The sequence below is a fragment of the Micromonospora sp. B11E3 genome (genome assembly GCF_039871625.1).
Lineage (GTDB): Bacteria > Actinomycetota > Actinomycetes > Mycobacteriales > Micromonosporaceae > Micromonospora.
The window spans coordinates 1-43,427 of sequence record NZ_JBDPMC010000058.1 but is presented as its reverse complement, the minus strand read 5'-3'; the positions used below and the strand labels follow the sequence as shown (position 1 = coordinate 43,427).

Here is a 43,427-nt window from a genome sequence, read left to right as displayed (position 1 = left end):
GGTGGGGGTGGGGCTAGGGGGTCAGGAGGGCGGTCAGCGTCGTGTGGTGGGTCTGGAGCCAGGCGTGCCAGCCCCGGACCGCCTCCACCACGCCGGCGTCGCGTAGGCGGCGCATGCCCGGGGCGTCCCGCTCGGCGCCTTCGGCGATGCCTCGCCAGGTGCCGTCGACCTGGGCCAGCATCACGTCGAGCAACTCGTCGGCGCCCGGCAGCGGCCCGTACGCGTCCCGGACCACCCGGCAGCGGCGGGCCAGCTCCTGCGGGTCCGCGCCCGGGCCCAGCTCGGCCCAGTGCCAGCAGACGAAGGCCACGTCCTCGACCCGCCGGCCAGGGCCGGCCAGGTCCCAGTCCAGGAAGGCCACCGGCAGCGGCCCCTGCCCCGCGTCGCGGTAGACGGTGTTCTTGGGGGAGAGGTCGTGGTGGCAGACCGTCTCCGCGTCGCCCGCCAGCGGGGTGCCGGCGCAGGCGCCGTGCAGCGCCCGGACCAGCCGGGCCACCCCCGCGAGCGCGGCGTCGGAGAAGTACGCCGACTCCTCCCGATCCCGCCACGGCACCCGCCCGTCGAGGTAGCCCAGCACCTGCCGGCCCCGCTCGTCGACGCCCAGGTACGCCGGCGCCACCGGGCAGCCCACCCGCTCCAGGTGCCGCAGCAGGTCGGCGACGTACGCGGCGTTGGCCGGCGGGGTGCGCCGCACGGTGTCCCCGACGCGGGCGACCTCCGAGATCCACCCGCCCGGCAGCAGCTCCTCCGCGCTCACCGGAGCTTCCTTTCGTTCGCGACTGCGGGGCTCCGCTTCGCTGCGCTCCGCGCGCTCACGGGTGCTGGCCTTTCGTTCGTGGCTGCGGGGCTCCGCTTCGCTGCGCTCCGCGCGCTCACCGGGCCGCCTCCGTACGGCGCCGGCGTTCCGCCCGCCACCAGCGGTACGCGAGCACGACGCTCGCGACGAGGCCCAGGGCGGCCGGCGCGGCGGCGTACCAGTTGACGGGGCCGGGCGAGGTGACCGCCGCGCCGATCGCGGCGTAGCCGAACGCGGTCGGGACGGAGGCGACGACGCTGCCGACCAGGAACGGCAGCACCCGCGCCCCGGTGGTGCCGTAGCCGTAGCTGACCAGGCCGAAGCCGGCGATCGGCAGCAGCCGGACGGTGACCACCCCGAGCACGCTCTGCCGGGCGAACCAGCCGTCCAGCCGGGCGAGCCGGCCGCGTACCCGTTCGGCGACGAACTCGCGGCCCAGCCCCCGACCGACGGCGAAGCCGATCGCCGCGGCCAGCAGCGCGGCGCCGAGGGCGTACGCGGCGCCCTCGACCGGGCCGAAGGCCGCCCCCGACGCGAGCGTGACGAAGGTGCGGGGCACCAGGGCGACCAGCAGCAACGCGCCGCCGAACACGGCCGCGACCGGGGCGTACGGACCGAGGGAGTCGGCGAGCCGCGGTAGCTGCGTCACCTCGGGCCGGGTCAGCACCGGCAGCACCGCGGCGAACGCCGCGAGCAGGAGCAACAGCAGGGCGAACCGGCGCGCCGACGGTTGCCGCAGGAGCCGCCGGACGGCGCCGATCATGCCCGGGCGGCGGCCACCGCGGCGCGGCGCTCGGCGCGGAGCCGGTCGGCCCAGGTGTCGTCCAGGGGTGGAAGCTGGTGCGCGCCGGTCGCCCAGCGCAGCAGCAGGTCGGCCAGGGCGGGGTTGCGGGCCAGGGCCGGACCGTGCGAGTACGTGCCGAGCAGCTTGCCCCGCCACGCCCCCTCGGTGGTGCCGTCGTTGCCGACGCCCGCCGTGACCCGGGCCAGCGGGGAGACGCTGGGGCCGAGGCGGGTGCGGCCGCCGTGGTTCTCGAAGCCGGTCAGCGCCGGCAGGCCGAGCCGGGCGTCTACGTCGCCGGCCAGCTCGCCCACCGCCCGCGTGGGGCCCCGGTCGGAGGAGAGGTCCAGCAGTTCCAGCCCCCGGTACTGCGTGCCCTTGGCGAAGAACGAGGTGCCGAGGAGTTGGTAGCCGGCGCACACCCCGAACACCACGGAGCCCTGGGCGACGGCCCGGTGCAGGCCGCCGTCGGCGAGCAGCCGCTGCGCGCCCAGCGCCTGCGGGCCGTCCTCGCCGCCGCCGATCAGGTAGATGTCGGCGGTGGAGGGCATCCGCTGGTCGGAGCGGACCTCCAGCACCTCCACCGGCATCCCGCGCAGCTGCGCCCGGCGGGCCAGGATCAGCACGTTGCCCCGGTCGCCGTAGGTGGACAGCAGGTCGGGGTAGATCCAGACGATACGCAGGCTCTCAGTTGACACGGTCCAGCTCCGCTCGGATGTCCTGGAAGGCGGTGTAGTTGGCGATGACCTCCAGACGGCCGGGCGGGACCGCCCGGACCGCCTCGGCGAACGTCCGGACGTGCTGGAACGGCACGTCGTTGACGTCGAGGCGGACGGCCAGGTCGAACGCCCGGTCGCCGGTGATCAGCACCGGCCGGCCGCGCAGCGGGGCGAAGTCGACGTCGAACAGCCAGGACGTGTCCAGCCCGTCCGGGTCCCGGGCGTTGATGGACAGCAGGGTCGGCGCCACGTCCGCCATGTCGAACGCCTCCAGCCAGCTGGCCGGGTTCTTCGCCAGCAGCAGCCGGATGTTGCGCCCCTCCCGCTCCACCTGCGCGTAGCGCCCGGCCACGGAGGTGACGGCGGCCAGCCGGGAGACCGCGTCGACCGGGCGGACGCCGAACTCGGCGGCGACGGCGAGCGCGGTGGCCGCGTTGCCCACGTTGACCCGGCCCGGGAGTTGCAGGCTCACCTTGTGCCACGCGCCGGTCGGGTCCAGCACGCCGTCGTCCTCGACGGTCCACTGCGGCTCGGGGCGGCGCAGCGGGCACCCGCTGCACCACCACTGCTCACCCGAGCGCTGGATGCTGTGGCCGCACTCGGGGCAGACCCAGGAGTCGTCGTGCCAGCGCTGGCCGGCGCTGAACCAGGTGACGTGCGGCGCCCGCATGCCCCGGGCCGGGTCGACCGGCGGGGTGGCCGCCCACACCACCATGGGGTCGTCGGCGTTGGCCACCACCCGTACGTCGGGATGGTCGACCAGCGCGGCGCGCCAGAGCTGGGCCATCATGGCGACCTCCTTGGCCCGGTCGAGCTGGTCGCGCGAGAGGTTCAGCAGCGCCACCACGTGCGGCTCGGTGGACCGCAGGACCTGTGCCAGGTAGTGCTCGTCGACCTCCAGCACCGCGTACGGGGTGCTGCCGGCCTTGGCCAGCGCCGAGGTGTGGCCGGTGGGCATGTTCGCACCGAACGAGTTGGTGGCCACCCGGCCCAGGACGCCGACGGCGGCCGCCGCCAGCCGGGTCGTGGTGGTCTTGCCGTTGGTGCCGGACACGAGCGCGATGGCGCGTCCGGCCGAGAGGTGGGCCAGCAGGTCGGGGTCGATCTTCAGCCCGATCCACCCGCCGATCACCGATCCGTCGCCGCGGCCCGCAGCTCGCGACAGCGCCGCAGCGGTCCGCGACACGGAGCTGGCCACCTTCGCCCGCAGGGGCATCTTCGCGTCCGTCACCCGAGCGAGGTTACCGGACCGCCGCCCCCGCCAGATCGCCGCCGACGGCGAACCGTTCGGCCGGTGGCCCCCGGCGGACGGCCGGGGGCTACCCGCGGACGGCCGGGGGGCTCCCCCGCGGATGGCCGGGGGGCTCCCCGCGGACGGGCGGAGGCTCTACGCGGACGGTCAGCGGGCGCTCGGCCGGATGGTGTCGATCTATGTCGGGTAGCGGACGTGGTGGGGGGCCGTGTCGGCCCTCCACTCCGCCCCACCCCTTCTGACGTGCGGTTTTGCGCGCGGAAAGGGCGCGCCGCGCGGGCGATTCTGGTTGCAGGTGGAGGGAAGTGGAGTAGAGTGGGGCGCGATGGTGGGGCCGGGAGGGTCCACCGGCCCGGGGGGAGGCGGCGCCGCGAACGCCGCTGAAAGGGCGAGGGGGTTGGGCCGATGTTTCTCGGCACCCACACCCCGCGCCTGGACGACAAGGGCCGGTTGATCCTGCCGGCGAAGTTCCGGGATGAGCTGGCGGGGGGTGTCGTGATCACGAAAGGGCAGGATCGCTGCCTCTACGTCTTTCCGATGCCCGAGTTCCAGCGCATCGCCGACCAGTTGCGCGCGCAGCCGATGACGCACAAAGCGGCCCGGGCCTACAGCCGGGTCTTCTTCGCCAGCGCGCACGACGAGGTCCCGGACAAGCAGGGCCGGGTCACCATCCCGGCCCACCTGCGGGGCTACGCCGGGCTCGACCGGGACCTGGTGGTGATCGGGGCGAGCACGCGGGTGGAGATCTGGGACAAGGCGGCCTGGGAGGCCTACCTCGCCGAGAGCGAAGACGACTTCGCCGACATCGAGGAGGGGGTGCTGCCCGGCGGTCTGTAGGGCGTGACGACGTCCGACGTACTGCGAGATCTCCAGCCGCTTTCGAGCTCCTGGCACCCCTTCCCCGGTGCCAGGCGCACGATCTGATCGGAGGGCCGCGGCCTCCGGCGGGCGGGAGCGGATGGGGATCTGGCGGTACGACGGAGGCGTCGTCCGGCGGCAGTCGCGGCGAGAGAACGGACGGTTCAACCAGTGGGGGTCGACATGGGGGAGCTTCGCGGCACGCACGTGCCGGTGCTGCTTGAGCGGTGTCTCGAGTTGCTGGCCCCCGCGCTGGGCAGGGCTGACCGGACGATCCACGTCGACGCCACGCTGGGCCTGGGCGGCCACGCCGAGGCGGTGTTGGAGGCGCATCCGCACACGATCCTGATCGGCCTGGACCGGGACACCGAGGCCCTCGCCCACGCGCGGGTCCGGCTGGCCCGGTTCGCCGACCGGATCCACCTCGAGCACGCCGTCTACGACGAGCTGCCCGAGGTGCTCGCCCGGCTGGGCTACCCGGCGGTCGACGGGGTCCTGTTCGACCTGGGCGTCTCCTCGCTCCAGCTCGACGCGCCCGACCGCGGGTTCGCCTACTCGCAGGACACCGCGCTGGACATGCGGATGGACCAGACCCGGGGGGTGACCGCCGAGGAGGTGGTCAACACCTATCCCCATCCGGACCTGGCCCGGGTGCTGCGGGTGTACGGCGAGGAGAAGTTCGCGATCAGGATCGCCTCGGCGATCGTCCGGGAGCGCGAGCGTGCCCGGATCACCTCGTCGGCGCGGCTCGCCGAGCTGGTCGTGGAGAACATTCCGGCACCAGCCCGACGAACCGGGGGACACCCGGCGAAGAGAACGTTTCAGGCTTTACGGATCGAGGTAAACAGGGAGTTGGCGGCGCTGGAGACGGCGCTGCCGGCCGCTCTCGACAAGCTCACCTTGGGTGGCCGCATGGTGGTCCTGTCCTACCACTCGCTGGAGGACCGGCTCACCAAGGCGGCCCTCGCCGACCGGGTCCGCAGCAAGGGCCCGGTCGACCTCCCGGTCGAACTGCCCGGGTCGGGCCCGACGTTCCGGCTGCTCAGCCGGGGCGCCGAGCTTCCCGGGGAGGCGGAGGTCGCCGTGAACCCGCGCGCCGCCTCGGTGCGCCTGCGGGCCGCGGAACGGATCGACCCGGAGGCCGAGCGGCGGCGGACCGACCGCGAACGGTACCGCCGCCGGGTCAAGGCGATGCACCAACCGGGGACGGGGTCGGCTCGGCCGACTCCGGTGGACGGGGCAGGGACGGACGAAGAGGGGGAGGGGACATGAACGTCAACAAGCGCGGCGTCCGGGACACCGGCGTCGGGCAGCGCGCACCGCGGTCGGGGGGCCGGACCGCGGCGCAGCGGACCACGCGGACCGGGCTTCCGGTACCCGGGACCGGCCGGCTCGACCGGCAGGCGGAGACTCGCGCCGGGGGGCCGCGCGAGTTCCCGCTCAACGGCACCGCCGCGCTGCGCCCGGCCGAGCGTTCCCGCCCGGCGGCGACCCCGTCGCCGCGCCTGCGGGTCGCGCCGCCGCCGCCGGTGTCGGTGCCGCGGGCGCCGTTCGTGGCGCTGATCCTGGTGCTCGTGGTCGGTGGCGTGCTGGGCATCCTGCTGGTCAACACCAAGATCAACGAGAACTCGTTCCGGCTGGAGAAGCTCCAGCAGCAGCAGGCCAAGCTCGACGTGGACCAGCAGCAGCTGGAGAAGGACATCGCCGAGGCGGAGGCGCCGGGCAACCTCACCGCCGCCGCCAAGCGGCTGGGCATGGTCGAGGCGGAGGAGCCGGCGTACATCCGGCTGCCGGACGGGCGCGTGATCGGGGTGCCGCAGCCGGCCAACGGCAAGCCCTCGGTCACCAGCCAGCAGGGCACGGGGGGCTGACCGCAGTGCCACCGAGGTCGGAGGAACTGCGCCGGGACGCCAACACGGGCTCCCGGCGCGGTTCGTCACGCGCCGCCGGGCGGGGCGAGCCGCGCTCCGGCGAGCCGGGCGTCGGGGGCATCTCCGGCGCGCGGGCGTACACCCCTCGGGGGCGCACGATCCGCGAGCAGGGCGCGGCCGGCCGGTCGGGGTCCGGTGCCGCCGAGCAGCGGCGTACCCCGCGCAGCAGCCGGTCGGGCGACCCGTTCCGGCCGGCGTTGCAGGTGCTCGACGGCGGCCGGGCCGGCGCCGCGCGCGCCGGCCGCCGCGAGACCGCCCCGGGCGGCCGGTCAGGGGTGGTCCGGACGATCCAGCCCCGACCGGGCGGCGCCTGGACGGACGAGGACGACGAGCCGGCGCCGCCGCGCCGCCGGCCGGGCCCGCGCCGCGCGGACCGGCCCACCCCCGGGCGGTCCCCGCGCAAACCGCGCAAGCCGCCCCGGCTGGCCGACCCCCGCCGCCGCCTGCGCCTGGGCACCCTGGTCGTGCTGGCGCTGTTCGCCACCATCGGCATCCGGCTGGTCTTCCTCCAGGCGGTCGACACCCCCGCGTACGCCGAGGCGGGCCTGCCCGACCGGCTGACCCGGGTCGACCTGCCCGCCCCGCGCGGCGCCATCTACGACCGCACCGGCGCCCCGCTGGCCCACAGCATCGAGGCCCGGTACGTCTACGCCGACCCCACCCTGGTCAAGGACCGCCCGGCGACCGCCCGGGCGCTGTCCCCGCTGCTCGGCCTGCCGGTGTCCGAGCTGGCGGAGCGGATGAAGCCGCGCACCCTGGAGGGTGGCGTCGCCTCCCGGTTCGAGTACCTGGCCCGGGGCGTCGACATCCCCACCGCGAAGCGGATCATGGAGCTGGACCTGGACGGCATCGGCGTGCACCGCGACGAGCGGCGCGAGGTCCCCGGCGGCGACCTGGCCGCCAACCTGCTGGGCTTCACCAGCCAGGACATGGTGGGCCTGGAGGGGCTGGAGGCCCGCTACGACGACCTGCTGCGCGGCGAGAACGGCCGCCGGGTGTACGAGGCCGGCCAGGGCGACCTGGGCGCCCCCATCCCCGGCGGCTACAGCCGCACCACCCCGGCCAAGCCGGGCAGCTCCCTGACACTGACCATCGACCGGGACCTGCAGTTCCAGAGCCAGCGCATCCTGACCGCCCAGACGGAGCGGGTCCGGGGCAGCGTCGGGGCGGCCGTCGTGCTCGACGTGGCCACCGGGGAGGTGCTGGTCCAGGCGAGCCACCCCGGCTACAACGCGGCCAAGCCGGAGGAGAGCGAGCCGACGGCCCGGGAGGACGCCGCCACCAGCTTCGTGGTCGACCCCGGCTCGGTGCACAAGGCGATCACGTTCGGCGCGGCGCTGCAGGAGGGCGTGGTCACCCCGGACACGGCCCTGCCGGTGCCGAACTCCATCCGCAAGGGCGACACCGTCTTCCGGGACACCCACCCGGCCAACGGGCGGCGGATGAGCCTGGCCGGGATGCTCGCGTACTCGTCGAACGTGGGGACCATCGAGATCGCCGACAAGCTCGGCCCGGATCGGCTGATCGACTACCAGAAGCGGTTCGGGCTGGGCCAACCCACCGGGGAGGGCATGCCGGGGGAGGCCAGCGGCCGCCTGCTGCCCGCCGACCAGTGGAGCGACTCGTCGCACGGGTCGGTGCCGATCGGGCACAGCGTCGACGCGACCCCGCTGCAGATGGCCGCCGCGTACGCCGCGATCGCCAACAACGGCACGTACGTCCAGCCGCACCTGATCAAGGAGGTGATCAGCGGCACGGACGGCAAGCGGACGCCCGCCGAGCCGCCGGTCACCCGGTCGGTGCTCAGCCCGCAGAACGCCGCCGCGCTGCGCACCATGCTGGAGGCCGTCACCACCGTCGAGGGGGCCACCGGGCGCGCCGCCGCGGTGCCCGGCTACCGGGTGGCCGGCAAGACCGGCACGGGCCTGCGCTACGTCAACGGCAAACAGCAGCCCGGCGAGGTCGGCTCGTTCATCGGCATGGCCCCGGCGGAGAACCCCCGCTACGTGGTCGCGGTCTTCGTGTGGAGCCCCGGCGGCGGGGGCGGGGCGGTCGCCGCGCCGGCCTTCCGGCAGATCATGGGCTTCACCCTGAGCCACTACCGTGTGCCGCCGTCGACGGACGGCAAAACCCCGAAGTTCGAGGTCTTTCCGCGCTGACCAGGCACGGAGGGACATCATCGGTGAGTGGGGACGAACCACCGGGGCGGCTGTGCGGTCGGGACCGGGCGACCGGGTAGGGTCTGACGCCGTGCCAGGGAATCTCCGTCCCCGTACCGTGACAGGAATCCGGCTCGGCGACGTCGCCGGCCGGCTCGCCGTCGAGGCCCCGCCCGGGGCCGCCGACATCCCGGTGACCGGCGTGACCCACGCCAGCCAGGAGGTCCACCCCGGCGACCTGTACGCCGCGCTGCCCGGCGCCCGCCGGCACGGCGCGGAGTTCGCCGCCGCCGCGCGGGCCGCCGGCGCGGTGGCCGCGCTCACCGACCCCGCGGGCGCGCCGGCCGTGGCCGAGGCGGGCCTGCCGGCGCTGGTGGTGTCCGACCCGCGCGCCGTGCTCGGCACGCTCGCCGCCGCCGTCTACGGCGACCCGACCGACGGGCTCACGGTGATCGGGGTGACCGGCACGGCCGGCAAGACCTCCACCGCGTACCTGGTCGAGTCGGGGCTGCGGGCCGCCGGCCACGTCACCGGGCTGATCGGCACGGTCGAGACCCGGCTGGGCGACGTGGTGGTCGACAGCGTGCGGACCACGCCGGAGGCCACCGACCTGCACGCGATGCTCGCCGCCGCCCGCGAGCGGGGGGTCACCGCCGTGGTCATGGAGGTCTCCAGCCACGCCCTGGCCCTGGGGCGGGTGGGCGGCGTCCGGTTCACCGTCGGCGGGTACACCAACTTCGGCTCCGACCACCTGGACTTCCACGCCGACTCCGCCGACTACTTCGCGGCGAAGGCGCTGCTGTTCGACGGGCGCTGCCGCGCCGAGGTGCTCAACGCCGACGACCCGGCGCTGCGCCCGCTGTTCAAGCCGGCCACGGTCAGCTACTCGGCCGCCGGCGACCTCACCGCCACCTGGTACGCGACCGACGTCGACGGCGAGGGGTACGCCCAGCGGTTCACCGCGCACGGCCCCGACGGGCTGACCGTGCGGGCCGGGGTGGCGCTGCCCGGGCGGCACAACGTCGCCAACGCCCTGCTGGCCATCGCCGCCCTGGTCGCCGCCGGGGTGGACGCCCGCACGGCCGCCGACGGCGTGGCCGCCTGCGGCGGGGTGCCCGGCCGGCTGGAGCTGGTCGCCGCCGGCCCGGTGCGCGGGGTGGTCGACTACGCGCACAAGACGGACGCGATCGTGGCCGCCCTGGCCGCGCTGCGCGAGCTGAGCGGCGGGCGGCTGATCTGCGTGCTCGGCGCCGGGGGCGACCGGGACCGGGGCAAGCGGCCGGCCATGGGCGCCGCCGCCGCCGAGGGGGCCGACGTCGTGATCGTCACCGACGACAACCCGCGCGCCGAGGACCCGGCCGCGATCCGGGCCGAGGTGCTGGCCGGGGCGTACCGGGCGGGCACGCCGGCCCGGATCGTCGAGGTCGGCGGCCGGCGCGCGGCGATCGACGAGGCGGTCCGGCTGGCCGCGCCGGGAGACGCCATCGCGCTGCTCGGCAAGGGGCACGAACGCGGGCAGGAGGTGGCCGGCGAGGTGCTGCCGTTCGACGACCGGACGGAGTTGGCGGACGCGCTGCGCGCCCGCTTCGGCGGCGACCTGGTGGTCCTGCGGTGATCCCGCTGACCCTGGCCGAGGTGGCCGCCGCCGTCGAGGGCCGCCTGCTCGCCGCCGACCCGGCCGCCCGGGTCACCGGTTCCGTGGAGTACGACTCCCGCAAGGTCGGCCCGGGGTCGCTCTTCGTGGCGTTCCCCGGCGAGCGGGTGGACGGGCACGACTACGCCGCCGCCGCCGTCGAGGCCGGCGCGGTGGCCGTGCTCGGCACCCGGGAGGTGCCCGGGGTGCCGATGGTGCTCGTCGCCGACGCCCTCGACGCGATGGGCCGGCTGGCCCGGGCGGCCGTGCGGCGGCTGCCCGAGCTGACCGTGATCGGGCTGACCGGCTCCTCCGGCAAGACCACCACCAAGGACCTGATCGGCCAGCTCACCGCCCGGCTCGGCCCCACGGTCGCCCCGCCGGGGTCGCCCAACAACGAGCTGGGCCACCCCTGGACGGCGCTGCAGGCCGGCCCGGAGACCCGGTTCCTGGTGCTGGAGAAGGGCGCCCGGGGGGTGGGGCACATCCGCTACCTGTGCGAGGTGGTGCCGCCCCGGATCTCCGTGGTGCTCAACGTCGGGGTGGCGCACATCGGCGAGTTCGGCTCGGTGGAGAACATCGCGCTGGCCAAGGGGGAGCTGGTCGAGGCGCTGCCGGCCGACGGGCTGGCCGTGCTCAACGCCGACGACCCGCTGGTCGACGCGATGGCCGCCCGCACCTGCGCCCGCGTGGTCCGGTACGGCGAGGCGGCGCACGCCGACGTCCGGGCCGTGGACGTCGCGCTGGACGAGCGGGGGCGGCCGTCGTACACGCTGGTGACGCCGGAGGGCAGCGCGCCGGTGCGGCTGGGGCTCACCGGCCGGCACCAGGTGTCCAACTCCCTCGCCGCCGCGGCGGTGGGCCGGGAACTGGGCATGTCGCCGGCCGAGCTGGCCACCGCGCTGGGCGCGTTGGGGCTGGTCTCCACCCGGCGGATGGACGTCTTCGACCGTCCCGACGGGGTGACGGTGATCGACGACTCGTACAACGCCAACCCCGCCTCGACGGGCGTCGCGCTGCGGGCCCTCGCCGGGCTCGGCGCCGGGCGGCGTACCGTCGCAGTGCTCGGCTACATGGCCGAGCTGGGGTCGTACGAGAGGGAGGGGCACCTTGAGGTCGGCCGCCTCGCGGCCGACCTGGGCGTGGACCGGCTGCTCGTGGTGGGCGAGCCGGCGGCGCCGATCCACGAAGGCGCGACAGCGGTAGAGGACTGGGGAGGAGAGTCGGTGCTGCTCAGCGATCAGGCGGCAGCCGTCGAGGTGCTGCGGAGCGAGTTACGACCGGGCGACGTCGTCCTGGTGAAGGGCTCCCGGTACCGGACCTGGGAGGTGGCCGACGCACTGCGTGCCGGGGCCGCCGGGAACGGGGCCGCCTCGTGAGGGCGGTGATCGTCGCCATCGGGGTCGCCTTCCTCGTCTCGCTCTTCTGCACCCCGATCGCGATCAAGGTGTTCACCCGGCTCAAGGCCGGCCAGCCGATCCGATCCCTCGGGCTTGCCAGCAACCAGGGCAAGAAGGGCACGCCGACGATGGGCGGCGTGGTCTTCATCCTGGCCACGGTCATCGCGTACGTCGCGGGGCACCTCGCCCTGACCACGCTGCCGGACGCCCAGATCGCCCAGGTCGAGCCGACGATCACCGCGCTGGTGCTGCTGGGGCTGATGGTGTTCTCCGGGGCGGTCGGCTTCATCGACGACTTCCTCAAGGTGCGCAAGCGGCACAGCGGCGGCCTCAACAAGCGGGGCAAGCTGGCCGGGCAGATCCTGGTCGGCGCGATCTTCGGCGTCGTGGCGCTGTACTTCCCGAGCAGCATGACCGACGCCAGCGGCACGGCGACCAACACGGAGACCGTGGGCGCGACGACGCTGAGCTTCATCCGGGACATCCCCGCGCTGGACGTCACCAAGATCGGTGCCGTGGTCATCTTCATCTTCGTGGTGATGGCGGCGACCAACGGCGTCAACCTCACCGACGGCCTCGACGGCCTGGCCACCGGGGCCTCGGTGATGGTGCTCGCGGCGTACGCGCTGATCGCGTTCTGGCAGTACCGGCACTGGTGCGCCGACCCGACGTACACCGCCAACCCGAACAACTACTGCTACACCGTCCGGGACCCGCTGGAGATCGCGCTGATCGCCGGGGCGGCGGCCGGGGCCTGCGTGGGGTTCCTCTGGTGGAACACCTCCCCGGCGCGGATCTTCATGGGCGACACCGGCGCGCTGGGCCTCGGCGGCCTGATCGCGGGCATGGCGATGTCCACCCGGACCATCCTGCTGCTGCCGATCATCGGCGGGCTGTTCGTGATCATCACGATGTCGGTGGTCATCCAGATCATCTCGTTCCGCACCACCGGCAAGCGCGTCTTCCGGATGTCGCCGTTGCAGCACCACTTCGAGTTGGCCGGCTGGAGCGAGGTCAACATCGTCGTCCGGTTCTGGATCATCGCCGGGATCGGGGTGGCCATCGCGCTCGGCCTGTTCTACAGCGACTTCCTCGCCGCCATGGCCTGACCCGGCGCGGCCACGGCCTGACCGGCCGGGCTCGTCGGGGCGGCCCGGTGCCGTCCGGTGCCGCCTCCGCGTGTCGACAGGGCCCCCTGCTGGGCGAAATGCGCCGACAGGGGGCCCTTCCGTTCCGGCGACACGCCGAGACGGGGGCGTTCGACGCGAACAGGCCGTTCGCATTCGCCATGATGGGCGGGTGGGGGAGGATCGAGACGCGGGCACGACGACGACCGGCACGCCGCCGCGGCGGGCCGCGGGCGGCGGGGGGCGTACGGCCGACCCGCCGGCGCCCGCGCCGGCCTTCGGCCTGGACGCCGCCGGCGGCCTGGCGGCGCTGCGCGGCCTGCTGGCCCGGCCGCTGGCGTCCTACTACCTGCTGATCTCCAGCGCCGGCCTGCTGCTGGTGATCGGCCTGACCATGGTCTTCTCGGCCACCAGCGTGAAGAACTACGCCGAGGAGGGCAGCGCCTTCGTCGACCTGAGCCAGCAGGCGATCTTCGCGGTGATCGGCGTGGTGGCGTTCTGGGCGTGCCAGCGGCTGCCGGCCAGCACGTACCGTTCGGTCGCCCGGACGGCGCTCGGCGTCGCGGTGGCGCTGCTGCTCCTGCTGAATCTGCTGGTGGCCCTGAACTCGCTGTTCGGGATCGAGCGGGTCGGGCCGCTGGAGGCCGAGCTGCTCTGGCTGAAGGTCAGCGGCGTCCAGCTGCAACCCTCGGAGCTGGCGAAGTTCGCGCTGGTGCTGTGGGGGGCCGACCTGCTGGCCCGCAAGGGTGCCCGGCTGGGCTGGTGGAAGGAGCTGGCCACCCCGCTGTTCCCGGTGGTGGCGCTGCTGTTCGTCCTGGTCGGCTTCAACGACCTGGGCAGCATGCTCTGCATGCTCGCGCTCGTGGTCGGCCTGCTCTGGGCCGCCGGGGTGCGCACCCGGGTCTTCGCCGTGCTGTCGGTGGTCGGGCTGATCGGGATCGGCCTGCTGGTCGCCGCGGCCTCGCTCGGCGCCGGGTCGGGGGCGAAGGGTGAGGAGAACTACCGGCTCGCCCGGCTGACCATCTTCTTCAATCCGCCCGAACCCGAGAAGTGCTTCGAGGGCTGGTGCTACCAGCTGGTCCAGGGCCGCAACGCGATCGAGCACGGTGGCTGGTTCGGGGTGGGGCTGGGCAAGAGCAGCTTCAAGTTCGGCTGGCTGCCGGAGGCGCACAACGACTTCATCTTCGCGGTGTTCGCCGAGGAGCTGGGCGTCGTCGGCTGCGTCGTGCTGATCACCCTGTTCGCGGTGCTCGGCTACACCGGGCTGCGGATCGCCCGGCGGGTGGAGGACCCGTTCCGCCGGCTCGCCGCGGCCGGCGCGACGACCTGGCTGGTCGGGCAGGCGATCATCAACATCGGCGGCGTCATCGGCCTGCTCCCGCTGACCGGCGTGCCGCTGCCGTTCATCTCCGACGGCGGAAGCGCCCTGGTGGTGACCCTGGCCGCCGTCGGGATGCTGGCGTCGTTCGCCCGGGCGGAGCCTGACGCGGCCCGAGCCCTGCATGCCCGTCCGCCGGCCCGGTGGGTCCGACTAGTGTGGGCCCCGTTGCCGCCGCTTCCCGGCCGGCGCCGCCGACCCGCGGCGCCACCGGTCGACCGTGGGTCCGTACCCCGGTCTCGGTCGCGGCGCGAGGACGACCAGGCCGCATCCGGCGGCGCCCGGCCGAGCCGGGCCGGGCGCGGGGCGGCGAGCGAGAGGAGACGCTGATGGGTCCGCTGCGTTCGGTGGTGCTCTGCGGAGGGGGTACGGGTGGACACATCTACCCGCTGCTCGCCTTCGCCGACTGCCTGCGCCGACACGACCCCGGCGTCCGGATCACCTGCCTCGGCACACCACGCGGCCTGGAGAACGAGCTGATCCCGCCGGCCGGCTACGACCTGCGGCAGATCCCGGCGTACCAGCTGCCCCGATCGGTGAACATGAGCCTGGTCCGCACCCCGGACCGGATGTGGAAGGCCGCCCGCGCCGCGGGCAAGGTGATCGACGAGGTGCGGGCCGACGTCGTGGTCGGCTTCGGCGGGTACGTCTCGGTGCCCGGCTACCTCGCCGCCTGGCGGCGGGAGCTGCCGATCGTCATCCACGAGGTGAACGTGCCGCCGGGGGTGGCCAACCGGCTCGGGATGAAGTTCACCAAGCACGTCGCGGTCGGCTTCCCGCACCAGCCGGCGCAGGCCGAGTCGCTGCGCGATGCGCGGGTCGTCGGCGTGCCGCTGCGCCGGGGCATCGCCGGGCTGGACCGGGCCGCCAACGCCGCCGCCGCCCGGGCCCACTTCGGGCTGCGCCCCGACCTGCCGGTGCTCTTCGTCGCCGGTGGCTCGCAGGGCGCCCGGTCGATCAACCTCGCCGTCGCCGGCGCGGCCAAGGAGCTGGCCCGCAACGGCGTGCAGGTGCTGCACGTGATGGGCGCCCGCAACGAGCCGGTGCCGATCCCCACCGACCTGCCCGTGCCGTACGTGACCCTGCCCTACCTGTCGCAGATGGAGATCGGCTACGCCGCCGCCGACCTGATGCTCGGCCGGGGCGGGGCGATGACCTGCGCCGAGGTCGCCGCGATCGGGCTGCCCACCATCTACGTGCCGTACCCGCACAGCAACCAGGAGCAGAAGCGCAACGCGCTGCCCGTGGTGGAGGCCGGCGGCGGGCTGATCGTCGACGACGCCGAGCTGACCCCGGACTGGCTGGAGCGGACGGTCATCCCGTTGGTCCGCGACCGGCACCGGCTCGCCGCGATGGGCGCCGCCGCCGCCGCGTACGGGCGCCGCGACGGCGACGAGGCGCTGCTGAACTTCGTCTACGAGGCGGTCGCCCAATGATCGGGGCAGCCGTCGAGACCGGAAGGTACCCGTCATGAACACCGCGCAGTTCACCCCGGCCGGCACCCTGACCGCCGAGGACCTGGGCCGGATCCACCTGATCGGGGTCGGCGGCGTCGGCATGAGCGGGCTGGCCCGGCTCTTCCTCACCCGGGGCCTGCCGGTCTCCGGCAGCGAGCTGCGGGAGTGGCCGTCGCTGGCCGGCCTGCGCGCCCTGGGCGGCACCATCCACTCCAGCCACGAGGCGGCCAACCTGGACGGCGTGGACACGGTCGTCTACTCCTCGGCGATCCCGCAGGACCACCTGGAGATGGTGGAGGCCCGCCGGCGCGGGCTGCGGGTGCTGCACCGCTCCGAGGCGCTCGCCGCGGCGATGACCGGCCGCCGTACGGTGGCGGTCGCCGGCACCCACGGCAAGACCACCACCACCTCGATGGTCACCATGGTGCTCCAGCAGGCGGGGGTCGACCCGTCCTTCGTGATCGGCGGGGAGATCTCCGAGGTCGGCTCGGGGGCCCATCACGGCACCGGAGAGCACTTCGTGGTCGAGGCGGACGAGAGCGACCGCTCGTTCCTGATCTACCGCCCGTACGTCTCGATCATCACCAACATCGAGGCCGACCACCTCAACACGTACGGCGACCTGGCCAACCTGGAGGCCACCTTCGCCGACTTCGCCCGGCTCACCGACCCCGCCGGGTACGTCATCACCTGCGCCGACGACCCGGGCGGGCGGCGGCTGGCCGAGACGCTGCGCGCCGAGGGCCGCCGGGTGCACACGTACGGCGAGTCGCCCGACGCGGACCTGCGGCTGACCGAGATGGTCTCCTCCGCGCAGGGCGTCCGCTACCTGGCCGAGATCGACGGCCGGTCGCTGGGCGAGATCCGGCTGCCGGTGCCGGGGCGGCACATGGGGCTCAACAGCGCCTCGGCGGTGCTGGCGGCGTACCTGCTCGGGCTGCCCGTGGAGGCGGCGGAGGCCGCGCTGGCGGTCTTCCCCGGCGTGCGCCGGCGCTTCGAGCGCAAGGGCGTCGCGGACGGGGTGCTGGTCTACGACGAGTACGCCTACCACCCCACCTCCATGACGCTGGCGTTGCAGACGCTGCGCGAGGTGGCCGGCGACGGGCGGCTGATCGTGGTGTTCCAGCCGTACCGGCTCTACCGCACGCGCGACCTGCAGGCGGAGATCGCCGCGGCGCTGGGCATCGCCGACGAGCTGGTGCTGCTGGAGGTCTTCGGCCCCGGCGAGCTGCGGGCACCGGGGGAGGGGTCGGCCGCGCTGGTCGAGGCCGTGCCGCTGCCGGCGGAGCGGAAGGTCTTCGTGGAGTCCTGGGAGGACGCCCCGGTCGAGGTGGCCCGCCGGGCGCGCCCCGGTGACGTGGTGGTGACCATGGGCGCCCCGCCGATCTCGCTGATGGGCGACCAGCTCCTCGACGCCCTGCTCGCCCGCACCGGGGACGCCGCCGGGGTCGGCGCCACCGGTGACGCGGAGGGCACGGCGGCCACCGCCGGATGAGCCCCGGCCCGGCGCGCGGCCGTACCGGCGCCGCGGATCCCGGCGGCCGGCGCGGGCCGGCGCGGCGCTGGCAGCTGGTCCGGGCCGACAGGGACGCCGTGCCGCCGTCCACCCGCCGGTTCATGGCCCGGGCCCGGCAGCGCCGGGTGCGCGCCGCGCTGCCCTGGGCGGTGGCGGCCGGGGTGCTCGGCCTGGGCGCGCTGGTCGCCTGGACGCTGCTGGGCACCGGCCTGTTCGGGGTGCGCGAGGTGCGGGTGGAGGGCGTGGAGCTGGTCACCCCGGTCGACGTCCGGGAGGCCGCCGCGGTGCCGGACGACCACCCGCTGGCCCGGGTGGACCTGGCCGCCACCGCGCGGCGCATCGGCCGGCTCCCCCCCGTGGAGCGGGTCACCGTGTCCCGGGACTGGCCCGGCGCCCTGGTGGTACGGGTGGTGGAGCGCACGCCGGTGGCGGTGGTGCCGCAGGGCGACCGGTTCGCCGTGGTGGACCGGTCCGGGGTGGTCTTCCGGACGGTGCCGGAGCCGCCGGACGGCCTGCCGGTGGTGCGGGTGGCCAGGCCGGGCCCGAAGGACCCGGGCACCCGGGCGGGGCTGGAGGTGCTGGCCGCGCTCACCCCCCAGCTGCGCGACCGGCTGGTCGAGGTCACCGTGGAGGGGCTGGCCCGGATCAGCCTGCGGCTGCAGGGCGGCCGGACCGTGGTCTGGGGCGACGCCACCCGGGGCGCGGACAAGGCGCGGGTGGCCACCGTCCTGCTCGGTCGGAATGCCGACACGATCGACGTCAGCGCCCCGGACGTGGTCACGTTCAAGTGATCCGCGGATCAGCGGACACTCGGGTGTGGGCGGTGCGCCGACTGGGAAATGAGGCGTGGCCCTCTCCGGCGGCGACACGCCGGGCGGGTCCTTGGCTCCGGGCGTGGGGCCGCTTACGTTGCCCCGAAGAGGATCAGTGGTTGACATAACTGTAAGCCTCTAGTAGAGGGTGAGGGTTCAGCTCTCGGCCTCATGGAGGAACTGCGGCCGTCGGCGCTGGTCTGGCCAAGCCGTGTGGGGTCGGCCCATGCCAATCTCGAAGGGAAAGGACCGGAGATGACACCTCCGCACAACTACCTGGCGGTCATCAAGGTCGTCGGCATCGGGGGCGGCGGCGTCAACGCCGTCAACCGGATGATCGAGGTTGGGCTCAAGGGCGTCGAGTTCATCGCGATCAACACCGACGCGCAGGCGTTGCTGATGAGCGACGCCGACGTGAAGCTCGACGTCGGCCGCGAGCTGACCCGCGGGCTCGGCGCGGGCGCCAACCCGGACGTGGGCAAGAACGCCGCCGAGGACCACCGCGACGAGATCGAGGAGGTGCTCAAGGGCGCCGACATGGTCTTCGTGACGTGCGGCGAGGGCGGCGGCACGGGCACCGGCGGCGCGCCGGTGGTGGCCAACATCGCCCGCAAGCTCGGCGCGCTGACCATCGGCGTGGTCACCCGGCCGTTCTCGTTCGAGGGCAAGCGCCGGCAGGTGCAGGCGGAGGCCGGGATAGACGAGCTGCGCAACCAGTGCGACACGCTCATCGTCATCCCGAACGACCGGCTGCTCGCCCTCGGCGACCGCAACATCAGCATGATGGACGCGTTCCGCACGGCCGACCAGGTGCTCCTCTCCGGTGTCCAGGGCATCACCGACCTGATCACCACCCCGGGTCTGATCAACCTGGACTTCGCCGACGTCAAGAGCGTGATGAGCGGCGCGGGCAGCGCCCTGATGGGCATCGGCAGCGCCCGGGGCGAGAACCGCGCGGTCGAGGCGGCCGAGGCGGCGATCTCCAGCCCGCTGCTGGAGCAGAGCATGGACGGCGCCCGTGGCGTGCTGCTGTCCATCGCCGGCGGCTCCGACCTCGGCCTGTTCGAGATCAACGACGCGGCCCAGCTGGTCACCGACGCGGCCCACCCGGACGCCAACATCATCTTCGGCGCGGTCATCGACGACGCCCTCGGCGACGAGGTGCGGGTCACCGTGATCGCCGCCGGCTTCGACGGCGGCGCGCCGGCGTACAAGGCGGTCGAGCCGGGCCGCAAGAGCAACCAGAACCAGCCGGCCCAGCCCACCCCGACCGTGACGCCGCAGACCACCATGCCGACGCCGACCCAGTCGCCGCGCCGGGTGCTCTTCGACGACGTGGACGTGCCCGACTTCCTCAAGAACGGATCCTGACCACACCGATGACGGACGCGCACCCGACGGTCCGCCCGGACCGCCGCGCCGAACTGGCGGCCGGGCTCGCCCGGGTCCGGACCCGGATCGCCGACGCCTGCTCGGCCGCCGGCCGGGACCGCTCCGAGGTCGTCATGATCGCGGTGACCAAGACCTACCCGGCCTCCGACGTGCTCGCCCTGGCGGGACTCGGGGTCACCGACGTGGGGGAGAACCGCGACCAGGAGGCGGCGGGCAAGGCCGCCGAGGTGGCAGCCGCGGGGGCGACCCCGCGGTGGCACTTCATCGGCCAGTTGCAGCGCAACAAGTGCCGTTCGGTGGTCCGGTACGCCGACGTCGTCCAGTCGGTCGACAGCGTCCGCCTGGCCCGGGCGCTCGACGCCGCGGCGGTGGCCGGCCGGGACCGGCCGCTGGCCGTGCTGGTCCAGGTGAGCATCGACGGCGACCCGGCCCGCGGCGGGGCGCTGCCGGACTCCGCCGACCCGGACGCCGGGCTGGGCCCGGTGGCCGAGGCGGTGGCCGGCGCCCAGCGGCTGCGGCTGGCCGGGCTGATGGCGGTGGCGCCGCTGGGCTGGGAGCCGGAGCGGGCGTTCAGCCGGCTGGCCGAGATCGCGGGCGGATTCCGCGCGGCCCATCCGGAAGCCGTGGCGCTTTCCGCCGGAATGAGTGGGGATCTGGAGACCGCCATCGCGTACGGCGCGACACATGTCCGCGTCGGCAGCGCGTTGCTCGGAATGCGTTCCACGCTGCGGTAGCCTGACCGCGAGAGAAGCAAATTACATCAGTGTTGTTTCAGGAACGGCGTCCCGACGTCAAGGGGGCACGGCCCGCGACCGCGAAACGCGGGCCGGGGATTGCCGTTCCGGTCCGGTGGGCATCAGATGTCCACTCGCGAGAAGCGACACGGCACGACGGGGGCGCGTGCCGCACGGCGGACGGGAAGGGCGCGGGGATGGGCGCACTGCGCAAGGCGGGGGTCTGGCTCGGTCTGGTCGAGGAGGACGACGAGCGGGCGTACGACGACGGTGGCTACGACAAGGGTGGCTACCGCGATTCGCGTTACCGGCAGGGCAGCCGGTACGCCGAGGAGTTCGCCGACGAGGACGACGACGAGGCCGACGAGCCGCCGGCGCCGCGGCCCCGGGCCGGCGAGCGTGGCAGGCTGACCGAGCGCTCGGCCAGCCGCCCGCTGGACGCCGACCGGGCCGAGTCCGACCGGCCGGAGCGGCCCGAGCGGTCGGAGCGGTCGGAGCGGTCGGAGCGCTCCAGCGTCCGGTCGATCACCCGCGGCTCCGCCGGCGAGACCTCCGGCGCGCTGAGCTACCACACCCGGGACAACCTCGCCCTGGCCCCGCAGGCCCAGCCCCGGGAGCGGGCGGTCGCGCCCGAGGAGGAGCAGCGTTACCAGATCACCACGCTGCACCCGACCACATATCGGGAGGCCCGCACGATCGGGGAGCACTTCCGCGACGGCGTTCCCGTGATCATCAACCTCACCGAGATGGACGAGGCGGACGCGCGCCGACTGGTCGACTTCGCCGCCGGGCTGGCTTTCGGCCTGCGGGGTACGATCGAGCGCGTGACCAACCGGGTGTTCCTGCTCTCACCGGCCAACGTCCAGGTCACCGCGGAGGACAAGGCCAAGATCGCCGAGGGCGGGTTCTTCAGCCTGAGTTAGACCCGCCCGACCGAGGGACGTCGCCTGCTGTGTTGTCGATCCTGCTGCAAGTGCTGTACCTGATTCTGTACGTCTTCCTGATCCTTCTCCTGGCCCGGTTTGTTCTCAGCGCGGTCCTCGCGTACGGTCGCCGCTGGCAGCCGGGACGGGCGGCGACGGCGGGACTGGAATCCGTGTGGAGCGTCACTGATCCGCCTCTGAAGGCGTTGAGGCGGGTGATCCCTCCACTGCGAATTGGTACCGTGAGCATCGACCTGGCCTCCCTTGTGCTCCTGGTTATTCTGTTCGTGCTGATGGAGTTCGTGTTGAAGCGGCTGATCCTCGGGTGAACACCCGCAGGTCCAGCCCGCTACGCGGCCGCAACTGACCCGAGGAGTTTCGATGCCGCTGACCCCGGCCGACGTCCACAACGTCGCCTTCAAAAAGCCGCCGATCGGCAAGCGGGGGTATGACGAGGAGGAGGTCGACGCCTTCCTGGACGAGGTCGAGCGTGAGCTCGCCCGTCTGATCGAGGAGAACAACGAGCTGCGCGCCCAGGTGGAGCGGGGTGGCCGTGGTGGCGCTCCCGCCGGCCCCGGTGGGGACGCGCGGCTCGCCGCGGAGCTCAACGACGTCAAGGCGCAGCTCGACCGGGTGCAGCGCGACAAGGCGGCGGCCGAGCAGGCCGCCCGCGCGATGCAGGCCGAGCTGGAGCAGGTCCGCGCCCAGGGCGGCCCGGCCGTCGGCGGCGACGGCGAGCAGCAGGCGCTGCGGGTGCTGATGATGGCCCAGCGCACCGCCGACGACCACGTCTCCGACGCCCGCCGCGAGGCCGACCAGCTGCTGTCCGAGGCCCGCGCGAAGGCCGAGGAGGTCACCCGCGAGGCCCGCGCCAAGGCCGACGCGCTCGAGCGCGACGCCCGGCAGCGGCACCAGGAGGCCATGGGCGGCCTGGACGCGAAGCGCACCGCGCTGCAGAAGCACATCGAGGAGCTCAAGCAGTTCGAGCGGGAGTACCGCACCCGGCTCAAGGCGTACCTGGAGAGCCAGCTGCGTGACCTCGACGGCCGGGGTCAGGGCCTCGAGGCCGAGATGACCCGGGGCGAGGGCAACCGTGCCGTGGGCGGCAGCAACGGCCTCGCCGCCGCCGGCCTCGCCAGCTCGTACGGCGGCGGCCGCTCCGGCGCGCTGGAGTCCGGCCGCTGATGCCGGGCCGGCGGCCGTCGCCCGACGGCCGCCGGCGGCGACCACCTGAATCCCGACGCGGCGGGGGTGACAACTGTTGGCGCATCGGTGATCTTTAGCGACAGATAGCGTTATGGTTTCGTCGTGAACGTGAAGGAATGGGCGGCGGCGACCGGCGTCTCATACGTGACCGCGCGGCGGCGGTACGCGGCCGGCACGCTGCCCGTTCCCACGTGCCGGCTCGGCCGTCTCATCATGGTCGGTGAACCGCTGACCGGCGCGGCATCCGACGCCGGGAAGACCGTGGTATACGCCCGCGTCTCGTCAGCCGGCCAGAAGCCGGACCTGGACCGGCAGGTCGCCCGGGTTGCGGTCTGGGCCACTGGCCGGCGCCTGGCCGTGGACCAGGTCGTGACTGAGGTTGGGTCAGCGCTGAACGGGCAGCGGAAGAAGTTCCTCGCGCTGCTGCGTGACCCTGCCGTGACGACGATCGTGGTCGAGCACCGAGACCGGTGTGCCCGCTTCGCCGCCGAGTACGTCGAAGCCGCGCTGGCTGCGCAGGGCCGCCGAGTGCTGGTTGCCGATCCGGCTGTGGTCGACGACGATCTCGTGCGCGATGTGACCGAAATCGTGACCTCGTTGTGCGCGCGCCTGTACGGACGGGGTGCCGCTGCCAGCCGTGCGCGCCGCGCCGTTGAAGCCGTCACCGGGGACGACCCGACGTGAAGACGATCCAGGCGTACCGGTTCGCCCTCGACCTCACCCCGGGACAGGAACGGGCAGTGTACGCGCACGCCGGGGCCGCCCGCGTCGCCCACAACTGGGCGCTCGCCCGGGCGTCCCACCGCAAGGCGGGACTACCAACCATGTGCTCACTTGAGCGCACTGAAAGGTAACGGTGAGCTGTGATTGTCGCAAGCCTGCTGCTCATCCTCGTCGCGGTCGTGCTTCTCGTGCTCGGTCTCGCGGGTGGCTCCAGCCTCCTGCTGACGACCTCCATCGCGGCCAGCCTGCTGGCCGCCCTCGCGTTGATGGCGGGCACCCGCCGCGTGGCCGCCAGCCGGGCGACCGCGGGCCGGTCCGACGCCGACGCCTCCCGGCTCCGCCGGCCTCCGCCCGGGTCCCGCGCCCCGACCGGGCCGGACATCCCGACGCAGCACGTTCCCGCGACGGACGGCACCGAGGACGCCGGGTGGCGGCAACCGCCCGGGTCGTCGGTCCCGACGGCCGAGGCGTCCGTGGCCACGGACGAGCCGCCCGACGAGCCACCCGACGAGCCGCCGGCGCTGCGGGTGTCCCCCGCCGACGCGACGCTCGTCGCCCGGCTCGACGCCGAGGTCCTGGTGGTGGACGGCCGGCCCCGCTACCACCTCGCCGACTGCCCGCACCTGTTCGGGCGGGACGTCGAGCCGCTGCCGGTGTCCGAGGCCGTGGCGCTGGGCTTCACCCCGTGCGCCCGCTGCGCCCCGGACACGGCCCTCCTGGCCGATTCCCGGCCCCACTGACCTATGGACGACACGCTCACGATCGCCGTACGGGTGAAGCCCGGCGCCGCCCGGGCCCGGGTCGGCGGCCGGCACGACGGCCCGCACGGGCCGGCCCTGGTGGTCGCCGTGACCGCACCGCCGGTCGACGGCCGGGCCACCGAGGCGGCCCGCCGGGCGCTCGCCGACGCCCTCGGCGTCCGGGCAGCGGCGGTCTCCCTGCGGGCCGGCGCGGCCAGCCGCGACAAGCTCTTCCTCGTGGAACGCCCGACGCCGGAGCTGGCCGAGGCGCTGCGCCGGCTGCGCGACGGGTCCGGCCGGTGACGGCTGCCCGCCCCGGGGCGGCGTGAGCCCCGGGCTCGACGTCGCGCTGCTGCTCGGCGCGGCGGTGGTGCTGGTCGCGGTCGGCGCCGTCCGGTTCTCCACTCGGCTCGGCCTGCCGAGCCTGCTGGTCTACCTCGCGCTCGGGGTGGCGCTCGGCGAGTCCGGGCTGGGCATCCGGTTCGACGACGTCGAGCTGACCCGGGCGCTGGGCTTCTGCGCGCTCATCGTGATCATCGCCGAGGGCGGGCTGACCGCCCGGTGGAGCACCCTGCGGCCGGTGCTCGGCCTGGCGGCGACGCTGTCCACAGCCGGCGTCCTGGTCAGCATCGTGGTGGTCGGCCTCGCGGTGCACCTGCTGCTCGGGCTGGACTGGCGGCTGGCCATGCTCTACGGCGCGGTGCTGTCCAGCACCGACGCCGCCGCCGTCTTCGCCACGCTGCGCCGGCTGCGGCTGCCGCCCCGGCTGGTCGCCACCCTGGAGGCCGAGTCGGGGATGAACGACGCCCCGGTGGTGCTGCTGGTGGTGCTGCTGTCCCGGTCGGGCGCGGAGGCCGCCCACCCGTGGTGGTACGAGGGGCTGCTGCTCGGCTACGAGCTGGGCGTGGGCGCCGCGGTCGGGGCGGGCGCGGGGATCGCCGGCCGGTGGGCGCTGCGCCGGGCCGCGCTGCCCTCGGCGGGGCTCTACCCGATCGCGGCGGTGGGGCTGACGGTGCTCGCGTACGCCGCCGGGGCGGTGCTGCACGCCTCCGGCTTCCTGGCCGTGTACGTGGCCGGGGTGCTGCTGGGCAACGCCCGGCTGCCGCACCGGCAGGCCATCCTGGGCTTCGCCGACGGGTTGGCCTGGCTGGCCCAGATCGGGTTGTTCGTGCTGCTCGGGCTCCTGGTCTCGCCCGGCCGGCTGGACGCGGCGGTGCTGCCCGCGGTGGTGGCGGGCCTGGCGCTGGTGCTCGTCGCCCGCCCGCTGTCGGTGGCGGTGTCCGCCTGGCCGTTCCGGGTCGGGCCGCGCGAGCAGGCGTTCCTGTCCTGGGCCGGGCTGCGCGGGGCGGTGCCGATCGTGCTGGCCACGATCCCGCTCTCCGAGCGGGTGCCGGGGGCGGGCCGCCTCTTCGACGTGGTGTTCGTGCTGGTGGTGATCTTCACGCTGCTCCAGGCGGGCACGCTCGCCCCGGTCGCCCGCCGGCTCGGCGTGACCGCGCCGGCCGAGGCGGCGGAGATCCGTGTGGAGACCGCGCCGCTGGAGCGGATGCGGGCCGACCTGCTGCAGCTGGAGGTGCCCCCGGGCTCGCGGCTGGGCGGGGTGCACGTGGACGAGCTGCGGCTGCCGGTCGGCGCGTCGGTGACGCTGGTGCTGCGTGACGGGGCGGGCTTCGTGCCCGGCCCGGGCACCCGGCTCAAGGTCGGCGACAGCCTGCTCATCGTGGCCACGGCCGGGGTGCGGGACGAGGCCGAGCGCCGGCTGCGCGCGGTCAGCCGGCGGGGACGCCTGGCCAGGTGGTTTGGCGAGTACGGCGAGGATCGCGGCGACTGATCTGCTAGCGTTCCTTTTGCCCATTTGAGGGCTTTTCGGGGCTGAATAGCGGTGCGGCGGTGCGGCACGTTGTCGGACGCCTGTACGTTCCGTATTCTTGCCAATCTCCGGAGTGCGCGGCGCGTTGCCGCGCGCCCGTTTTGTTACCTGGGGGCGCCAGGCCGGTGCCCCCTGGTCCAGGGGCCGCGGCGTGCCGCGGTGCCCGCGGCGCGAGGGAGCGACGATGGCGAAGCCAGCCGAGACGAAGACCGCCGGCCGCAAGCCCGTGGTCCGGGCCACCCGCAGCGCCGCGGAGACCGAGAAGATCCGGGCCGCCCTGGCGGCACGGCGCGACGAGTTGCGTGCCGAGTACGATCAGACGCTGAGCGAGATCACCGAGCTGCAGCGCGACCGGCTGACCGACTCGGCCGGGGACGACCAGGCCGACACCGGCACCAAGACGTTCGAGCGGGAGCAGGAGATCTCTCTCGCCAACAGCATCCGGGAACGGATCACGCAGGTCGAGCGGGCACTGGAGCGGCTCGACGAGGGCGCCTACGGCTGGTGCGAGCGGTGCGGCGACCCGATTCCGGTGGAGCGGCTCGCCGCCTTCCCGTCGGCGACCCTCTGCGTGAAGTGCAAGCAGCTGGAGGAGCGGCGCTGATCCCCGCTCCCCGGCCGGTCCGGGCGGTGAGCCATCACCGCCGAGAGCGTCGATGGGGAGCAGATGACGGCAACACCGCCCGCCGAAACCGCCACCGCTGAGCCGGGCGGCGGCAAGCCCCGGCGTCGGGCGATCGTGATCCTCGCCGGCACGGCCCTGGTCGCGTTCCTGGCCGATCTGCTCACCAAGCACCTCGCCCTGCAGACCCTCACCGACCGGGGGCCGGTGTCGCTGCTCGACGGCACGGTCTACCTCAGCCTCACTCGCAACAGCGGCGCGGCGTGGAGCATCGGCTCGGGGCACACCTGGGTCTTTCCCCTGATCACCATCGCGGTGATCGGCTGGATCGGCTGGATGGCGCTGCGGCTGCGCTCGGTGCCGTGGGCGATCTCGCTCGGGCTGGTGCTCGGCGGGGCGCTCGGCAACCTCGCCGACCGGATCTTCCGCGCCCCGGGCCACTTCGTCGGCCACGTCGTCGACATGATCAGCCTGTTCGACCCGTACGGGCGGGTGTGGCCGGTGTTCAACCTGGCCGACAGCGCCCTGGTCTGCGGCGTGCTCCTGGCCGTGCTGCTGGAGCTCACCGGTCGCCAGCGCGACGGCTCCCGGGTCGGGGCGAGGAAGGCCGCCGACGAGACGCCGGTCGAGCAGCGGGAGCGGGCGTGACCTCCGCCTTCGCCACGGGTGGCGACCACCGTTCCCTGCCGGTGCCCGACGGCCTGGACGGCATGCGGCTGGACCAGGCCGTGGCCCGGCTGTTCGGGCTCTCCCGCACTGCCGCCGCGGCCCTGGTCGACGCGGGCGACGCGCTGGTCGACGGCGCCGCCCGGGCGAACTCGCACAAGGTCAAGGCCGGCTCCTGGCTGGAGGTGACGCTGCCGGCCCCGGCCGCCCCGCCGACCGTGGTGCCGCAGGCGGTCCCCGGGCTGCGGGTGGTCCACGCCGACGACGACATCGTGGTGGTGGACAAGCCCGTCGGCGTCGCCGCCCACCCCAGCCCCGGCTGGACCGGCCCGACCGTGATCGGCGCGCTCGCCGCGATCGGCCACCGCATCTCGACCAGCGGCGCCGCCGAGCGCCAGGGCGTGGTGCACCGGCTCGACGTGGGCACCACCGGGGTCATGGTGGTCGCGAAGAGCGAGCAGGCGTACAGCGCGCTGAAGCGGGCCTTCAAGTACCGCGAGGTGGAGAAGCGCTACCACGCCGTCGTGCAGGGGCACCCGGACCCGCTGCGCGGCACGATCGACGCGCCGATCGACCGGCACCCGCACCACGACTACCGCTGGGCGGTCGTCTCGGGCGGCAAGCCCAGCATCACCCACTACGACACGCTGGAGGCGTTCCCGGCGGCGAGCCTGCTCGACGTGCGGCTGGAGACCGGTCGCACCCACCAGATCCGGGTGCACTTCTCCACGCTGCGCCACCCCTGCGTGGGCGACCTCACGTACGGCGCGGACCCGACCCTCGCGGCCCGGCTCGGGCTGACCCGGCAGTGGCTGCACGCCCGGTCGCTGAGCTTCCTGCACCCGCGTACGGGCGACGAGGTGACGTTCGTCAGCGACTACCCTGACGACCTGGACCGGGCGCTGCGGGCCCTCCGCGACTGACCCGGCGACCGGCCGAGACGATCTGACGAGGGGGTCCGCCCCGGTGCGCGCTGCCGAACCGCCGTACTCCGCCGACCCGGAGCAGGGCCGGCCGCCGTCCGGCCAGCCGCGGGTCGGGGAGGCGCGTTCCGGTCGACCAGGGCCGGCGGGTGCCGGCGACCGGCCTCGACGGCGGCCCCGCTGGCTGACCTCGGCCGCGCTGCTGGCGGTGGCGGCCGTGCTGCTCACCGCGGGCTGGGCGACCCGCCACGACCGGCCGGTGGGCGACCGTACGGTGGGCGAGGTGACCCGGGTGGGCATCGCGGCCGGCGATCCGGTCCCCGGCTACCTGGCGGACGCGCGGGCGGAGCTGGCCGGCCTGCGGGCGAGCGCGTCGGCGGCCGGGACGTACGCGCTGGTGTCGTTCTCGGCGTACCTGCCGCCGGACCGGTTGCCCGGCCTGCTCGCCGGGGTGACGGTGACGGAGGTGGTCGTCCGGGCGCCCCTGCCCGGCCGGCAGACCGAGATCGTCCGCCTGCCCGCGCAGCGGCTGCCGCAGGACGTCGTCGCCGGCATGGCCGGGCTGGCCGAGCGCAAGGACCGGGAGGCCGCCGACTACGCCGCCCGGGGCGCCGGGGCCGCCGACCCCGAACTGCGTCGGCTGTACGACACCGGGGCGCAGGTCGCGGCGGGGGAGGCGGCGGCGTACCGGACGGGCTGCGCCTGCGCATACGCGGCGCTGGTGCGGGCCGCGCCGGACGCGCTGCGGGCGCTGGCCACCCGGCCGCAGGTCCGGGCCGTCGACCCGGCCCCCGAGCTGCTCCGCCTGGACCGGGCGGTCCTCACCCCGCCGCTGCCCGAGCAGCACGACGTGGCCCGCCCGCCGGCCGACAGCGGGCCCACCGGTGCGCCGGCCCCCGGTGGTGAAACGTCGGAAGCGGCACCGAACGTGACGCTGCGTACACCCGCGGCCGGGTCAGCGGCGCCTGGCGCCGACCCGCCCGGGGCCGCCACCTCGTCCGACGCCGCCGGAGGCTGACCGGGCGGCCATCCCGGAGTGGCGAAGACGGGCCAGGATGTGCGCGGACCGGTGTGGTCCGCATAGGGTTTCGTTCGTAGCCTGTCAGGGCGAGATCGATGGCGCTGGGGAGGGCGAGCCTTGGACGGCACGGAGACCGGCTGGGGTCGGCCGGCCGAACCAGCACCGCGGTGGCGGGCGCTGCTCGACCGGGCCCGGCACGGCGGTCGCGCGGAGCAGGCCGAGGCCGACGACCGCGGCGAGGAGCTGCCCCCGGGGCCGGCGCCGGAGCCACTGCCGCGCCGGACGCCCGGCAACGGCTACGCGGGTCGGGCGTCGGCGCTCGGGCGCTCCGCCGAGCCACCCCCGTACGGCGGGGAGTTCGGTTACCCGGACGAGCCGGTCCAGGGCGGGTACCGCGCGGAGCCCGGCTATCCGGGTGAGCCGGCGCAGGGCGGGTACGGCACAACCCCGGGCTATCCGGCCGAGCCGGCCCAGCCGACCCAGGGCGGCTACCGGGCCGGGGCGAGCTACCGGGTGGACCCCGCCCATCGGGTGGACCCGGGGTACCCGGCCGAACCGGCCCACCAGCAGCCGCAGTATCCGGTCGCGCCGTCGTGGCGGGCCGCCCCGGGCCGCCCCGGGCCGGAGGCGCCGCCGCGCCGCGCCGAGCCCGGGCCGCCCATGCCGTCCCGGTACGCCCTGCTGGACAACGGCTACCGGGGGGCCGAACCGCCCCCGCCGGCCGAGTCCCGGTACGCCCTGCTCGACGGCGGCGGCTACCGCCCCCAGCCGACGTACGAGCAGCCGGAGCCTGCGTACCAGCCGCCGGCGGAGCCCGCGTACCAGCTCCCGGCGGAGCCTGCGTACCAGCCGCCGGTGGAGCCTGCGTACCAGCCGCCGGTGGAGCCTGCGTACCAGCCGCCGGTGGAGCCTGCGTACCAGCTCCCGGCGGAGCCTGCGTACCAGCTCCCGGTGGAGCCCGCGTACCAGCTCCCGGCGGAGCCTGCGTACCAGCCGCCGGCGGTGGTCGACCGGGGCTACCCGGCCCGAATCGAGTGGCGGCCGCAGAGCCCCGACACGGAGGCGGAGCGGGCCGCCGGGGTGCTCCGGCGCGAGCTGGGCAGCCCCCGGGTCATCGCCTTCGCCAACCCGAAGGGCGGCGTGCACAAGACCACCGCGACCGTGCTCGCCGCCGCCACGATCGGCGGCGTGCGGGGGCGGGGCGTACTCGCCTGGGACGACAACGAGTTGCGCGGCACCCTGGGGCTGCGGGCCGGCAGCGCCCGGCACGCCCGGACGATCCGGCACCTGATCGCCGACCTCGCCCACATCGAGATCCGCGAGGGCGAGGAGCTGCTGGCGAGCCTCGACGACTACCTGCGGCACGCCTCCGACGGCTCGTACGACGTGCTGGCCGGGGAGGAGAGCCCCCGCTTCGCCCAGCGACTGGACCAGTTCACCGTCAAGCGGGTGCTGGAGCTGCTGCGGCGCACCCACGACGTGATCTGCGTGGACACCGGCAACAACGTGGAGAGCCCGAACTGGCGTACGGTGATGCAGGCCGCCGACCAGCTCGTGGTCACCACCGTGCCCCGGGAGGACGCCGCGTTCAGCGCGGACTGGATGCTCGACCTGCTGCACGAGGTCGGCATGGGCGAGCTGGCCGACAACGCGGTCACCCTGATCTCCTGCCCGACGGCGGGCCGGTCCCCCCTTCAGGACGACCTCGAGCGGCACTTCGCCACCCGGACCCGGGCCGTCGCCGTCGTCCCGTACGACCCGGCGCTGGAGACCGGCTCCTCGATCGAGCACCACCAGCTCCAGCCGGAGACGCGGCAGGCCTGGCTGCGCGCCGCCTCGGTCATGCTCGAACCCTTCGCCCGCTGAGGGCGATCGGGCGGCACCGACGCCCCGGCCGGCCGGGGGGCCTGAGAGGATCACCGGGTGAGCCCGGACACCTCCGACCCCGACCGGCCCGAGCACCGCGCCGACCCGGCCGACCGGCCCGGCCCGGTCCCCGCCCCGGGCGCGCCGGCCGGACTGCCGATGCCCGCCGGCACCCCCGCGCCCGCCCCCGGCGCCGATCCGTTCGCCTGGCCCGCCCCCGCGGCCCCGCCCGCCCCCGGGTCGCTCCCGCCGGCCGTGGCCGGCCCGCCCCGCCGACCCGGTCGGGCCGCCACCGTGGCGCTCGGCGCGGCGGCGGTGCTGACCGGGCTGGGCGTGCCGCTGGGGCTGCTCTGGGCGGCGATCGCCCCCGGCACGCCGCTGGTCAAGGCCGCCGAGGGCGCCGTCTACGCCCAGCCGCAGCCGGAGCAGCCGATCGCCGCCGACGGCTGGTTCAGCATCCTCGGCCTCGGCTTCGGCGTGCTGGCCGCAGTCACGCTGTGGCTGGTGCTGCGGCACCACCACCGGGGGCCGGTCGGGCTGGTCGCCGGGGCGGTCGGCGGGCTCGGCGCGGCGCTGGTGGCCTGGCAGCTCGGCCGCCGCATCGGCCTGTCGACGTACGAGCACCTGCTGGCCACCGCCCCCGAGGGGCGGGCGTTCAGCAAGCCCGCCGACCTGCGCGGTGGGGGCGTGGAACTGCTGCTCGGCGTGTTCCCCGTGCCGTACGGCAACCTGCTGCTGCCGGCGTTCGGCGCGGCGGTGACGTACACCCTGCTGGCCGGCTGGTCCCGGTGGCCGTCGCTGCGCCCGGAGCCGGAGCCCGACGCTGCCTGGCCCCCGGTCGGCGGCCCCGGCGCCGGGCCGGAGCAGGGGCCCGCCGGGGACGCCGCCCCCGGGACCGCCGGTACGGCCGACGTGCCGGCGGTCAGTTCGGGGCCGGCGGACCCGCCAGTTCCGACAGCGGCACCGGAACCGCCCGCACCTGGCGCAACAGAGCCGCCTCGCGGTTGAGCAGCCGCAACTCGGCGCGGAGCCGGGCGGCCGTGTCGTCGATCGCGAGCAGCCGCTGCCGGTCGTCGACGGTCAGCACGGCCGTCGCGGCGACCAGATGGGACAGCACGGTCGGATCCTCCGGCAGCTGCTCGGAGATCTCCTGCGGGTCGGGTCGGATCAACCCCAGGTACTGCCGGAACACCGAGATCACCCGGGCGGCGAGCAGGCCGGCGGTCTCGTCCGGCCCGCCCGGCTCGGGCAGCCACTCCACCTCGGCGGTCAGGTACGGTGCGGCCTCCTCGTCGACCCCGGTGACCCGGAACCGCCGCCGCCCCACCGTGACGATGTCGAACCCCCCGTCGGGCAGCTCGGTCACCTGGCGCAGCTCGGCGGTGCAGCCCACCTCGTGCAGCGTGACCGGCCCGACCCCGGGCACGGGGCGCTCGGGCGACCCGGGGGCCACCTCCCAGCCGGCCCGGATCGCCACCACCCCGAACTCGCGGGGGGTGCCCTCCGGCAGGGTCACCAGGTGGCGCACCAGCGCCCGGTAGCGCTCCTCGAATATGTGCAGCGGCAGCACCAGGCCGGGGAAGAGCACCGTTCCGAGGGGGAAAACCGGCAACCGCGCAGTCACGCCGTCGAGCCTAGTCCGCCCGCGCCGACCCGGCGTGGCTCGGCTCACCGTCCCGGCCTGCGGGCGTCGTGGGCCGGCCCGCGCCGGGCGGCCTAGACTCGCAGGGGTGTTGAACCGGATCGACCTGCGCGGCGTCTCCCGTGACCCGCGCCGCCTGCTGCCCCGTGCCCAGCTCGACGTCTCCGTGGCCGTCGAGCGGATCCGTCCCCTCGTCGAGGCGGTGCGCGAGCATGGGTACGCGGCGATCCGCGACGCGAGCGAGCGGTTCGACGGTGTCTCGCCGGAGCGGCTGCGGGTTCCCGCCGAGGCGATCGCGGCGGCCGAGCGGGCGCTCGACCCGGCGGTCCGGGCGGCCCTGCTGGAGTCGATCGGCCGGGCCCGCCGGGTGCACGCCGACCAGCGCCGCGTCGACCACACCACGCAGGTGGTGCCGGGCGGCACGGTCACCGAGCGCTGGGTGCCGGTCGACCGGGTCGGCCTGTACGTCCCCGGCGGCCTGGCGATGTACCCGTCGACCGTGGTGATGAACGTCGTCCCCGCCCAGGCGGCCGGGGTCCGCTCGCTGGTCGTGGTCAGCCCGCCGCAGAAGGACAACGGCGGCCTGCCCGACGCCCGGGTCCTCGCCGCGTGCGGGCTGCTCGGCGTCGACGAGGTCTACGCCGTCGGCGGCGCGCAGGCGGTGGCCATGCTCGCGTACGGGTCGACGGTCGACCCGGCCGGCACGGAGCACTGCGAGCCCGTCGACATGATCACCGGGCCGGGCAACATCTGGGTGACCGCCGCGAAGCGGCTGCTGCGCGGGGTGGTCGGCATCGACGCCGAGGCCGGCCCGACCGAGATCGCCATCCTCGCCGACGACACGGCGGACCCGGCACACGTCGCCGCCGACCTGATCAGCCAGGCCGAGCACGACCCCCTCGCGGCGAGCGTCCTGGTCACCCCGTCGGTCGCGCTGGCCGACGCGGTCGAGGCCGAGCTGGCCCGGCAGGTGCCCGCGACCAAGCACGCCGAGCGGGTCGCCACCGCCCTCGGCGGCGAGCAGAGCGGCGTGGTGCTGGTCGACGACCTGGCGGCCGGCCTGCGGGTGGTCGACGCGTACGCGGCCGAGCACCTGGAGATCCAGACCGAGAACGCCCGCGAGTGGGCGCTGCGGGTCCGCAACGCCGGGGCGATCTTCGTCGGCGCGTACTCGCCGGTGTCGCTCGGCGACTACTGCGCCGGCTCCAACCACGTCCTGCCCACCGGCGGCTGCGCCCGGCACTCCTCCGGGCTGTCGGTGCAGTCGTTCCTGCGCGGCATCCACCTCGTGGAGTACACCGAGGACGCGCTGCGCGAGGTCGCCCCGCACGTGGTGACCCTGGCGACCGTGGAGGACCTGCCGGCCCACGGCCAGGCGGTCAGCGTGCGCTTCCCGGGGGAGGGCACGTGACCAGGCTCGACGACCTGCCGATCCGCGACGACCTGCGCGGGCTGTCCCCGTACGGGGCGCCGCAGCTCGACGTGCCGGTGCGGCTGAACACCAACGAGAACTCCTACCCGGTGCCGGAGCCGGTGGCGGACGCGATCGCCAAGGCCCTCACGGCCGAGCTGCGCGACCTGAACCGCTACCCGGACCGGGACGCCGTGGCGCTGCGCGCCGACCTGGCCGCGTACCTGGGCCACGGGCTCACCGGCGAGCAGGTGTGGGCGGCCAACGGCTCCAACGAGGTCCAGCAGCAGCTGCTCCAGGCGTTCGGCGGTCCGGGTCGTACGGCGCTGGGGTTCACCCCGGCGTACTCGATGCACCCGCTGCTGGCGCTGGGCACCGGCACCGGCTGGGTGCCGGCGCGGCGCGGCGCCGACTTCGGGCTGACCGCCGAGGAGGCGGTGGCCCAGGTCCGCGAGCACAACCCCGACGTGGTGTTCCTCTGCTCGCCGAACAACCCGACCGGCACGGCGCTCGACCCGGCGGTGGTCGCCGCCGTGCTCGACGCCGCCCCCGGCATGGTGGTGGTCGACGAGGCGTACGCGGAGTTCGCCCGGCCCGGCACGGTCAGCGCCCTCGCGGTGCTGCCCGGCCACCCCCGGCTCGTGGTGACCCGGACGATGAGCAAGGCGTTCGGCTTCGCCGGCGGCCGGCTCGGGTACCTCGCCGCCGACCCGGCCGTGGTGGCGGCGGTGCAGCTCGTCCGGCTGCCGTATCATCTCTCGGCGCTCACCCAGGCCGCCGCCCGGGCGGCGCTGGCCCACCGTGACGCCCTGCTCGGCACGGTCGACGCGATCAAGACCCAGCGGGACCGGATCGTCGCCGAGCTGCGCGCCCGGGGTCACCGGGTCGCCGACAGCGACGCCAACTTCGTGCTGTTCGCCGTGGAGGGGGACCAGGCGGCGGCCTGGCGGGCCCTGCTGGAGCGGGGCGTGCTGGTCCGCGACGTCGGCCTGCCCGGCTGGCTGCGGGTCACCGCCGGCACCCCCGCCGAGACCGACGCCTTCCTCGCCGCAATGGAGAATGTGCAATGAGTCGCACCGCCCGGGTGGAGCGGATCACCAAGGAGACCAAGGTCCTCGTCGAGATCGACCTCGACGGCACCGGCCAGGCCGAGATCAGCACGGGGGTCGGCTTCTACGACCACATGCTCCACCAGATCGCCCGGCACGGCGGCTTCGACCTGACCGTGCGGACGGCCGGTGACCTGGAGATCGACGCGCACCACACCATGGAGGACACCGCGCTCGCGCTGGGCGCCGCGTTCGACCAGGCGTTGGGGGACAAGGCCGGCATCCGGCGGTACGGCTCGGCCACCGTCCCCATGGACGAGGTGCTGGTCCGGGCCGCCGTCGACCTGTCCGGCCGGCCGTACGTGGTGCACGACGAGCCGCCGCTGGCCCCGTACATCGGGCCGGTCTACCCGACCAGCATGACCCGGCACATCTGGGAGTCCTTCGGCCAGGCGGCCCGGATCACGCTGCACGTGGACGTGCTGCGGGCCGCCCGCCCCGGCGGCCACCCGGACGCCCACCACGTGGTCGAGGCGCAGTTCAAGGCGGTCTCCCGCGCGCTGCGCGAGGCCACCGCGGTCGACCCGCGCGCGGCGGGCGCGATCCCCAGCACCAAGGGCGCCCTGTGACCGGGGCGGCGAAGGAAGGAAGACGCTGATGGGCGCGGTGCTGCCGACCCTGCTGTTGATCCTGGCCGGCGTGCTCGTGGGCGGGACGTGGTCGTTGTACCGGCAGGGCGCGCCGCGGGGCGCCGTGGTGATCACGGCGCTGCTCGCGGTGCTCGCCACCGCCGGCGGGGTGCTCTGGCTGCTGCCCGGGGAGGGCTCGTGAGCAAGCGGATCGTGGTCCTCGACTACGGCTCGGGCAACCTCCGCTCGGCCGAGCGGGCCCTGGAGCGGGCCGGCGGGCGCGTCACGGTGACCGACGACCTGGCCGCCGCCGCCGAGGCCGACGGCCTGGTCGTGCCGGGCGTCGGGGCGTTCGCCGCCTGTATGGCGGGCATCGAGGCGCTGGGAGCCGGCCCGGTGATCGCCGAGCGGGTGGCCGCCGGCCGCCCGGTGCTGGGCATCTGCGTGGGCATGCAGGTGCTGTTCGAGCACGGCGACGAGCACGGCCTGGTGACCAAGGGGCTCGGGCTGCTGCCGGGCGGGGTGACGAGGCTGCCCGCTGCCCGGCTGCCCCACATGGGCTGGAACACCGTGCACGCCCCCGCCTCGTCGACGCTGTTCGCCGGCCTGCCGGCCGACAGCCGGTTCTACTTCGTCCACTCGTACGGGGCGAGCGAGCCGGCGGCGCTGGCCGCGGCGGGGGTCACGGTGACCACCGCCCACCACGAGGCGGACTTCGTCGCCGCCGTCGAGCGGGGCGCGCTGTCGGCCGTGCAGTTCCACCCGGAGAAGTCGGCTGACACCGGCGCGGCGCTGCTGCGCAACTGGCTGGCCGCGCTGTGACCGAACGGCTGACCGCGAACGGAAGACTGGGCTGGGTGAGCGCGAGGAGTGAGCTTGCGAGCCCCGCAGTCGCGAACGAAAGACTGGCCCGGTGAGCAAGGAACGGGCCCGCCGGCGGGCGGCCCGCGAGGCGCAGCTGGAGCGGGAGCGGGCCGTGCGCCGACGCCGGGTGGCCCGCCGGGAGCGCCGCCGCGCGGTGATGCGCCGTCTCACGCCCCGCTGGCCCAGCCGCCGCGCCGGTCGGCTGGCCCGGCACACGCGGGGCGAGCGGGCCGCGATCGTCGGGCTGACCGGCGTCGCGCTGCTCGGGATCTGGGTGTTCGTCGACAGCCTCGCGCTGCGGCTGGCCCTGGTCGCGCTGTTGCTGCTGGGCCTGCCGGCGATCGTGGTGCTCGCCCTGGACCGGCGTTCCTGACGCGTCCTACGGACGGAACCGACGCGTCGTCACCGACAGTAAGGAGTCGAACTGTGAGCCTGACCCTGTTGCCCGCCGTGGACGTCGCCGACGGCCAGGCCGTCCGGCTCGTGCAGGGCGCCGCCGGCAGCGAGACCGCGTACGGCGATCCCCTCGACGCGGCGCTGGCCTGGCAGCGCGACGGCGCCGAGTGGATCCACCTGGTGGACCTGGACGCCGCGTTCGGCCGGGGCTCCAACGCCGCCCTGCTGGCCGACGTGGTCCGCCGGCTCGACGTCAGGGTGGAGCTCTCCGGCGGGATCCGGGACGACGCGTCGCTGCGCGCCGCCCTGGCCACCGGCGCGGCCCGGGTCAACATCGGCACGGCCGCGCTGGAGGACCCGCAGTGGTGCGACCGGATCTGCGGCGAGTACGGCGACCGCGTCGCCATCGGGCTGGACGTGCGGGGCCGTACCCTCGCGGCGCGGGGCTGGACCCGGGAGGGCGGTGACCTGTTCGAGGTGCTGGAGCGCCTCGACAAGGCCGGGGCCTCCCGGTACGTGGTCACCGACATCACCAAGGACGGCACCATGCGCGGGCCGAACCTGGACCTGCTGCGGGAGGTCTGCGCCCGCACCGACGCCCCGGTGATCGCCTCCGGGGGCGTCTCGACGCTGGACGACCTGCGCGCCCTGGCGGCCCTGGAGCCGGTGGGGGTGGAGGGTGTGATCGCCGGCAAGGCGCTCTACGCGGGCGCGTTCACCGTCGCCGAGGCCCTCGCGGCACTGCGCGAGGCGGCGTGACGGCGATCGCGGGCGAGGGCCCCGTCGTCACCCGGCTCGGCTCCGGCGGCCCGTGGGAGGCCCGGTACGGCTACTGCCGGGTGGTCCGGGCCGGAAGCCTGGCGATCACCGCCGGCTGCACCTCGACGGTCGACGGCCGGGTGGTGCACGTCGGGGACCCCGCCGCGCAGACCGCCCAGGCGCTGCGGATCGGCCTGGACGCGCTCGCGGAGGTGGGCGCGGGGCCGGGCGACGTGGTCCGGACCCGGATGTACGTGACCGACCGGAGCCACGCCGACGAGGTCGGCCGGGCGCACAACGCGGTGTTCGGGGCGGTCCGCCCGGTGGCGACCATGGTGGTGGTGGCCGGGCTGATCGACCCGGAGCACCTGGTGGAGGTCGAGCTTGAGGCATGGCTGGGCTGACGGCGGCGAGAACCTGGGCAGGGCGCTCGGCCGACTGTGACGCCGGACTCGTTCCCGGCGGTCGGTCCGTCCGGGCGTGCCGCCCCGCCCGCCCGGTTGGATAGGCTCGCGGCATGACGGTGGCGGTACGGGTGATCCCGTGTCTGGACGTGGACGCGGGTCGGGTGGTCAAGGGGGTCAACTTCCTCGACCTGCGCGACGCCGGCGACCCGGTGGAACTGGCCGCCGCGTACGACCGGGCGGGCGCGGACGAGCTGACGTTCCTGGACGTGACCGCCTCGTCCAGTGACCGCGGCACCATGCTCGACGTGGTGCGCCGCACCGCCGAGTCGGTCTTCATCCCGCTCACGGTGGGCGGGGGCGTCCGGCGGGTCGCCGACGTCGACACGCTGCTGCGGGCCGGGGCCGACAAGGTCGGGGTGAACACCGCCGCGATCGCCCGGCCGGAGCTGATCGCCGAGATCGCCGACCGGTTCGGCCGGCAGGTGCTGGTGCTCTCCCTCGACGTGCGCCGCGCCCCGGCCGGCACCACGGCGAGCGGCTTCGAGGTGACCACCCACGGCGGGCGCCGGGGCACCGGGATCGACGCGGTGGAGTGGGCGCGGCGCGGCGCCGAGCTGGGCGCGGGGGAGCTCCTGCTCAACTCGATGGATGCCGACGGCACCAAGGCCGGCTTCGACCTCGAGCTGATCGGCGCGGTGCGTCGGGTCGTCGACGTGCCCGTCGTGGCCAGCGGCGGCGCGGGCGAGGTCGGCCACTTCCCGCCGGCGATCGCGGCGGGGGCCGATGCGGTGTTGGCCGCGAGCGTCTTCCACTTCGGGGAGCTGACCGTCGGCGAGGTCAAGGAGAGCCTGCGCGGCTCGGGCCACCCCGTCCGCTGACCTTCGCCCCTGACGGGCGAGGGGCCGGGCCGGCCGGGCGGCGCGGACGAGGGCCGGGACCGGCCGCGCCGGGCGGCGCGGCCGGTGCGGGCGAGGGCCGGGTCAGCCGCGTCCGGACTGCCCCTCGGGGGAGCGGCGCGGGGCCGGGATCGAGCGGACGACGTACTCCTGCACGGCGGCGGCGTGCTCCTCCTCGGCCAGCGTCCAGTCGGCGCTGGCCGGGGTGTGCCGGCGGCGTAGCACGCCCTGGACGGTGTCGACCATGGTCGCCAGGCCCGCGCTGGGCCGGGTGCGCCAGAGGCGTTCGCCTTCGCTGGTGATCCGGAACCAGCCGTCCGAGACGGTCACCAGGCCGGCGCCGAGCAGCCGCCGGACGGCGTTCTCCACCTCGTGCCGTTCCGGGATGGCCTGGTTGAGGTGGTCGGCGGTGGAGAGCACGTCAGCCAGCCGTACGCCCTCGGGCCGCCGGGTGGACGCCGAGCGGCGATGTCGTCCCGCGCCGCTCGCGATGACCAGTGCGACGAAGATCCAGGCGTCCGTCCAGCGCCATCCGTTCTCCCCCATGCAGGAATGATGCCGTGCCCGGGCCCCGGAGGAAACTGCCACTTCGGCTACCCTCTTGTCGTCCTGGCTCAGCCCGTTCGGCCGCTGTCCACTGCGGTCGGCGCGACGTGGTCGGCGACCGGCCGGGCCGGCAGGTCCACCGTGCAGGGTGGCAGGAACAGTTGGACGAGTGGCCCGATGGCGAGCGCGTACGCGACCGTGCCGACGCCGACCGTGCCGCCGAGCAGCCAGCCCAGCGCCAGCACGGTGACCTCGATGACGGTGCGGACCAGTCGGATCGACCGACCCGGGCGGCGGGCCACGTATCCGGTCATCAGGCCGTCCCGGGGGCCCGGGCCGAGCCGCGCGCCGAGGTACAGCGCGGTGGCGGCGCCGTTGGCCACGATGCCGGTGACGAGCAGTGCCGCCCGCGCCGGCAGCGGGGCGCCGCCCGGCAGCAGGGCGAGGGTGGCGTCGACCACCAGCCCGATGACCAGCACGTTGCTGACCGTGCCCAGGCCGGGGCGCTGCCGCAGCGGGATCCACAGCAGCAGGACCAGCGCGCCGACGGCGATGGTGACGGTGCCGAACGACAGCCCGGTGCCCCGGGACAGGCCCTGGTGGAACACGTCCCACGGGTTGAGGCCCAGCTCGGAGCGGATCATCAGCGCCATGCTCACGCCGTACAGGACGAGCCCGGCGTAGAGCTGCGTCAGGCGCCGGACCGGCCGGTGCCGAAGATTGCCAATCTCTGCCATGCGTGCCACCCTAGGGGCCAATTCCGCGGGTAGAAGAGCCAATATCGGAGAGGTGGCCATGACGAGTCAGGTGCGCGGTGCCCAATTGGCTCGGCTTCTGGGGCAGTGGCATGCTCTGCCGGGCCGCCGGCGCAGCCCCGACTACGCCGCCCTCGCCGCCGCCGTCCGCGGCCTGCTCGCCGACGGACGCCTGCCGCTGGGGGTACGCCTGCCGGCCGAGCGCGAGCTGGCCGAGGCGCTGCGGATCAGCCGGACCACGGTGACGGCGGCGTACCGGCAGTTGCGGGAGAGCGGCCACCTGGCGAGCAGGCGGGGCGCGGGGAGCTGGACGATGCTCCCGGGCACCCACCGCGTCGCCAGCACCGGCCTGTGGACCCCGCAGGACGACCGGGACATGATCGACCTCGGGGTGGCGGCGCTGGCCGCCCCACCGGAGCTGATGACCGCCGCCCGCGCCGCCGCCGAGGACCTGCCCCGCTACCTGGGCGGGGCGGGATACCACCCCACGGGCATCATCGAGCTGCGCGAGGCGGTCGCCGCCGGGTACACCGCGCGCGGCCTGCCCACCTCGCCCGACCAGATCATGGTCACCAGCGGCACCCAGCACGCGCTGGACCTGGTGCTGCGGCTCGCCCTCGCCCCCGGCGGCAGCGTCCTGGTCGAGTCCCCGACGTACCCGAACGCCCTGGCCGCGCTGGCCGCCCGCCGGGCCCGGATCACCACGCACGGGCTGGCCGTCGACGGCGCCGGCTGGGACGCCGACCTGCTGCTGGGCAGCCTGCGCCAGGGCCGGCCGAAGCTGGCGTACCTGATCCCCGACTTCCAGAACCCGACCGGGCACCTGATGCCCGCCGACCTGCGCGAGCGGGTGGTCGCCGCGGCGCACGCCGCCGGCACCGACCTGGTGGTCGACGAGTCGTTCGTGGACCTGCCGCTGGACGGCACCCCGCTGCCGCCGCCCACCGCCACCTTCGACCGGCACTCGCGGGTGATCTCCATCGGCGGGATGAGCAAGCCGTACTGGGGCGGCCTGCGGATCGGCTGGGTCCGCGCGTCCGCCCCGCAGGTGCAGCGGCTGGCCGCCGCCCGGGTCGGGGTGGACATGGCCAGCCCGGTGCTGGACCAGCTCGTCGCGGTGCACCTGCTGGCCGCCGGGCCGGCCATCGTCGCCGCCCGCCGGGCGCAGCTCGCCGCCCAGCGGGACGCGCTCACGGACGCGCTGGCCGAGCGGCTGCCGGACTGGCGGGTCACCGTGCCGCGCGGCGGCGTGACGCTCTGGGTCGAGCTGGACGGGCCGATCTCCAGCGCCCTCGCCCGGGAGGCCGAGGAGGTCGGCGTACGGCTGGCACCCGGCCCCCGGTTCGGCCTGGACGGGACGCTGGAGCGCTTCCTGCGGCTGCCGTTCACCCTGCCCGCCGCGGACCTCGTCGAGGCCGTCGGCCGGCTCGCCGCCGTCCGCTACGACCTGGACCGCGGCGGCCGGCCGCAGTGGCGGGAGCCGGCGGTCATCGCCTGACTCCCGCCCCGCCGGTCGGCTCAGAGCTCGGCGAGCGTGCCCTCGTACATCCGGTCGATCTCGGCGGCGAAGTTGCTCTCCACGCCGCGCCGCTTGATTTTCAGCGACGGGGTCATCTCGCCGTGCTCGATGGTCAGGTCCCGGGGCAGGACGGTGACCTTCTTGATCGTCTCCCAGCGGTTGAGTTTCGCGTTGAGCTGGGCCACGTACTCCTCGACCATGGCCCGGGCCTCGTCCGAGGTGACGATCTCGGCGTAGTCGCGGCCGTCGAGGGGGCCGCCGGCGGCCCAGCCCCGGATCGCGTCGGGGTCGAGGGTGACCAGCATCGTGCAGTAGTTGCGGGCCTGCCCGACGACCACGGCCTGCGACGTGTACGGGCACAGCGCCTTGAACATGCCCTCGATGTGCGACGGGGCGATGTACTTGCCGCCCGAGGTCTTGACCAGCTCCTTCTTGCGGTCCGTGATGCGCAGGTACCCGTCGTCGTCCAGGCTGCCGATGTCGCCGGTGCGGAAGAACCCGTCGGAGGTGAACGCGGCGGCCGTCTCCTCGGGCAGGTTGTGGTAGCCGCGCATCACCGGCCGGCCGCGGAGCAGGATCTCCCCGTCGGTGTCGATCCGGCACTCCAGGTCGCCCAACGCCCGGCCGACGGTGCCGATGCGCAGCCCGTCCGGCGGGTTGACGAAGTTGCCGGCGCTGGTCTCGGTCAGGCCGTACCCCTCGGAGATCGGCAGGTTGGCGGCGGCGAAGAAGGTGCCGATCTCGGGGCTCAGCGGCGCGGAGCCGGAGACCAGCACCCGGATCCGCCCGCCGAGGCGGGCCTGGAGCTTGCTGAACACCAGCCTTTCGGCCAGCGCGTAGCGTAGCCGCAGCCCGAGGGGGACCGGCTTGCCGGCCTGCTCGAGCGCGACCTTCTCCTTGCCGGTCCGCACCCCCCACGCGAAGATCTTCGCCTTCGCGCCGCCGGCGTCCTGGGCGGTGGTGACCGCCTTGTTGTAGACCTTCTCGAAGATCCGGGGCGCCCCGCACAGCAGCGTCGGCCGGACGACGGCCAGCAGCTCGACCAGCTTGTCGACCCGGCCGTCGACGTAGGTGGGCAGGCCGACGTGGGTCACCCCGCAGAGCAGGGTCTTGCCGAACGAGTGGGACAGCGGGAGCCACAGGTACTGCAGGTCGTCGTCGCGCAGCAGCCCCACCTCGGCCTGCGCCACGCCCTCCCAGCACCAGCCGCCGTGCAGCAGCTCGACGCCCTTGGGGCGGCCGGTGGTGCCCGAGGTGTAGATCAGTGTGGCCAGGTGCTCCGGCCCGATGCCCGCCACCAGCCGCTCCACCAGGCCTGGCTCGGCCTCCAGCGCCCGGGCGCCGCGCTCCTCCAGCTCGGCGAGGGTGAGCTGCGGTACGCCGGCGGCGGGGTCGGCCGCGCCGTCGAAGAGCACCACGTGGGTCAGCGCCGGCAGCTGCGCCCCGGCGACCTTCGCGGCCTGGGCGGGGTTCTCGGCGAACAGCACCCGGGACCCGGAGTCCGCGACGATGTACGTGGCGTCCTCGGACTCGGTGGTCGGGTACACCGTCGTGGTGGCGCCGCCGGCCAGCATGATGCCGAAGTCGGCGAGCACCCAGTCGAGCCGGGTGCTCGACAGGATGGCCACCGGGTCCTCCTGGCCGATGCCGAGCCCGTGCAGCCCGGCCGCGATCGCCTTGGCGCGCTGCCCGACCTGCGCCCAGGTCAGCCAGGCCGGGCCGGAGCCGTCGGGGGCGGGGTGGCCGAACGCGCGGCGATCGGGAGTCGCCGCCACGCGCTTGAGGAACATGTCCGGGATGGACCGGTACGGTACATCGAGAGCCATCGCTGTAGCCGCCTTCAGGGGTGGAGGCGTGACGGGGGTCACGTCGGTTCTGCGGTTACCGAAGGGTATTGCCTGCACCCGCGCGTCGGCTAGTGGCAACGCCGCTCGGTTAAGGCGTTGTGGCGGCTGTCGAGGGGTGTGTCGCTCAGGCAAACAGAAGCGGAGTTCCGGTATTGAGGTGAGTCACTCCAAGAAACCCTCGAGACCAGGAACTCCGCTTTGG

General features: G+C 74.9%; 45 protein-coding genes. 37 read left to right on the top strand and 8 right to left on the bottom strand.

The genetic code is table 11. The annotated features are described in order from the left end of the window. Positions 1-13 precede the first annotated feature (13 nt). The 4 genes from ABGB16_RS24460 to ABGB16_RS24445 all read right to left on the bottom strand — a co-directional run bounded on the left by ABGB16_RS24460 (position 14) and on the right by ABGB16_RS24445 (position 3,512). Positions 14-757, bottom strand: coding sequence for a phosphotransferase (locus tag ABGB16_RS24460; RefSeq protein ID WP_347670433.1), 744 nt, complete (start codon positions 755-757; stop codon positions 14-16). 115 nt (positions 758-872) lie between these two features. Then, a complete protein-coding gene (locus ABGB16_RS24455) occupies positions 873-1,559 on the bottom strand; it encodes a VTT domain-containing protein (RefSeq protein ID WP_347670432.1) in 687 nt (228 codons plus the stop codon). Further along, a complete protein-coding gene (locus ABGB16_RS24450; RefSeq protein ID WP_347670431.1) occupies positions 1,556-2,275 on the bottom strand; it encodes a glutamine amidotransferase in 720 nt (239 codons plus the stop codon). The genes ABGB16_RS24455 and ABGB16_RS24450 overlap by 4 nt, the downstream gene beginning before the upstream one ends. Then, positions 2,265-3,512 (bottom strand): MurT ligase domain-containing protein, encoded by a 1,248-nt coding sequence (locus tag ABGB16_RS24445; RefSeq protein WP_347670436.1) that lies wholly within the window; start codon positions 3,510-3,512, stop codon positions 2,265-2,267. The genes ABGB16_RS24450 and ABGB16_RS24445 overlap by 11 nt, the downstream gene beginning before the upstream one ends. 441 nt (positions 3,513-3,953) lie before the next feature. On the opposite strand from ABGB16_RS24445, the gene mraZ reads away from it, so the two are divergent. The 27 genes from mraZ to ABGB16_RS24310 all read left to right on the top strand — a co-directional run bounded on the left by mraZ (position 3,954) and on the right by ABGB16_RS24310 (position 31,513). Then, positions 3,954-4,385: a division/cell wall cluster transcriptional repressor MraZ gene (mraZ, locus tag ABGB16_RS24440; RefSeq protein ID WP_347670430.1), complete on the top strand. Its 432-nt coding sequence runs from the start codon at positions 3,954-3,956 to the stop codon at positions 4,383-4,385. Between the two features lie 204 nt (positions 4,386-4,589). Continuing rightward, a complete protein-coding gene (gene rsmH, locus ABGB16_RS24435; protein ID WP_347670435.1) occupies positions 4,590-5,678 on the top strand; it encodes a 16S rRNA (cytosine(1402)-N(4))-methyltransferase RsmH in 1,089 nt (362 codons plus the stop codon). Then, positions 5,675-6,277, top strand: a complete 603-nt coding sequence (locus ABGB16_RS24430) for a hypothetical protein (protein ID WP_347670429.1) — start codon at positions 5,675-5,677, stop codon at positions 6,275-6,277. Before rsmH ends, ABGB16_RS24430 begins: the two co-directional genes overlap by 4 nt. A gap of 5 nt (positions 6,278-6,282) precedes the next feature. Further along, complete coding sequence (locus tag ABGB16_RS24425; protein WP_347670428.1) at positions 6,283-8,496, top strand: penicillin-binding protein 2; 2,214 nt, start codon at positions 6,283-6,285, stop codon at positions 8,494-8,496. A 52-nt stretch (positions 8,497-8,548) separates the two neighbouring features. Next, entirely contained in the window at positions 8,549-10,111 is a 1,563-nt protein-coding gene (locus ABGB16_RS24420; protein WP_347670427.1) for a UDP-N-acetylmuramoyl-L-alanyl-D-glutamate--2,6-diaminopimelate ligase, read from the top strand. Next, positions 10,108-11,508: a UDP-N-acetylmuramoyl-tripeptide--D-alanyl-D-alanine ligase gene (gene murF, locus ABGB16_RS24415; RefSeq protein ID WP_347670426.1), complete on the top strand. Its 1,401-nt coding sequence runs from the start codon at positions 10,108-10,110 to the stop codon at positions 11,506-11,508. Before ABGB16_RS24420 ends, murF begins: the two co-directional genes overlap by 4 nt. Then, entirely contained in the window at positions 11,505-12,638 is a 1,134-nt protein-coding gene (gene mraY, locus ABGB16_RS24410) for a phospho-N-acetylmuramoyl-pentapeptide-transferase (protein ID WP_347670425.1), read from the top strand. Before murF ends, mraY begins: the two co-directional genes overlap by 4 nt. A 319-nt stretch (positions 12,639-12,957) precedes the next feature. Further along, complete coding sequence (locus ABGB16_RS24405; protein ID WP_347670434.1) at positions 12,958-14,364, top strand: putative peptidoglycan glycosyltransferase FtsW; 1,407 nt, start codon at positions 12,958-12,960, stop codon at positions 14,362-14,364. Continuing rightward, on the top strand, positions 14,364-15,470 hold the full coding sequence (gene murG / locus ABGB16_RS24400; RefSeq protein ID WP_347670424.1) for an undecaprenyldiphospho-muramoylpentapeptide beta-N-acetylglucosaminyltransferase: 1,107 nt from the start codon (positions 14,364-14,366) through the stop codon (positions 15,468-15,470). The genes ABGB16_RS24405 and murG overlap by 1 nt, the downstream gene beginning before the upstream one ends. A gap of 34 nt (positions 15,471-15,504) precedes the next feature. Then, positions 15,505-16,986, top strand: coding sequence for a UDP-N-acetylmuramate--L-alanine ligase (murC, locus tag ABGB16_RS24395; protein ID WP_347670423.1), 1,482 nt, complete (start codon positions 15,505-15,507; stop codon positions 16,984-16,986). Next, positions 16,983-17,798, top strand: a complete 816-nt coding sequence (locus ABGB16_RS24390) for an FtsQ-type POTRA domain-containing protein (RefSeq protein WP_347670422.1) — start codon at positions 16,983-16,985, stop codon at positions 17,796-17,798. The genes murC and ABGB16_RS24390 overlap by 4 nt, the downstream gene beginning before the upstream one ends. 276 nt (positions 17,799-18,074) lie before the next feature. Then, positions 18,075-19,190, top strand: a complete 1,116-nt coding sequence (ftsZ, locus tag ABGB16_RS24385) for a cell division protein FtsZ (RefSeq protein ID WP_347670421.1) — start codon at positions 18,075-18,077, stop codon at positions 19,188-19,190. Between the two features lie 8 nt (positions 19,191-19,198). Beyond that, the gene (locus ABGB16_RS24380) at positions 19,199-19,945 is read left to right on the top strand and encodes a YggS family pyridoxal phosphate-dependent enzyme (protein ID WP_347670420.1); all 747 of its coding nucleotides are present in this window, start codon (positions 19,199-19,201) and stop codon (positions 19,943-19,945) included. A 197-nt stretch (positions 19,946-20,142) separates the two neighbouring features. After that, positions 20,143-20,868 (top strand): cell division protein SepF, encoded by a 726-nt coding sequence (gene sepF, locus ABGB16_RS24375; protein WP_347670419.1) that lies wholly within the window; start codon positions 20,143-20,145, stop codon positions 20,866-20,868. A 29-nt stretch (positions 20,869-20,897) separates the two neighbouring features. Further along, positions 20,898-21,197, top strand: coding sequence for a YggT family protein (locus ABGB16_RS24370; RefSeq protein ID WP_347670418.1), 300 nt, complete (start codon positions 20,898-20,900; stop codon positions 21,195-21,197). A gap of 52 nt (positions 21,198-21,249) precedes the next feature. Then, the gene (locus ABGB16_RS24365) at positions 21,250-22,053 is read left to right on the top strand and encodes a DivIVA domain-containing protein (RefSeq protein WP_347670417.1); all 804 of its coding nucleotides are present in this window, start codon (positions 21,250-21,252) and stop codon (positions 22,051-22,053) included. Between the two features lie 123 nt (positions 22,054-22,176). Next, positions 22,177-22,758, top strand: coding sequence for an IS607 family transposase (locus tag ABGB16_RS24360; protein WP_347670416.1), 582 nt, complete (start codon positions 22,177-22,179; stop codon positions 22,756-22,758). Then, complete coding sequence (locus tag ABGB16_RS24355; protein ID WP_347670415.1) at positions 22,755-22,928, top strand: helix-turn-helix domain-containing protein; 174 nt, start codon at positions 22,755-22,757, stop codon at positions 22,926-22,928. Before ABGB16_RS24360 ends, ABGB16_RS24355 begins: the two co-directional genes overlap by 4 nt. A 9-nt stretch (positions 22,929-22,937) precedes the next feature. Next, on the top strand, positions 22,938-23,537 hold the full coding sequence (locus tag ABGB16_RS24350; protein ID WP_347670414.1) for a hypothetical protein: 600 nt from the start codon (positions 22,938-22,940) through the stop codon (positions 23,535-23,537). Positions 23,538-23,540: 3 nt separating this feature from the next. Then, positions 23,541-23,840, top strand: coding sequence for a DUF167 domain-containing protein (locus ABGB16_RS24345; protein WP_347670413.1), 300 nt, complete (start codon positions 23,541-23,543; stop codon positions 23,838-23,840). 22 nt (positions 23,841-23,862) lie between these two features. Next, positions 23,863-25,368, top strand: coding sequence for a potassium/proton antiporter (locus tag ABGB16_RS24340; RefSeq protein WP_347670412.1), 1,506 nt, complete (start codon positions 23,863-23,865; stop codon positions 25,366-25,368). Positions 25,369-25,591: 223 nt separating this feature from the next. Next, positions 25,592-26,011: a TraR/DksA C4-type zinc finger protein gene (locus ABGB16_RS24335; RefSeq protein WP_347670411.1), complete on the top strand. Its 420-nt coding sequence runs from the start codon at positions 25,592-25,594 to the stop codon at positions 26,009-26,011. A gap of 63 nt (positions 26,012-26,074) precedes the next feature. Further along, complete coding sequence (gene lspA / locus ABGB16_RS24330) at positions 26,075-26,677, top strand: signal peptidase II (protein ID WP_347670410.1); 603 nt, start codon at positions 26,075-26,077, stop codon at positions 26,675-26,677. Then, positions 26,674-27,618 (top strand): RluA family pseudouridine synthase, encoded by a 945-nt coding sequence (locus ABGB16_RS24325; protein WP_347670409.1) that lies wholly within the window; start codon positions 26,674-26,676, stop codon positions 27,616-27,618. Before lspA ends, ABGB16_RS24325 begins: the two co-directional genes overlap by 4 nt. Before the next feature lie 43 nt (positions 27,619-27,661). Then, positions 27,662-28,636, top strand: coding sequence for a hypothetical protein (locus ABGB16_RS24320; protein ID WP_347670408.1), 975 nt, complete (start codon positions 27,662-27,664; stop codon positions 28,634-28,636). 120 nt (positions 28,637-28,756) lie between these two features. Then, positions 28,757-30,505, top strand: coding sequence for an AAA family ATPase (locus ABGB16_RS24315; RefSeq protein WP_347670407.1), 1,749 nt, complete (start codon positions 28,757-28,759; stop codon positions 30,503-30,505). 57 nt (positions 30,506-30,562) lie between these two features. Continuing rightward, positions 30,563-31,513, top strand: coding sequence for a DUF2567 domain-containing protein (locus ABGB16_RS24310; protein WP_347670406.1), 951 nt, complete (start codon positions 30,563-30,565; stop codon positions 31,511-31,513). On the opposite strand, the gene ABGB16_RS24305 is transcribed toward ABGB16_RS24310, so the two are convergent. Further along, positions 31,428-32,129: an LON peptidase substrate-binding domain-containing protein gene (locus ABGB16_RS24305; RefSeq protein WP_347670405.1), complete on the bottom strand. Its 702-nt coding sequence runs from the start codon at positions 32,127-32,129 to the stop codon at positions 31,428-31,430. The two genes, ABGB16_RS24310 and ABGB16_RS24305, sit on opposite strands and share 86 nt — an antisense overlap. Positions 32,130-32,235: 106 nt before the next feature. Here ABGB16_RS24305 and hisD point away from each other — a divergent pair, with 106 nt between their 5' ends. The 9 genes from hisD (at position 32,236) to hisF (ending at position 38,540) form a co-directional block, all read left to right on the top strand. After that, entirely contained in the window at positions 32,236-33,558 is a 1,323-nt protein-coding gene (gene hisD, locus ABGB16_RS24300) for a histidinol dehydrogenase (RefSeq protein WP_347670404.1), read from the top strand. Next, positions 33,555-34,628 carry a histidinol-phosphate transaminase gene (locus ABGB16_RS24295; protein ID WP_347670403.1) on the top strand — a complete coding sequence of 358 codons (1,074 nt, stop codon included), beginning with the start codon at positions 33,555-33,557 and terminating at the stop codon, positions 34,626-34,628. The genes hisD and ABGB16_RS24295 overlap by 4 nt, the downstream gene beginning before the upstream one ends. Beyond that, positions 34,625-35,236, top strand: coding sequence for an imidazoleglycerol-phosphate dehydratase HisB (hisB, locus tag ABGB16_RS24290; RefSeq protein ID WP_347670402.1), 612 nt, complete (start codon positions 34,625-34,627; stop codon positions 35,234-35,236). The genes ABGB16_RS24295 and hisB overlap by 4 nt, the downstream gene beginning before the upstream one ends. A gap of 28 nt (positions 35,237-35,264) precedes the next feature. Next, positions 35,265-35,438, top strand: a complete 174-nt coding sequence (locus tag ABGB16_RS24285; RefSeq protein ID WP_347670401.1) for a hypothetical protein — start codon at positions 35,265-35,267, stop codon at positions 35,436-35,438. Beyond that, on the top strand, positions 35,435-36,058 hold the full coding sequence (gene hisH / locus ABGB16_RS24280; RefSeq protein ID WP_347670400.1) for an imidazole glycerol phosphate synthase subunit HisH: 624 nt from the start codon (positions 35,435-35,437) through the stop codon (positions 36,056-36,058). The genes ABGB16_RS24285 and hisH overlap by 4 nt, the downstream gene beginning before the upstream one ends. A gap of 91 nt (positions 36,059-36,149) precedes the next feature. Further along, entirely contained in the window at positions 36,150-36,473 is a 324-nt protein-coding gene (locus tag ABGB16_RS24275; RefSeq protein WP_347670399.1) for a hypothetical protein, read from the top strand. A 53-nt stretch (positions 36,474-36,526) separates the two neighbouring features. After that, the gene (priA, locus tag ABGB16_RS24270) at positions 36,527-37,255 is read left to right on the top strand and encodes a bifunctional 1-(5-phosphoribosyl)-5-((5-phosphoribosylamino)methylideneamino)imidazole-4-carboxamide isomerase/phosphoribosylanthranilate isomerase PriA (RefSeq protein WP_347670398.1); all 729 of its coding nucleotides are present in this window, start codon (positions 36,527-36,529) and stop codon (positions 37,253-37,255) included. Beyond that, a complete protein-coding gene (locus ABGB16_RS24265; RefSeq protein WP_347670397.1) occupies positions 37,252-37,659 on the top strand; it encodes a RidA family protein in 408 nt (135 codons plus the stop codon). Before priA ends, ABGB16_RS24265 begins: the two co-directional genes overlap by 4 nt. Positions 37,660-37,772: 113 nt before the next feature. Then, the gene (gene hisF, locus ABGB16_RS24260; RefSeq protein WP_347670396.1) at positions 37,773-38,540 is read left to right on the top strand and encodes an imidazole glycerol phosphate synthase subunit HisF; all 768 of its coding nucleotides are present in this window, start codon (positions 37,773-37,775) and stop codon (positions 38,538-38,540) included. A gap of 102 nt (positions 38,541-38,642) precedes the next feature. Here hisF and ABGB16_RS24255 read toward each other — a convergent pair whose 3' ends face one another. Next, positions 38,643-39,104, bottom strand: coding sequence for a hypothetical protein (locus ABGB16_RS24255; protein WP_347670395.1), 462 nt, complete (start codon positions 39,102-39,104; stop codon positions 38,643-38,645). A 68-nt stretch (positions 39,105-39,172) separates the two neighbouring features. Further along, on the bottom strand, positions 39,173-39,841 hold the full coding sequence (locus ABGB16_RS24250) for a hypothetical protein (RefSeq protein WP_347670394.1): 669 nt from the start codon (positions 39,839-39,841) through the stop codon (positions 39,173-39,175). Positions 39,842-39,899: 58 nt separating this feature from the next. Here ABGB16_RS24250 and ABGB16_RS24245 point away from each other — a divergent pair, with 58 nt between their 5' ends. Then, positions 39,900-41,357: a PLP-dependent aminotransferase family protein gene (locus ABGB16_RS24245; protein WP_347670393.1), complete on the top strand. Its 1,458-nt coding sequence runs from the start codon at positions 39,900-39,902 to the stop codon at positions 41,355-41,357. A 20-nt stretch (positions 41,358-41,377) separates the two neighbouring features. Here the strand turns inward: ABGB16_RS24245 and ABGB16_RS24240 are convergent, their stop codons facing one another. Continuing rightward, positions 41,378-43,204, bottom strand: a complete 1,827-nt coding sequence (locus tag ABGB16_RS24240) for a long-chain fatty acid--CoA ligase (RefSeq protein WP_347670392.1) — start codon at positions 43,202-43,204, stop codon at positions 41,378-41,380. Positions 43,205-43,427 lie beyond the last annotated feature (223 nt).

Excerpts from the sequence above, each read along its gene's own strand:
- sepF (WP_347670419.1), top strand. The coding sequence starts at position 20,143 with ATGGGCGCACTGCGCAAGGCGGGGGTCTGGCTCGGTCTGGTCGAGGAG.
- hisF (WP_347670396.1), top strand. The coding sequence starts at position 37,773 with ATGACGGTGGCGGTACGGGTGATCCCGTGTCTGGACGTGGACGCGGGT.
- ABGB16_RS24455 (WP_347670432.1), bottom strand. The coding sequence starts at position 1,559 with ATGATCGGCGCCGTCCGGCGGCTCCTGCGGCAACCGTCGGCGCGCCGG.
- lspA (WP_347670410.1), top strand. The coding sequence starts at position 26,075 with ATGACGGCAACACCGCCCGCCGAAACCGCCACCGCTGAGCCGGGCGGC.
- ABGB16_RS24245 (WP_347670393.1), top strand. The coding sequence starts at position 39,900 with ATGACGAGTCAGGTGCGCGGTGCCCAATTGGCTCGGCTTCTGGGGCAG.
- murG (WP_347670424.1), top strand. The coding sequence starts at position 14,364 with ATGGGTCCGCTGCGTTCGGTGGTGCTCTGCGGAGGGGGTACGGGTGGA.
- ABGB16_RS24285 (WP_347670401.1), top strand. The coding sequence starts at position 35,265 with ATGGGCGCGGTGCTGCCGACCCTGCTGTTGATCCTGGCCGGCGTGCTC.
- ABGB16_RS24390 (WP_347670422.1), top strand. The coding sequence starts at position 16,983 with ATGAGCCCCGGCCCGGCGCGCGGCCGTACCGGCGCCGCGGATCCCGGC.
- ABGB16_RS24365 (WP_347670417.1), top strand. The coding sequence starts at position 21,250 with ATGCCGCTGACCCCGGCCGACGTCCACAACGTCGCCTTCAAAAAGCCG.
- ABGB16_RS24240 (WP_347670392.1), bottom strand. The coding sequence starts at position 43,204 with ATGGCTCTCGATGTACCGTACCGGTCCATCCCGGACATGTTCCTCAAG.
- ABGB16_RS24345 (WP_347670413.1), top strand. The coding sequence starts at position 23,541 with ATGGACGACACGCTCACGATCGCCGTACGGGTGAAGCCCGGCGCCGCC.
- mraZ (WP_347670430.1), top strand. The coding sequence starts at position 3,954 with ATGTTTCTCGGCACCCACACCCCGCGCCTGGACGACAAGGGCCGGTTG.
- ABGB16_RS24255 (WP_347670395.1), bottom strand. The coding sequence starts at position 39,104 with ATGGGGGAGAACGGATGGCGCTGGACGGACGCCTGGATCTTCGTCGCA.
- ABGB16_RS24335 (WP_347670411.1), top strand. The coding sequence starts at position 25,592 with ATGGCGAAGCCAGCCGAGACGAAGACCGCCGGCCGCAAGCCCGTGGTC.
- ABGB16_RS24380 (WP_347670420.1), top strand. The coding sequence starts at position 19,199 with ATGACGGACGCGCACCCGACGGTCCGCCCGGACCGCCGCGCCGAACTG.
- ABGB16_RS24430 (WP_347670429.1), top strand. The coding sequence starts at position 5,675 with ATGAACGTCAACAAGCGCGGCGTCCGGGACACCGGCGTCGGGCAGCGC.
- ABGB16_RS24250 (WP_347670394.1), bottom strand. The coding sequence starts at position 39,841 with ATGGCAGAGATTGGCAATCTTCGGCACCGGCCGGTCCGGCGCCTGACG.
- rsmH (WP_347670435.1), top strand. The coding sequence starts at position 4,590 with ATGGGGGAGCTTCGCGGCACGCACGTGCCGGTGCTGCTTGAGCGGTGT.
- hisB (WP_347670402.1), top strand. The coding sequence starts at position 34,625 with ATGAGTCGCACCGCCCGGGTGGAGCGGATCACCAAGGAGACCAAGGTC.
- murC (WP_347670423.1), top strand. The coding sequence starts at position 15,505 with ATGAACACCGCGCAGTTCACCCCGGCCGGCACCCTGACCGCCGAGGAC.
- ABGB16_RS24445 (WP_347670436.1), bottom strand. The coding sequence starts at position 3,512 with ATGCCCCTGCGGGCGAAGGTGGCCAGCTCCGTGTCGCGGACCGCTGCG.
- ftsZ (WP_347670421.1), top strand. The coding sequence starts at position 18,075 with ATGACACCTCCGCACAACTACCTGGCGGTCATCAAGGTCGTCGGCATC.